The sequence below is a fragment of the Acinetobacter sp. YH01009 genome (assembly GCF_013420765.1).
GTDB lineage: Bacteria > Pseudomonadota > Gammaproteobacteria > Pseudomonadales > Moraxellaceae > Acinetobacter > Acinetobacter amyesii.
The window spans coordinates 1-57,671 of record NZ_VOYE01000019.1; the positions used below are offsets into that span (position 1 = coordinate 1).

A 57,671-nucleotide genomic window follows, 5' to 3' on the forward strand; every position below is an offset into this window, starting at 1 on the left:
CAATGGCTTTTATGGCTTCAGCTTTAAATTCTGCGGTGTAAGTCTTCTGTTTCTTGCTCATGGTAAACTCCTAATGAGTATGTATAGTTTACCAAGTTAAACCCTCCTGTTTTTTAAGCACACATCAGATTGCCATTGTGGATTCGCGTAGTTCCTCCCTTTTTCAAAGGGAGATTAGGAGGGATTATAAGAAAAAATAGAAATATAAAGGTAATTAATCTCATGGTTTTCTAGATAAGTTGATTGTTTTTTATAGAGTTTTTCCTTTAAAAGACTTTATGTTTTATATAAAATGAATCAATTTCTTTATAAAAATCTTAAAAATGAGTGAAATTGAACTTTTGGATGTATTAATTAAGGATTTTGCATGTGGGGATGTATTAGAAGCAGTTTTTGCAGCAATCATTATTGCTGGTCTTTTCTTCTGGGTTAGAGAACGGGTTTTAGGAATACCAGACTTTTCAGGAAAATGGTATTTGAGATCTAAAACTGAGAAAACAGCATATAGACCCTATGAAAATATGGAATTACAACATAATTTATTTTTGAGATTAGAGGGGAATAATATTCGAGGAGCCTCTGAAAAAATTTATGAAGATTCTACTTATGGAAAACGTTTTACGCATAGCCGACATGTCCTTAAATATACTGGTAAACATCGTGCTAGAGCACAAATAGAAGGGTCAATTCAAAAAAATATTTTTGGTCCAGATATATTAACTTTACATGCAACTGAATATGGAGAGCGGAGACAATCAACAATTTATTGCAGATTTGAATTAAGGAAAAATTTCATCTTTTTTAGTGATCGTAAAGCAACTAAGTTTGAAGGTGATTTTTATTCAATGGTTGCTGATCAAAAAGGAAAAGTTTGGTTATCTAAAGAACCATTTCCCCAATCTATTGCTGAAATCAAAGGTAAAGTATGAGGGCACTTTATTTCTTAGCAACCATTCCATTTTATTTTGTAGCTAAGTTATTTCAAATTCTAAACTTTGATGAAATAAATTCTGATTTCAAGAAATGTGAAGTTCATTTAGATAGTATTTATCAGTTCGTAGATGATGAAACACTCAATATTTTATTCCTTGCTGAAGACCATAGATTTTCAATGCATTTTGGAATAGATCATTATGCAATGCTTCGTGCTATTTACTGCACAAAGTTTAAAAATGAATTTCAAGGAGCAAGTACAGTGGCTCAACAATATGTCAGAGTAATTACTGAAAGGTATGAGCGAACATGGATTAGAAAATTTCGTGAACAATTATTGTCTATTTTAATTTGTAGAAAATATAGTCATAAACACATAGCAACTGCCTATCTTAAAATTGCATTTTTGGGTTCAGGATTGAATGGAATAGATAAATATTTAAGAAGAGAACATAAAAAATATTCACAGTTGAGCACTATCGAAAAGATAGAAATAGTTGCTAGACTAAAATATCCCGAACCATTAAAACATAAAGGTTTATGGTTATTTAAAATGAAAATAAGAGTTACTAATATTTCTTGTAAATTGGCTAAAAAATCCCTCCCAGCCTCCCTTTAAAAAGGGAGGAGCTGTCACGTAATTAAATTGATACGCGAAAGTCCCCCTTTGAAAAAGGGGGATTTAGGGGGATTAAAAAATAAAAGCCCTCACTGTGAGAGCTTTTATTAATGCAAATTATTGAACCGAATCATCCAAATTCGGTGCTAACCAACGCTTCGCTTCATCCAAAGTCCAGCCTTTACGCTTTGCATAATCCTCAAGCTGATCGCCTGCGATTTTACCCACGTTAAAGTATTGGCTTTCAGGGTTTGCATAGTAAAAACCGCTGACAGATGAAGGCGGCCACATTGCAAAGCTAGAAGTCAATTGCGTACCAATTTTATCGGTAGAACCTAACCAATCAAACAATGGCGCTTTTTCAGAATGCTCAGGGCAAGCAGGGTAGCCCGGCGCAGGACGGATGCCTATATACTTCTCTTTAATCAATTCTTCATTGCTTAAGGTTTCAGAAGCTTGGTTGCCCCAGAACTCTTTACGAATGCGCTCATGCAAATGCTCCGCAAACGCTTCCGCAAAACGGTCACCTAAAGATTGCGCAAGAATTGCAGAGTAGTCATCGCCTTTAGCTTTGTACTCATTGGCCATTTCTTCTGCACCAAAGATCGATACAGTGAAACCGCCCAAGTAGTCTTCTGCGACACCTTTAGACGCAATAAAGTCCGCTAATGACAAGTTTGGTTTACCTGTCACTTTATCAGACTGTTGACGAATGTGATGGAAGGTATGCGTAACCGATTGACCATCTTCGCTATACACTTCAACCGAATCCGCTGCTGAACGGTTTGCAGGGTAAATACCAAACACAGCACGAGCATCAAAACGTTTGTTGTCGATGATGTCTTTTAGCATGGTCTGTGCTTGTTCATACAAGTCAGTTGCTGCTTCACCTACAACTTCATCAGTTAAGATAGCAGGGAATTTACCTGCCAAACTCCAAGAAATGAAGAACGGTGTCCAGTCAAAGTATTCAACTAATGTTTCCAATGGATAATTGGTCAGCGTTTGCGTACCAATAAAGTTTGGCTTCACAGGTGCATTGGCTGCAAAGTCAATTTTTAAGCCATTTTCAACCGATTCAGCATACGTCAGTTTCGCTGCTTTCGGCTGTTTGTTAGCAATACGCTCACGGACTTTTTCATATTCAGCACGGGTTTCTGCTACAAACTTTGGCTTCATTTCCTTAGAAAGTAAAGTTGTTGCTACACCCACCGCACGAGATGCATCGGCAACATAAATGACTGCATCATTTGAATATTGCGGATCAATTTTCACTGCCGTATGTGCTTTAGAAGTGGTTGCACCGCCAATCATCAATGGAACATTAAAGCCTTTGCGCTGCATTTCTTTCGCAACAAAAACCATTTCATCCAGTGACGGCGTAATCAGGCCAGATAGACCAATAATGTCGACTTTCTCATCAATCGCAGTTTGTAAAATCTTCTCGCAAGGCACCATCACGCCAAGGTCGATGATGTCATAGCCGTTACAGCCTAACACCACACCTACGATATTTTTACCGATGTCATGCACATCGCCCTTAACAGTCGCCATCAGGACTTTACCCTTAGATTGGCCAGCTGTTTTTTCCGCTTCAATGAACGGATTCAGCCAAGCTACAGCCTGTTTCATGACACGTGCAGATTTCACCACTTGCGGCAGGAACATTTTGCCTGAACCGAACAAATCACCTACCACATTCATGCCGTCCATCAGCGGACCTTCAATCACATCGAGTGGACGTTTAGCTTTCAGACGTGCTTCTTCAGTATCTTCATCAATAAAGGTGGTGATACCTTTCACTAAAGCATGCTCAAGGCGCTTTTCTACGGGAAGCTCACGCCATTCCAAGTTTTCCACTTGTTTTTGCGCAGCACCTTGACCACGGTATTTTTCAGCAACTTCAAGCAGCTTTTCTGTAGCTTCTTGATGGCTTTCACCTTGGTTTTGGTTCAAGATCACATCTTCAACCGCAGCTTTCAGTTCAGCATCAATATCATCATAAATCGCCATTTGACCAGCGTTGACAATACCCATGGTCATGCCTTGCTTGATGGCATGGTACAAGAACACAGAGTGAATCGCTTCACGTACAGGTTCATTACCACGGAAGGAGAACGATACGTTAGACACACCGCCTGAAATCATCGCATGTGGTAAGTTTTGCTTGATCCAGCCTGTTGCTTCAATAAAGTCCACAGCATAGTTGTTGTGTTCTTCGATACCTGTTGCCACTGCAAACACGTTCGGGTCAAAAATGATGTCTTCAGCAGGGAAGCCCACTTCATTCACCAATACATCATAAGAGCGTTTACAGATTTCTTTTTTACGTGCAGCAGTATCTGCCTGACCTTGTTCATCAAAGGCCATCACAATCACGGCAGCGCCATACTGACGGCACAAACGCGCTTTATGCACAAACTCGTCATAGCCTTCTTTGAGGGAGATCGAGTTTACAACCGCTTTACCTTGTACACATTTTAAGCCTGCCTCAATGATTTCCCATTTTGATGAGTCAATCATGATAGGCACACGTGAAATTTCAGGCTCAGAGGCTACAAGATTCAGGAAGTGCACCATTGCGCCTTCTGAATCCAGCATGCCTTCATCCATGTTGATGTCGATAATCTGAGCACCGGCTTCAACTTGCTGCTGTGCAACTTCTAAAGCTTCGGCAAAGTTTTCTTCACGGATTAAACGTAGGAATTTTTTAGAACCTGTCACGTTGGTACGTTCACCGACGTTTACAAACAGCGAATCTTCTGTAATGTTGAACGGCTCTAAACCGCTGAGACGGCAAGCGGGTTTGGTTTCTGGCACTTGGCGCGGCGCAATGTCTTTTACGGCATTGGCAATAGCACGGATGTGATCCGGCGTTGTACCGCAGCAACCGCCCGTGATGTTAATCAGGCCACTTTCTGCAAATTCTTTAATAAAGGCAGCGGTTTGTTCAGGGGTTTCATCATAACCGCCGAAGGCATTTGGTAAGCCAGCGTTCGGATGCGCCGAAACAAAAGTATCGGCAACGTCAGCAATGGTTTTTACATGCGGACGCATGGCATCTGCACCTAGGGCACAGTTAAAGCCAATCGACAATAAATCACCATGACGCACAGAGTTCCAGAACGCTTCAGCAGTTTGGCCAGTTAAAGTTCGGCCAGAGGCATCGGTAATCGTGCCTGAAATCATCAATGGCAATTCGTAGCCAATTTGGTTGAAGACTTCTTTCACTGCAAAAATGGCAGCTTTACAGTTTAAGGTATCGAATACAGTTTCAATGAGCAGAATGTCCGCACCGCCTTCAATCAGGGCATGCGCAGCTTGAATATAGTTTTCTTTTAGCTCATCAAAAGTAATGTTACGAAATGCTGGGTCATTTACATTTGGCGAGATCGAGCAAGTACGTGAAGTCGGCCCAAGCACACCTGCCACAAAACGCGGTTTTTCAGGCGTTGAATATTTTTCACAAGCGGCTTTGGCAATACGCGCTGCTTCACGGTTGATCTCTGATACCAAATCTTCCATGTGGTAGTCAGACATTGAAACTTTAGTGCCGTTAAAGCTGTTGGTTTCAATGATGTCTGCGCCAGCATCGAGGTAGGCTTCATGAATGCCTTGAATGATTTGAGGCTGCGTCAACACCAATAGGTCATTATTGCCTTTGAGGTCAGATGCCCAATCTGCAAAACGCTCACCACGGTAGTCAGCTTCTTCGAGTTTATGACGCTGAATCATGGTGCCCATTGCACCGTCGATAATCAGAATCCGTTGAGCGAGCAGCTCTTTTAGGGTGGCAAGCGTGGACATAAATAACCCCAATCCGATGGAATATAAAATCGGCAAATATATTAACAGAATTCATTGCAGTTTTATTGATATTCAATCATCTTCACAGCGCGCAATTATTAGCTTGTTGAATTAATGAGCAATATTGCAACTTGTTAATTTCATATTCCAATTTCATATAAATGTATGGAAAGCTTCATGAATTTGTAATATTGCTCAGGCAAGATTAAAAAACATCCAGCAGGGCTATGCAAAATGACAAAAAAACATGACAGATGAAATATAAGTTGAAATATTGGGTTTCAAAGAAAATAAAGTTTAAATACGCAGATTAAATAACTGATTTACTTTATGAAAGTAGAGTAGGGAAGTCGGTTTTTAACACTAAAAAAAAACAAATAAAGCATGAAAAATTGCTTTATATGACACCGCTTTGTCATATAATTGTCATAATTAAATTGAACAATATGGGGATTTTAAAATCCTCTATTCCTGCCTGCATGAATTCTAAACAAACTCCCGTAGATTCAGCGCACACGTCGACTACTCAAAAGTCTACGAATGTTCATGTGCCTACACCGAAATTCTTTATGCCGGTATTTTTAACGCTGATTATTTCAACGTTGATATATATTGGTTTTCAGGTGACTGCCGATTTAGCGCATGTTCCGCCTTTAAGTCTTTATTCAATGATTTTATTGGGCACAGCCTTATTCATCGCACTTGGCTTTGAATTTGTAAATGGTTTCCATGACACTGCAAACGCAGTAGCAACAGTGATTTATACCAACGCTTTGTCAGCACCAGTTGCGGTAATGTGGGCAGGTTTCTGTAACTTTCTGGGTGTAATGGTTGCCAGTGGTGCAGTCGCTTACGGCATTATTGCCTTATTACCTGTTGAATTGATTATGAATGTCGGTTCAGGTGCTGGCTTTGCCATGGTTTTCGCAATGCTGATCGCAGCGATTTTGTGGAATTTAGGGACTTGGTTCTTAGGCATCCCGGCGTCTAGTTCGCATACTTTGATTGGTTCTATTCTTGGCGTTGGTATCATGAACTACCTGTTAAATGCAGGCGGTGGTGCGAGCGGTGTAGATATGGAGCAGGTGCTTAAAGTCGGTAAGGCGTTATTGTTCTCTCCACTGATTGGTTTTGCATTTGCGGCTCTCGTTTTCTTGTTGGTGAAGCGTATTTTCCGCAAACAGCTTGAACTGTTTCAACCACCAGAAGGCAATAAGCCGCCACCACCATTGATTCGTGCAATTTTGATCTTTACCTGTACAGGTGTAAGTTTTGCGCACGGTTCAAATGATGGTCAAAAAGGTATGGGGCTGATCATGCTGATTTTGATCGGATGTGTGCCATTGGCTTATTCATTGAATAAGAACTTAGATAATCAACATATTCAATCTTTCCATCAGTTATCTGCTCAAACTGCGACTGCGATCTACGCAGAGCATAAGGATATTCCTGATGCACAAGCGCGTGATGTACTCACCAAATACATTCAAACCAAAGAAGTCAGCCCAGAAGTTGTGCCAGCTTTAGCAAGTTTGACCGATCATTTAGGTGAGCGTGTTGCACAGTATGGCGACTTAAAAGATATTCCTGAACAAGAAGTATCTTCGATTCGTAATGACATGTACTTAAGTACCACTGCTTTTAAACGTCTAGATAAAGCTGAACAATTACCAGCAATGGCAGAAGCTGAACAAAAAACTGTGAAGGAATATCGTAGTCACTTAGACTCCTTCTTACAGTACATTCCAACATGGGTAAAAGTCGCTGTTGCATTGGCACTAGGTCTTGGAACCATGGTGGGTTGGAAACGTATTGTTGTGACTGTCGGTGAACGTATTGGTAAAAACCACATGACCTATGGTCAGGGTATGTCTGCCGAGCTTGTTGCAATGTCAACGATTGCTGCTGCGGATGGTTTTGGTATGCCAGTATCGACGACACACGTACTTAACTCTGCGGTTGCAGGTACCATGGTCGCGAATAAATCGGGTCTAAACTTTGCAACAGTGAAAACCATTCTATCGGCTTGGGTCTTCACTTTACCTGCAACGATCTGTCTATCAGGCTGCTTGTACTGGTTATTCTTGAAACTATTCTAAGCAACTCAAATTCCAGATATAAAAAAACGCTGCTTCGGCAGCGTTTTTTTATGGCTGTATCTCAGACATCACCGATTTTAATGGGATGACTGAGAGCTGAAATGGAATAGTCAAACTAACAAGTTGAAACTTTGCAAAGTTCAACACTTATTTGAACCAATGCAGTTACGCTTTTTTAAACAGTCCCAATACTTTTTTCACGGGCAATTTCTCTTCAGCAAAACCATACAGCGCTGCAAAAGGTAAGGCGGTACGTGCCAAATAAGCTACACGCCATAAGCCACCATGGTTGGCACCATGCATCATGAGTTCTAAAGGATGGTCTAGCGCTGTTTCAGGGTTTGCAACTGAGTGAGGATTTCTCAAGTCATGAATCCATAAAGCCGCCATGAGTGCATTGGTGGTTTCAGGTTGGAAGGATTCCACATCAAATAAACTCGCACCATTAAATGCGGCTTTTAATAATGGATTCTTCGTCACTGAGCGGGTCGTGGTGGATGGCGCAATATTGATACTAACCCGCTGACCATTTTGACGTGCGACAGTTGCGCGCCATTGTTGGATACGTTTTGCGAGTGCGTAGTTTGGACCTTGTTCCACCACCAAACAGTCAGCGATACCATAGGATTTTCCATTGTCTGCTGTGGTGGTTTGCTCATTATTTTGCTTAAAGAAATGCTGACCTGTGACTTTGGCAATGCTTTGCGTCAATAGCTTTTGTGCAGACGCACGGTTTTGGAATTTGGCTTGCGCTGCCGTAACGATCTCTTCTGGAACCGCATAGACATCGGTCGGAGTACACATAAACATCAAGCTGGTGTTGGCTTTTTGTTGACTGACATAGGCCATGATGCTGTCCATTGCCATTGCAACACGAACATGCTTTTCACCATCTAAATAGGCAATTGCAGCCAGATCAAGTTGATGTTCACTTTGTGCAAGCCACTGTGCAATTTCAGGAATGTGTGTCAGTAAATTGGCGCCCAATTTGTGTTTTAGTTCTTGAATGGGTGTGTCTTCATGCACAGTGTCGAGACTCGGTGCATATAAAGTGGCATTACCAGCTTGAACAATGCTTAAGATTCGATCCCAAACACGTTCATTATTGAGGTCGATTGCCACAATATTGGCTTTCCATTTTGCTAACCACGTCAGTGGGCCAGCTTCGGAAGCAGCACCAAAAAGCACCATAGTCCGATCTGACAAATCGAACCATTCTGGGTGGGCAATGGCTTCACGTAATGCGTCGGCATGACTGGCTTCAATGATGCCAGCATCTTGCCATTTTTGAATCTGAGCCAGTAACGCCTCACCTTGCAGTTTTTGGCCATGATAGGGCACATACCACTCAGGCGCTGCGTCACTTTCACCTTTTAATTTCACGGTATGCAGTGGATGTGCAGTTAAAGCCACTGCATCTTTGAGCGTATGCTTTTCTTGATCACGATAAAATTCAAAGACGTGATGCGCTTTATTTAAACCTTGCTCAGCAATGTTGATCGCTGCTTCAGATGATTGAATCCCTTGTTCAACCAAGGCTTTAAAATATTCAGGATATTTTTTACGCCAGTTTTTTTCTTGTTTTGCACGTACAGAAGACTGATGGTCAACTGCAGCTAAGGCTTCAGCGATAATTTCACGACCAGTTTTAGATGTACTCGGCTTTTGGTTTGAAGCCGAAATGGGAAATTGAAGACCTTCAGTTGAACTTGACATGCAAAATATCTCAGCTAATTTTGTCATTAATATACAGATGTATACATTATCTATGCCAAATTAAAAAATAGGGTGGCATAAAATGCCAGATTTATATGATTTGTCATGTGCTTTTGTGAACTTTCGTAGAATATACAGCTTCAAATTTTATTGTCGGAATTGAAAAAGCCTTCGGTTTGAAGGCTTAAAAGAAGAGGGCATTAAATCAATAACGGCAAATCAACAACGACCTTTTTTAGCCTGTCCGGGCGGGCAAAAGTCGCCGTGTCGATCTGGGTAATTGTAAGGATAGTGATTACGATCTGGGTCGACGACGATACTGCCTTCACGGGTGTGAACGGCACAAGCACTCAACACGCAGGTCAACAGCAAACTTGAGAATATCAGGGCTATTTTCATTGGAATTTTCCCTTTTTTATTCTGTGTTATTTCAGTTTAAATCAGGGCAAGGGTAGATAGCGTTTCAATCTGCTGTGAAATTGTATAGCTCGATATTCAAAGTGCGGTGTTGTAGATATGGGAAATTGGCTAAAGAAAAAAATTAAAGGACATTTCGATTTAACGCAGCACAATAAAAAAGCCTAAACTGAAACGGTTTAGGCTGTCATTTTACTGGTTAAATCAGACTGATTTTTTAGACTTAACGTTAGAAAGGAACGTTTAATAACTGACTTAAGAAATGTGGAATGAGCTTCGGTTCAAGAATAATCGTCATGATTACACCATACGCTGCGCCCCAAAGGTGTGCGCTGTGGTTAATGTTGCTGTTGCCACGTTTACCTGACCAAATACTATAAGCCACATACAGCACGGCAAAAATAATCGCAGGAACAGGAATAAAGAATACAAAAATCAGTTTCCACGGTTCAAACAAGATATACGCAAAAAGTACCGCAGATACCGCCCCAGAAGCCCCTAAACTTGCCCAATGGGTATCATGCTTATGTTTTAAATAACTCGGAATAATCGCAGCGATCAAACCGCCCAAGTAAAACAGCACAAAGCCCATGTCGAAAAAATATTGGCGATAAAAACTTTCAATCACGCTACCAAAGAAAAATAAGGTAATCATGTTGAACAATAGGTGCGCGCCATCTGCATGAATAAAGCCATGGCTAATAAATCGGTCATACTCGCCACGACTGAGGGCTGGCGGCCAAAATAACAAACGATTCATCACTTTCTGATTTGAAAATGCAATCAGTGAAATCACCACCGTAATTAGGATAATGGTCACGGTGTGGTTAAAGGGTAGACCCAACATATATGACTATTCTACTTGTTAAAATTTATGCTCAATAATGCCATTAAAACGGCTTAAAGCGTGCACTTTCAGAATAATTCCGACAATTTTAGTTGATTTTTTTCTAATGCCCCGCATCTTAAGTTAAAATAGCGACTTCAGCTTGAGGAAATATTGTAATGTCGACTGAGAACAACAGCACAGCAGTTGCTGAAGAAATTCCAAACCTATTGATCACTCCAAATGCCCAAGAGTATTTGAAAGATCTTTTGGATAAACAAAATACACCGGGCATTGGTGTACGTGTTTTTGTGGAAAATCCGGGTACGCCACGTGCTGAATGTTGTATGGCTTACAGTGCACCAGAAGAAGTTGTGCCTACAGACTATAAACAAGACTATCCAGATTTCCCTGCATTTATTGACACACCGTCTATTCCATATCTTTTGGATGCGGTAATTGACTATAACAAAGACCGTTTTGGTGGTCAGTTAACTTTCCGTGCACCAAACTCAAAAGTGCCACGTGTGGGTCCAGATGCCTCTGTAGAAGAGCGAATCACTTATGTTCTACAGTCAGAAATTAATCCTGGCCTTGCCGGTCATGGTGGTAACTGTGCATTGGTAGAAGTGGTTGAAGATGCAGAACATGGTTTAACTGCAGTGCTTAAATTCGGTGGTGGTTGCCAAGGTTGTTCTTCAATCGATTTAACCTTGAAACAAGGTGTTGAAACAACATTGAAGCAGCATGTACCTGAGTTAATGCGCGTTGTTGACCAAACGGATCACAGTAATACTGAAGGTGCTTATTTCAAATAAGTTCAGTATTGTTATAAAAAAGCCGCAATGATGCGGCTTTTTTATTGTCTAAATCAAATAAAACGAAGATTTTTAAATGGTTTCTGAGGTTTTTACAGTGAGATGATAAGCGATATCACAAATATAAATGAGAACGATTATTAAAATTAATTGCAATATCGTTTGTGTTGGTTACAATGTGCAACACATTATTCTAGATTTCTCCATAAATACGTTCATTTGGAAGCACTCAATGACCAAACAACTATTAAAATCAACGCTTACACTTTCAATACTCTGTGCATTGGTAAGTTTGTCGCATGCAGAAGATGTGCAAACTGAAGCAACAGACGAATCCGTAACGAAGATGGAAACCATTGTTGTTACTGCAGCAGAACAGGTTAAACAATCATTAGGTGCTTCAAAAATTACGGCAGAAGATTTAGAAAAAATGCCGGTTGTGAATGATATTTCAGAGTATGTGCGCCGTATGCCGGGTGTGAATTTGACTGGTAACAGTGCCACCGGGCAACGTGGTAATAACCGTCAGATTGATATCCGTGGTATGGGGCCTGAAAACACGTTGATCTTAATTGATGGCAAGCCTGTAAATTCGAGAAACTCAGTACGTTATGGCTGGCGCGGTGAGCGTGATACACGTGGTGATTCGAACTGGGTACCTGCGGATGCTATTGAATCGATTGAAGTGCTGCGTGGTCCAGCAGCAGCGCGTTATGGTTCAGGTGCGATGGGTGGTGTGGTCAATATTAAAACCAAGAAAGTGACCAACGACGTGCATGGCTCTGTGGAAGTTTTTACCAATCAACCTGAAGACGCTAAAGAGGGCGCAAGTCACCGTGAAAGCTTTAACTTAAGCGGGCCAATTCTCAAAGATGTCCTTTCATATCGGTTATACGGTAGTTATAACAAAACCGATTCAGATGCTGCGGATATTAATGCTCTAATGGATAATGGCGCGCGTATGGCGGGTCGAGAAGGCGTTGAAAATAAAGATATTGCAGGGCGTTTGGCTTGGCAGTTGAACGATCAACAAGTCTTGATGTTTGACGCAAGTGTTGGCCGCCAAGGCAACCGTTTTGCAGGTGACAGTCAAAACAGTGTATTTGATCCAGCCGATCCAAACAAAGCGCCTATTCTATCGGCTTTAATTGGTGAAGAAACCAATACCATTTATCGTGATAGTTTTGCATTAACCCATGAAGGTACGTGGGGTTGGGGCGATAGTAAACTCATTGCGCAATATGACAAAACCAAAAATAAACGCCTACCTGAAGGAACAGGCGGTAGTACTGAGGGACAGATTAATAATCTTGAAAATAAACAAACGTCATATCTAGAAACCATTCGCTTTAATGCAGAAGCCAATCTGCCGTTCCAATGGTATGTCCCACAAGTATTAACTTTAGGCGCTGAATGGGTTGAAGATGACTTTACCGATACGGTTAATACACAAGCTGGCACAGGCGGTTTTGGTGATGTGTTGACCTCAGGTGACCGTTCACACATGGATTCACGGATTGCGTCGGCCTATATTGAAAACAATATGAACTTGGGCGAAAGCACCGATGTCGTTTTGGCACTACGCTATGATAATCATAGCAAATCAGGCGATAGCTGGAGTCCAAGTCTCAATATTACGCAAAAGCTTGGCGACTATTGGACATTAAAAGGTGGTGTGGCTAAGGCGTATAAAGCACCCAATATGTACCAAAATGCGGAAGGTTATCTGTTAAGTACTCGCGGTAATGGCTGTCCGATTGGGCTGAGCCAATGTCTATTACAAGGTAATGGCGATCTCAAACCTGAAACTTCAGTGAATAAAGAGTTAGGTGTGCAGTTCGAAAAAGACATCATGAATGCAAGCTTTGCATGGTTCCGTAATGATTATAAAAATAAGATCGTTGCGGGGGATACACGTCTGGAAGAACTAGAAGTAAATGGTACAACGTATAATGTACTGCGTTGGATGAATACGCCGGAAGCTTTGGTGGAAGGTGTTGAAGGAAGTATTTCTTTAGATTGGGGTGATATCACGTGGACCAATAACGTTACCTATATGATCAACTCTGAAGATAAACGTACTGGCAATCCGCTTTCAGTGATTCCGAATTACACACTGAACTCTATTTTGAACTACAACATTACGGATCGATTAGACAGTAACTTTGTCTATACCCAATATGGTCGTCAAAAGCCACGTCAATATGCAGAAACCAGTCTTGAAAGCAAAGATGGCTTGGCGATGGATAGCGTGAAAAGTTATGGCATTGCAGGCATTAACTTTGGTTATAAATTTAATGCGGCTTTAAGTGCTCGTATCGGTGTGAATAACCTATTTGATGAGCAAAAACTGCGTGATAAAACGGTCAACCAAACATATAACGAGCCGGGTCGTGCTTACTATGCTAGTTTGAAATACCAATTCTAAGTAGTTCCAAAAGAAAAGCCGCTTAATGCGGCTTTTTTTATGTTGGGATATTTAAAATTTTCAGTGCTTCACTTGAGTAGTAAAACTGTTCTAGATACAGACGGGAACGCTCACGTATATATCCTGACTCAATCATTTGTTGAACGATAGGATTGAGTAAGTTTTGAAGTTCATGTTGAATCAATGCTTCATCAATATTTAAATCACGCAGCAATAAATCAAAAGGGCGTTCTGCATTACGCACGTACCAAGCGTATACGCCATCATGCACTTGCTGTTTCATATACTCAGACTGTCGCATAAAGTCCCAAATTTCATGACCCATCGCAACCGTTTGCGGCAAGTCCTGAACTTCAACATAGTTCTTTAATACCGAAACTGGCAGCGCTTTAATTTTATGCCACAAATTGGCTTGAAAATGGTACAGCTTTTGATCATCAAAGTGCTGATTTAACACGGTTTCACTCATTTGACTGAGTTTTAAAATATTCTTTTGCAAGTATTTGCTGACCGCATTATCTAAATTGGTATCTGTGACATTTTCCAGTACCGATTTCCCCATTTTCATAAATCGTGAAACGCCGGGTACCGATTTTGCAATCACTGAGTTGTCTAAATAATCTTGTATCGCATGTTGAATCAACTGACTGATCATGGCTGAAAATGCAGGATTGTTGACCATGGTATGAATTAAACGCTGACGATGTCCTTGTTTACTTGCCACATACTGCGCAATTTTATCGATGGTCAATACTGGGATGATTTCGGCAATCGTGGTGCTGTCATTTGCAGGATGAATCAGTGCAAATTTGATATGTTCAGCAATTTGCTCAATCAGACATTGACTTGCAGGGGTATTTAAAATTTGTTTCTGCAACAAGGCATTGATTTGATCAAAACTCCAAATCTGCTGCAAAGATTGTTTACGAAACCATTGATAAAAATGGGTGAATTCAGTGGCTACGGTATCATTGTGTGAAAAGCTCTGATCTAAAAAGTTCAGTTGAGCGTCAATCAACTGCTCAATCATCGGGTTTTTCTGCATACTTTCCCTGAAGTCCCAGTGATGGGTATCTAAAAATGGCGAATGCTCAGTTTAACTGAATCAGTTTATCTACCAAAGGGTTTTTAAACTTTTGACTTTTCGCAAGGAAAGGCAAGTAATGGTCTGCAACTTGTTGTTCGGCTTCTAAGATTGGCATATGACCGACGTTATTTAAAATCACTGGGGTTTCTGCACGTTTCAGTAAAGACTTGAGTTCTCCAGCCACTTCAACATTAAAGATTTTATCTTGTTTGCCCCAGAGGATGAGGGTTGGTGCTTCCACCGTTCGTGTTAATCGAGCAAAAGTTTCAGGGGTGTAGATTCGATTGAGCGTGACGACTTGATCGATCATTTTACTAGTGAAGGGCGCACGCGCAATTAAAATATTTTCCTGCGCTTCTTTAAGCTGTGTTGGAACATTGGGCGGATTTTGCATGAGTTTATGCATGACATCATCTAAATCCCCCGGTTTTGAAACGATTAAATTTTTAAGTTTATATGGGTCGCGGGTGTAACTGGTATTGGCCTGTTTATAAATGCCCGCGCTGTTGAGTAAAAATAAGCTTTGGGTGTCAAAAGGATATTGAGAGGCATATACCGTTGCAATGGACCCACCCAATGAGTGACCTGCGACATTAAGTTTATCTTCAATATCTATTTTAAGGACAAACTGGCGTAGTTGTTCCGTGACATTCGGCACTGAGACATCAAAATCGACCGGCACATGTGTATCGCCATTGGCCGGAAGGTCAGGGATGATCACGTGATAGTTCGGTGTTAAATAATGCGCAACACGATTCCAATTATCACGTGTGCCGCCTAAACCATGAATCAGCAAGATGGTAGGTTTAGAGCGTTGACCGCCTTCGCTATAACTCCAATTCACATTGCCGACTTGAACACTGTGTGTGACTAAACCAGCCGCTTTACGTTCTTGGCTCAAATAATTTTGTACGATAGAGGGTACAGCCAGGTTTTTGCTGATGGGAGACGGATTTGCAGCTAAAGTATGGTTGGCAGTAAACGTCATACAGCAAATTGTTGCTAGCTTGAAAAAGCCAAAAACGCGTGAATGATGTCCTTTCATTGACGTTTACCCCAGTTAAATCGAATCGATATATTTTTTAGATCATTTATATGACTATTATCAGAATGGGCTGAAATAGCAAAAGCGTATATTTATGAAATATATTGTAAATTAAAAATGACCTTTGTCATCCATTGCTTTTTTGATGTGGTTAAACTTGCGTTTTAATAATGTGAACCATTACAGAAAAAATAATTTTTTTTGATGAATGTGGAGTAGCATTTTCTATCAAGATGCATCGTCGTAGAAAAAATTCACAGCAATTGTTTTTGCAAGTGACAATCGATTCGACTGGGATTAAAATATTGCAACTTCGGATAAGGGTAATTAGAACATGCTAGCAGCAGCAGAAGCTTTAGATCGTTTAAAGAAAGGGAATCAACGTTTTGTAAACGGTGAAACGAATCACCCGAAGCTTTTGACGCATCAACAACGTGCTGAAATGGCCGAAAGCCAAGAACCTTTTGCGATTATTTTAGGGTGTTCAGACTCACGTGTTCCTGCTGAAATGGTATTTGACCAAGGCTTAGGCGATTTATTCGTGATTCGTGTTGCAGGTAATATTGTGGCACCGTCTCAAGTCGGTAGCGTGGAATTTGCAGCAGAAAGCTTTGGATGTCCTGTGGTCATTGTATTGGGTCATACACACTGTGGCGCGATTCATTCTACGATTGAAGCTTTAACTAATCCTGCGACACCACCATCAGCAAACTTGATGTCGATTGTGAACCGCGTTCGTCCATCTGTAGAAATACTCATGCAAACTGAATTGAAAGATGACCTTGAAAAACTTTCAATGCATGCAGTACGTTCAAATGTTTTTGCCTCAGTGAATCAACTGCGTCATGGTTCAGCAGTCCTTGAAAACTTAATTGCGCAAGGCAAATTAAAAGTGGTGGGCGCTGAGTATTCACTCGAAACGGGTGAAGTAAGCTTCTACGATTTCTAAGCAAACTACAGTAAATACAAGATTTAAAAAAAGGCGCTCAAATGAAGCGCCTTTTTTAACGAATCCATTTTCACCCACTAAATTTATAAGTTTGCTTTAATTAATGGATAAGCATTGTTCAGCAAAATTGGTTGCGCTTTGGCATTAGGGTGAATCTGATCTTGTTGCATTAAGTTTTTATGTCCCGCCACCCCTTGCATAAAGAAAGGTAATAATTTGATTTTGTACTGTTGGCTCAACACTTGATAGTTATTTTCAAAAGCTTGGCTATATGCCTTGCCATAATTCGGTGGAATTTTCATTCCAAATAAAATCACTTTCGATTTGGCCTGTTGGCTTTTTTGAATCAGCTGCGCTAAATTTTTTTGAATTTGTGCAGGGGGTTGTCCGCGTAAACCGTCATTACCACCTAACTCAATCACCACAAGGTCTGGACGATGGGTCTGCAACAGTTTAGGCAGTCGTGCCAAAGCACCACTGGTGGTTTCACCGCTGACACTTGCATTGACCACTTTATGTTGTTTCGGATACTGTTGGTCTAGACGTTTTTGTAATAAGTGAACCCAGCCTTGCTGCACTGAAACACCATAACCCGCACTTAAGCTATCGCCCAAAATCATAATGGTTTTGGCAGAGAGCAGCATCGGGCAGAACATCAGTGCAATAGCCAGCAAGTAACTCAATAGACGATTATTTTGAATGCGATTTTGCATATAGGGAAGATATGACCCAACTCACGACAGATGTTGACATCATGCCACAGGCGATTATTTCTGCACAGCAATTGACACAAAAGATACAACTTCCACAAAAACAGTTATCGATCTTTGAACAACTCGATCTTGAAATCTTTGCAGGGGAACAAGTTGCGATTACTGGTCGTTCTGGTTCAGGTAAATCCACCTTGTTGGGTATTTTGGCAACACTAGATCAGGCCAGTTCGGGACAATTACGGGTCTGTGGTCAAGATATTCATTTATTAAATGAAGAACAGCGTGCTCAAGTCCGTTTGGCTCATATTGGATTTGTCTTTCAGTCTTTCCAGTTGTTGCCACATTTAACGGCTCTGGAAAATGTCATGCTGCCGCTACGGCTACAAGCAAATTTTCAGGTCAAAGCCGCAGAAGAAAAAGCATTAAAACTGTTAGCAAAGGTCGGACTAGAACGACAAGCGCATCAAGCTCCCAAAGTTTTATCCGGTGGTGAGCAGCAACGGGTTGCGATTGCCCGTGCTTTGGTGAGTGAACCCGATCTGATCTTTGCAGATGAACCAACAGGTAATTTAGACAGTGCAACGGCACAGGAAATTGAACAACTGTTATTTCAGTTAAATCGTGAAATGGGAACCACTTTGGTATTGGTGACGCATGATGCCGATTTGGCCCGTCAATGTCAGCGCCATTTTGAATTGGTCAATGGTCAATTGATTGAGCATCGAACAGGAGATGCTACATGAATCTTTTGGCACTGTTTCGACCACTCTTACAACTGAGTTTTAAAACCACGGGTGTGTATTTATTATTGATCACACTGACCTTGGCGATCAGTGCCACCACGGCTTTAAAGTTTAGTAATGTACAAATTCAAAATGCTGTAGCGCTACAAGCTGCTGAAATGTTGGCAGCAGATTTGGTGCTGACAGCCAATGAACCAATTCCACAAGAGTGGCAACAACAAGCCAAAACACAGCAATTAAAACAATCCAATGTCACGCTATTTAGCAGCATGGCGCATACTGATCAGCAATTTGTCATGGTCAATGTCAAAGCCGTTGATGCTGCATTTCCATTAAGAGGTGAACTCGAAACAGAACCGAAACTAAACCGTTCCATACAAGCAGGTGAGGTCTGGTTAAGTCCTCGTGCCATGGATTTATTGGGTGTAAAGGTTGGAGATCAGATCAATATTGCCGATGCTGCTTTTCAAGTCAGTGCCAAAATCATTCATGATACCAATCAAGAGCTTGGCTTCAGTGGTTTTTCACCGACGGTTATGATTGCGCAGTCTGAGGTGGCGAGAACCAATGCCATCCAAGTCGGGAGTCGGATTGAATATCGCCTGTTAATGGCTGGAGATGCACAAAATACCCAGCGCTTTGAAAAACTGTATAAGCAAAAATTTGGTGATCAAAGCGAAAACCGTACTGCTAAATCAGATCATGCGCAGGTTCAGGATGCAGCTCAAAGCAGTTTAAAAATGAGAAATGCCAGTGAAGGCAATACCCGCTTGATGAAGCCGATTGCCAACCTAGAAACGTTTTTACAACTTGCGAATATTTTAACCATTCTACTTTGTGGTATCGCCATCGCATTAACCAGTCAGCGCTATGTCCAACAAAATCAGGATGCCATTGCACTGATGCGCTGTATTGGGTCGACCAAACAGCAAATATTAAGTGCTTATTTGGCTTTACTGTTGGTTGTACTCGGGCTTTCAATCCTGTTTGGAAGTTTGATTGGTCTGGGATTTGGGTTTGGCTTATTGCAACTGATGCTACAGCTGATTCCAAATTTACAATTAGAGTTTTCAGCCCTGTCTATGCTGCTTGGCCCGCTTCCAATTGCAATATTCACCAGTGCGATTGTGCTATTAGGATTTGTTCTTCCAAGTCTTTGGCAATTATTAGGGACACCGCCAGCACGGGTGATACGACAACAAGAGCGTTCTGTACGTTCCATACTTTGGATGCTCAGTTTCGGCACACTCAGTTTGGTGGTGTTTTGTGGGGTATTAACTGAAAATTTACAACTCACCCTGTGGCTGATTTGCGCCATCATCTTCCTGTGTGTTGGCCTATATATGATGGTCTGGCTCAGTTTAAAGGCTTTGAAAAGTTGGGGGACGAAAATCTCAGCGTATATACGCACACCGTATCAAACGGCATTTCAAATTACCGCATTAGCATTGGGTCTAAGTCTGATTACGGTTTTAGCGGTATTACGTACAGATTTGCTGGAACGTTGGCAACAACAATTACCACAAGGGACACCTAACCAATTTGTCTATGGATTACCGCCATTTGAGTTGCAGGATTTTAATCAACAACTCAAGCAGCATGGCTGGCAAGGGACGCCGATGTACCCGAATATTCGTGGACGATTAGTTGCCAAAAATGATCTCCCTTTTTCGGATGCCTTAATTAAAAGCAATAATTCATTACGCCGTGAATTGAATCTTACGCAGGCTGCAACTTTTCCGAAAGATAATCAAATCATCGCGGGCAGTCAGCAGTTTCAACAGGTTAATGAAGTATCGGTAGAGGTGAAAACCGCACAAGAGCTGGGTATTCAAATTGGAGATCGACTGAGTTTTAGCCTTCCTGAAGGGATTTTACAAGCCAAGGTGATCAACCTTCGTAGTGTGGAGTGGGAAAGCTTTAGTCCAAACTTTTTCTTTATTTTTTCTCCCCAAACCATGGATGAAAATGCCGGTAGTTACTTGGGGAGCTTCTATGTTCCACCGCAAGATAAAAATCAGTTAATTGGTCTAATTCAGCAGTTTTCGAATACCGTGTTTATTGATGTCAGTCTAATTTTGGATGAGATCAAACGCATCGTCAGTGTATTGGTTCAGATTATTACCATCTTGGCGCTGTTGGTCAGTATTTCAGGCATTTTAGTTTTGGTCGCATGTTTGAACTTATTTATGGATGAACGCAAAAAAGAAGTGGCATTACTGCGGTCCTTCGGCAGTTCCAAGCAAAAGTTAAAGTCGATGCTCAGTTTGGAAGTTGGTTTGATGGGGCTAATTTCGGGTGTTGTGGCATGTATTTTTGCTGAAGTGATCAGTGCGATTGTCAGTTATAAAATGGAACTGACCATCCAGCTACATGCAGAGATTTGGTTGATCCTCCCACTGGTCATGACCTTAGTCTGTACATTGATCGGACGTTATCGCTTAAGTTATCTTTGCGACATCCCACCCTTAGAAAGCTTACGTGAACTAAATAGTTAAGGGGGGAGATGGTTAACAGCCGAGCAAGTTAAGAGTGGAGCAGGAACCCAGTGCGCAGTCCAGGTTTAGACATGATTTGATGTGTTTTCAACATATCTGTGTTGATAGCCACAGGGTTCATTCCACTGTTTAACGTGCTGCGAGAGATTGCTTCATCAGCAGGATAAAGTGTTCCCAAAGCGGTAAAATCGGTTGGATTAATTGTTGGCAATGCAGATAAAACAGGTAGCATCCGACAGCTGCGGTGATTAGACCGATCATTTGAATGATTAGGGATTGATGTAATTTTTGTCCCACATACCAAATGAAAGCCAAGGCAGCGCCCATCAACATGCCGCCAATATGCGCGGCATTGTTAATCCCACTAATCATAAAGCCCATCGCGAGGTTAATCCCCATCACCATCAATAAGGTTTTTTTATCCAGATAAAATTGCTGTTGAGGTAACATGGGGAGCAGCGAAATAATCGTCAGCGCTGCACCCAGTCCCATCACTGCACCCGATGCGCCTGCACCAATACTCGGAAAAAGTTGCTGATTGGCTGCACCTTCGGCCAATAATGCATAGCTATCTTGAATGGTTAAATAACCACTCAATAAACTTCCCATGAGTCCGGCTAAAACATACAGGCCGAGGAAGTAGAAACGACCTAACATTTGCTCGGCAACACTGCCAAAAATATACAAAGCCCACATATTCAACATCAGGTGAATCAGGCCAAAATGAAAAAACATACTGCTGAATAAGCGGATGGGTTCCTCTAAAAAGGTTAAAGGTGCATAATCAGCACCCCAACGCAAAGCATCCAGTGTGTCGGGTTGGCTAACGTTCATTCCATGCAACACTTGCCAGCCAAAGAGTCCAACATTGATGGTAATTAAGAGTGCCGTGATCCACCACAGTTGGATTTGCAGCTTACGGGTTGATACAGCAGGAGGGCTGAGTTCAGACATGCTATTCTTGTACTGTGTCAAAATATTTAAAAATAAGCTTAACATGAAAAAACAGAATTTCTGGAGTAACACACTGACATGAAAGCCTTTATTGTTCGTACATTGTTAATTCTTGTCAGTCTTGTGCTTTTGGTACAGCTTTGGATCTTTGGTAGTCTGGTGTGGTGGCGTACACATCCTGTGGAATCGACGATGATGATGCGTTTAGATTATTGGTCTGAGCCATCAAAACCGATTAAACACGAATGGCGTGATTACGACCAAATCAGTGATTATGTCAAACATGCTGTTGTTGCCGCGGAAGATGGCAAGTTTTTACAACACAAAGGTTTTGATTGGGAAGGCATGCAAAATGCTTTAGAACGCAATAAAGATAAAGGCAAAGTGGTTGCAGGTGGATCTACCATTTCTCAGCAATTGGCAAAAAACTTATTTTTATATAATAAGCGTTCATTTATCCGAAAAGGGCAGGAAGCTGTTGCAACATGGATGATGGAACGCATGTGGACGAAGCAACGCATTTTAGAGGTATATCTCAACTCGGTTGAGTTTGGGGACAACATTTACGGCGTAGAAGCTGCAACACAGCACTATTTTGGTAAAAGTTCACGGAGTTTGAGTCGAGAACAAGCGGCATTTATTGCGGCTATTTTACCCAATCCAAAATATTATGATGAAAATCGAAATGATAGAAAGCTAAATTATCGTAAGCGCATGATCCAAAAATATATGCGTTATAGCCATATCCCAGATTAAGAACGATCTAAACATTCGTCAAATGGCATGGCAGCGATTTGAATTACAACAAAAAGCTCATCTTTATGGGCTTTTTTTATGAAATTGTCATAAATTTGAAGCATACTAAACTGAGTACAGCACACATTTTTTATATGGGTTTGAGATGAATACCGCAGCTGAAGTCGCGCAAGTACCTACTGAATATACTTATAATGATCGTTATATCAATCGAGAGTTATCGATTCTCGACTTTCATCTGCGTGTGCTCGAACAAGCGGTTGACCCCATTCATCCATTATTAGAGCGGATGAATTTCTTACTGATCTTTTCACGTAACTTAGACGAATTTTTTGAAATTCGTGTTGCGGGAATGATGGAACAGCTAGACTTAGGTAATGAAAGCCGCAGTCCAGATGGCTTAACACCAAAACAAGTATTAGATGAAATTTCTACGACAGCGCATGCGGCAATTGAGCGCCAGTATCGTATTTTAAATCAAGAAATTTTACCCAAACTGCGTGAAGAAGATATTTGCTTCTTGCGTCGTGGTGAGTTAACCCCTGCACAGTCGGCATGGGTAAAAAAATATTTCCAAGAACAAGTTGCACCAGTTTTAACCCCAATTAGTTTAGATCCTGCACATCCATTCCCTCGCTTGGTGAATAAGTCGCTGAACTTTATTGTGACTTTAGAAGGGAAGGATGCGTTTGGTCGTCAGATTGACTTAGCCGTTGTACCTGCACCGCGTTCGCTGCCACGTGTCGTTCGGATTCCTGATGAATTAACCGGTGGCAAAGAGCATCATGTGATGCTATCGGCAATTATTCATGAACATGTCTCTGATTTGTTCCCCGGCATGACGGCGACGGGTTGCTACCAATTCCGCGTGACGCGTAATGCCGATTTGGCTTTAAATGAAGATGTTGAAGATTTGGCTAAAGCCCTCAAAGGTGAGTTGAATTCACGTCGTTTTGGTCGCGCCGTTCGCTTGGAAGTGACAGAAAATTGTCCGCAGCATATTTATGAATATTTGCTTGATGAGTTCGATTTAGAAGAAGAGCAACTCTATAAAGTAGATGGACCAGTTAACCTTGCACGTTTACTGTCAAATTTTAAACGTCCACATCTACGTTATGACGCACATATTCCTGTTATACCGAAAGTACTCAAAAAATCTGAAAACATTTTTAGTGCGATGCAAAAACAAGATATTTTGCTGCACCATCCCTTTGAATCATTCGCACCGGTAATTAATTTACTGCGTGAAGCTGCACGTGATCCACAAGTTTTGGCCATTAAACAAACGCTTTATCGAAGTGGCGCAGATTCGGAGATTGTGCAAGTTTTAGCGGAAGCAGCACGTAATGGTAAAGAAGTCACCGCTGTAATTGAGCTTCGAGCACGATTTGATGAAGAATCAAACATTGCTGTGGCCAATGTATTACAAGAAGCAGGCGCAGTTGTCGTGTATGGCATCGTGGGCTATAAAACTCATGCCAAAATGATTTTGGTGGTACGCCGCGAAAATAATAAATTGGTGCGTTATGTGCATTTAGGTACGGGCAACTATCATGCGGGAAATGCGCGTATCTACACGGATTACGGTCTATTAACTACAGATAAAGAACTCTGTGAAGATGTACATCGTATTTTCCAAGAATTGACCGGTATGGGTAAAATGGCGAAGCTAAAAAAACTGCTGCATGCGCCATTTACCTTACATACTCAACTTATCAATTATATTGATAATGAAATTACTAATGCTAAAGCGGGTAAGTCTGCGCAAATTATAGTCAAGGTTAATGCATTAACAGAAGTTCAGTTGATCAATAAACTGTACGAAGCGTCACAAGCAGGTGTACAGATTGATTTAATTATTCGTTCTATTTGTTGTTTGCGTCCAGGTTTACCGGGGCTGTCTGAAAATATTCGCGTACGTTCTATTGTTGGCCGTTTCTTAGAACATACCCGAGTTTATTATTTCAGTAATAATGGCGATGCTCGGATTTACTGTTCAAGTGCAGACTGGATGGATCGTAATTTATTTAACCGTGTGGAAGCTTGTTTCCCAATTGAGGATCCCGCCTTGAAAAAGCGTATTTATCAATTAGGTTTAGTGAATTATCTAAAAGATAATCAGCAAGCTTGGTTGCTCCAAAGTGATGGTCGTTGGATTCGTACCCATGTTCAAGAGGGAGAGGAGGCACATAATTCACAGCATGTGCTTTTAGATGCATTTAAATAGATGTGGGTTATAAATAAAGGGAGCAGATGCTCCCTTTGGTATTTTTTAAGTATAGATTTATTTTTGAATACTTTATCTCAGCTAAATTTAGCTGTAGCTACAAATTTTTCTATAGATATTTTTGACAAAACCATCAATTTGATACGTTGAAAGTTTTAATTCATTGACCATCTGCTCTTGAGTCGCACTATGGCTGACCATATCCAAAATTTGATATTCAGCTGGATTTAGACTGAGTTGTTTCGGCGCTGCATTTTGCGGACTAAAAGTTTCACTCAATAAAAATTTAGCAAAAGTTGGGTGCAGGGCAGCACCACCTCTTAAAATGGTTTTCAGCTGGTTATAAGTGTCTTCAATTGGTTGTTGAATCAACATATAGGCAGTTGCACCTAACTGAATCGCATGTAAAGTTAAATCGGCAGACTGTTCATTGACTAAAATAATGAGATTGCTCGAAGGATAGATTTTCTTAATTTTATGTATGAATGAGATATCAGACTGTTGCGTGACCACTAAAAAGATTAAATTTGGCAATTGATTGAAAATTTGTTGTTCTGCATCTGCTAAATTTTCTGAAAATGTAATGAGGTCTTCAGGATAACCGAGGTCTCCTAAGATGTTAAACAGCACTGTTTTTGAAGTCATTGATTGATGATCAATGATCAAAACGGGTACTGGTAATAAAAATTCACTCATCATACATTTCGCTCATTTATTATTTTTAATCAAATTGCATTTCCATAATGTGCATGGAAGTGAATTAGAAAAATATACCTAGAAGTAGTGATTTATACATTAAAGTATAATTAAGTTATTGTGATATAATATAATTTAATTAATGTATGGTTTTTTGTGTTTTTCATTATGTTGAATGCAAAGATTTATAGTTTTTTCGTTTTTATTTTTAGAATATTGATTAAATAATCATCAGATTTCGATTCGAATTGAAAATAATAAATGAAATGTGAAAGCAGTATTTTGACAACTAATAAATTGAACTGTTTCTGATGTGAGTTAATATTCACCTATTGCTTAGTTATTTTAAACATGAATATTAGTGATTATTTAAAATAATGTGATTTATTTCTCATGTATGGTTATTTTATAGCACAAAACATAATTATGAAAAAAGCCCTTTGAAAATGAATCAGACGTACTTTATCTAAAATACCTGAAACTAGTGATTTTAACGAAAGTTATATTTTACTAAGATGTATTAATCTTCTTACTTATCTGGCTAGTGTGAAGATATTATCGAGGCGATGAATTGAGATATACATCAAGTCATATATTACCTTATCAGGCTACCTATTTGGGTTAGCCTTTTCTTTTTTCTAGATACTATATTTTTATTTTCAATTTTAAATTCATCTCAATATTATTATTTCTGGATTATTCATTTCTGCAAAATAAAAAAGAGAGCACAGGGCTCTCTTTAATATTCATGGATTGAATTAGTGCAGATTACTGGTGATTTTCTGCAAGATTTGAAGCAATACATCAAATTCACTTTGAAGCGGCGTACTTTTACGCGTCACCAATGCTAATGTGCGTGTAGGACTAGCTTCTATTTCTTTCACAGCCAAATCTTCATTGGCTTTGATCATATTGGTATGAACTGCAATTTCAGGCAATAAGGTAAAGCCTAAATCTGCGGAAACCATTTCAACCAAAGTTGGCAATGAGCTTGCTTTTAAACGATGGTCGTTTTTACGTTCACCAATCGGGCAAGCACTCAAAGCATGATCACGTAAGCAATGGCCTTCTTCAAGCAACATTAAACGAGATAAATCTAGGTCGTCTAAAGATTTCGCTTGAGCTGCATTTTGGTCAGCTTTGTTGTACACCAAGAACAATTTTTCTTTGTTTACTTCTGCAACTTTCAAGCTACGTGTATCGAAAGGAAGAGCAAGTAATACGATATCTAGATTACCGTGCTCGAGTTTCTCAACAATTTTTTCACTTTGTGCTTCATGTAAATGCAATTGAATTTTTGGTAGTTGCTTATGCACTTCTTCTAATAATGGTGCAAGTAAAAATGGCGCAATAGTAGGAATGACCCCTAGATGTAAATCACCCGTTAGAGGTTCGCTCATTTCACGACTTAAACGCATTAGGTCTTGCGCATCTGCCAATAGAACTCGAGCTCTTCCGACAACTTGTTCACCAAGAGGAGTTAAACGCACGTTTTGACGGTCGCGTTCTACCAATACGCCACCTAGTAAACGCTCAAGTTCCATGATCCCGCCAGACAAAGTAGACTGGGTGACAAAAGAACGACGCGCAGCTTCAGTAAAGTGTAGCGTTTCTGACAGTGTTACTAGATATGACAGCTGTCTTAAGGATGGTAATGCAGCCATAGTGTCCTAATTTATGATTTAAAGTGATCAGCAAACAAACCGCTAAGATATGGAATAAAATGCGGTGGGATATCATGCCCCATTCCATCAATTAATTCAAATTTAGCACCTGAAATAGCCTTTGCAACGGCCTTACCATGGCTTGGCGGCAGCAAACGGTCACGAGCTCCATGAACCACAATGGTTTTATGCTGAATTTGTTTATCTAACTGCAGCAGGGAACCTGTACATAATATTGCTAAAAACTGTTGAAGTACACCCGCTGGGTAATAACTCCGCTTATAGAGTTTACGTGCAGTTTGTATCACTTCAAGCTGATTAATATAGCCTGGAGAGCCTATAATATTAAAAACTTTCAGACTATGGTTAATAATGCCATCTTCATCGTTAGATTCAGGTTTTTCAATTAGACTAAATAATTGCTTTGGAAATGGCGGTGGAAGTAAGGGTTGGATGTTACTGGTAAAAAGTAAGCTTAAGTTGTGGACTTTGTCGGGATAGCGTGCCGCCACGATTTGAGCGATCATGCCGCCCATCGAAGCACCTAAAATATGGACTTTATCCAGTCCCATACGATCAATTAATAGTGCAACATCGTCTGCCATATCGTATAGATCATAGGGCGCACCCTGATTCTCTAGACCTAAGGCAAAACGTCCCATCAATTTAAAGGTGTTAAGACGTGGGCCTAGGTTACGAATTTTACTCGACAGACCAATATCACGATTATCAAAGCGAATAACTCGGTAACCTTGGTCTATTAGGGACTTACAGAAGAAATCGGGCCAATACAACATTTGTGCGCCGAGTCCCATAATCAGTAGGATTGCAGGATCTTCAGGATGACCACCCACCTCGACATGAAGTTCAATGCCATTGCCTAACTCTACGCGAGTTTCATGCATAAAAGAGGCATAAGGTGAAATATTAAACTGAAGGGCACTATTCATTGTTATTTTCCTTTAAAAAGGACGTCTATTATTATCAGGACGTCCTTGTATTTAAACCTTAAACTGAAGCAGGAATCAAGTCCGGAACCTGCTTAGTCAAAGTTAAGCGTTGCTTCCCAGCAGTTGCACCGAGCAGTACAAATCCACGTAATACGCCATCTTGATCGATGGCACGGGCAATCATGCCATCTTCAAGCTCTTCTGTTTCCCATTGGGTTTCTACATCAATTGGCGCAGGAAGGACAGTTAAAGGTGCAGCAGGTGTTTTCACGGCTACAGGCATGGCTGGATAATGCACAGCGGTATGCTCACCATTGAGGGTTTTTGCCAAAGCACGTGCTTGTTGCATGATTGGCATCACGTATGGCAGAAGGGTACCATTAACTTCAGCACAGTCACCGACAGCATAGATATCTGCCAAGTTGGTTTCTAAGCCTTTATTGGTTAATACACCACGACTGGTGTGAATGCCGGCTTGTTTTGCCAAGTTAATCTCAGGCTGTAGGCCAATCGCAGACAACACGACATCTGCCACTAAGCTTTGACCATTGGCAAGGCTCACTTGATAGTCACCATTTTCAATACGTGACACTTTGTCGACTGTTGTGCCTAAAACGAATTGAATGCCCGTTTCTTCTAAATTACTTTGGAATTTAGCGGCCACATGAGACGGCAGTAGACGACCTAAAGGTTGCGGAGCTAAATCGACCACAGATACTTTCGCTCCAGTATTTTGGAGGTCATTGGCAAACTCGCAGCCAATCAAACCTGCCCCTAAAATCACCACACGTTTATCTTCACGTGCTGCAAGCTGTTTGCGGAATGCTTTGTAGTGATCTAAATTGTTGACCACATGAATGTCTTCACTGCCATCACCCGAAATGGCTAAGCGAATTGGATTTGCACCGACGGCTAAAACGAGTTTTGAATACAGTTGTGTTTGAGTTCCATTTTGGCTTTCGATGGCGAGCTCATGTTTTGCTGCATCGATAGCTTTAACCCAACTCTTATTGATGATTTGCATATTGAGTTGAGCCGACATTTTTTCGGCATCCCCTAGAGGGATTTGCTCAGGAGTTTTATTACCAACGAGCGCATTGGATAATGTCGGTTTAGCGTAGTTAATGGCATCATCCGCACAGATCATAATAAGTTCTAGTTCAGTATTTAACTTTCGAAATTCACGTGCAACGGCATATCCCGCCATACCAGAACCAATAATGACAATAGGGTGCATACTCAACTCCAAACACATTTCATATTTTTTAAAGACAAAAAAAAGACCATAACGATGATGGCCTTAGATTCTATTTATTAGATTTCAACCATTTCAAAATCTACTTTTGAGACGCCACAGTCTGGGCAAGTCCAATCATCTGGGATATCTTCCCATTTCGTTCCTGCCACGATACCGTCTTGTGGCCAGCCTTCTGCTTCGTCATAAATCCATCCACAAACGATGCACTGATACTTTTTCATTCCATTCTCCAAAAACTGACACAAAATTAAGTCAGTAAATACTTCATAACTGTATAAGTTTATACCTTAAGGTTAATTAGCCTTATACAGTAGACTCTTATGTTAAATTTTTACGCAGTTCTAACGATAAAGTAAAGTGGCTAAGAGTTTAATGAGTGAAATTAAAAGCAGAATGGCAGTGAGGGACAATAAATATCATCAAAACCCCAGATCTGTGAAAAATTGTCTGACAATATTTATGCCTATTGAAAGCTATATTGGAATTCATTTCCGTGAATTGGGTTCTAAATACCGCTTTTTCTATATTCATAGACTAAAGTCTTGCAGAAAAAAACTCTAAAATCTTTTATTTTATGATTAGGAAAATATATATTTGATATTTTTTAAATAAATACAATATTAATAATCAGTAACTTATGTAAATTTGCTGTATCTTAAATATGCATTTTAGTCGGGGGTTAGCTGTTCTTTTCTCTCAAATCGCGTTAAAATTCACACATTCCTTCCTTAATTTATTTTCTCCTATTATGAGTAATTCTACTGCTGCGGCATTGTGGTCTAACATTCGTACTGTCCAAGATTTTCCAAAACCAGGAATTTGCTTCTTTGACCTTACGCCGTTATTTATGAATAACATCGAATCGTTAACTGATGCCCTAATTGCAAGTATTCCAGCTGAGCAATTGGCAGAAGTAGATAGCTTTATTGCAGTTGAAGCGCGTGGTTTTGTTTTGGCAAGCTTACTTGCTCAGCGTACAGGCAAAGGTTTGGTGTTGGTACGTAAAGCCGGAAAATTACCACCACCTGTTGTCGGTGTTGGTTATAGCCTTGAATACGGTTTAGATCGTCTTGAAATGTCAGCTGAAATCGAATCACAAAAAGTAATTATTGTGGATGACGTATTGGCGACGGGCGGTACGCTTCGTGCAGTGAAACAATTGGCTGAAAAATGTAAACACCAAGTTTTAGGCGCAAGCATTTTCTTAGATTTGCCTGACTTGCATAAAGATTTAGGACTAAATATTTGGTCTGTTTTAGATGATAAAACACGTCCTGAAGCAGATGCAGCTTAAGCGTCAGTTTTAAAATGTAAAAAGCCTTGTCTAAGACAAGGCTTTTTTATGTCTGATAAAAGCGACATTGCTGCTTAAGGTTAATATTAATATTATGATTTATTTTTTTAAGTAATTTAATTCGAGATGTTGGATTAAATCATTAATATTTTCAGGGCATTGTAGGCGATGATGTCCGCCATCCATGACTTGAAGCTGCATATAGTCTTCGAGTTGTTTTTCTGCCTCATACATATCCAAGATTTCATCACCACGTTCGATATAGGCAATTTGTGGAATATCGTGATCCAAATCCATTTCATTGATTGCAGGGTAGTCGTCACGAAAGTCTGGATGCAGACTCGGGTTAGCAATCACACAAGGAATGCGATGAAACAGCGACATTTTCAAAGCCCAGTATGCCCCGAGACTATGACCGACGATGATATCAGGCTTAATGGTTTCAATACTTTCATGATAAAAGTCCGCAACAGTTTGAAAATTTAAGTTGCGATAGTCCACTTCAATGCAGAATTTTTGTTTTGCATCGATGGCATGGAATTTAGTGGATTCACGGGAAGAATCCAATCCATGTAAAAACAGAATTTTCGATAAGCAGGAAGTCATTGTTTTTCTACACACTGTTTTCAGACATTTTGGATGTGTTGAATATTTTATTTTTCAACAATTTTATGACTTCATTGTAGAGAGAATCGTCAAAAAGAGAATTTAGCTTTTGGTCTAATTTGTAGGCATTTAAAAGACTTTAGTCTTAAAGAAAATAGATTAAAAGGTTGAATTAAGCTATTGAAATATATTTCAATATATTGATAGTTATAAATATTTTAAAGTACGTAGTTGTCATTGTAATATCGCTAAATATTGGCTTGCTAAGTTTAAATATTTAACTTTTATCTCGTGCATATCTGAAAGGTATGGATTAAGCAAACCTGAAGGTATAGCTGTCAAAACAACTTACTTTGATAAATTTCAACTTATTGAAAAAATGCGCACATTGCTTACTGCTCAATTCAAAGGAAATCTGCTATGCTATGCAACTTCCGTTTTTTAACTATTTGAGACAGAGATGACGCAACATAACGCTCAATCGACTTCTGAACAAGCCATTTCCGAAAACGATTTAATTGCACAGCGTCATGCCAAGTTAGAGCACATCAAAGAGCACGCCAAGGAAACAGGTGTTAGCCCGTGGCCTAACACATTTAAGCGTGAACACTATGCACAAGATTTACAAGACCAATTCGCTGAAAAATCAAAAGAAGAAATTGAAGCAGGCGAAAAGGTTTATGTAAAAGTTGCTGGTCGTGTGATGTTGAACCGCGGTTCATTCATCGTAATCCAAGATATGACTGGTCGTATCCAGCTTTATGTACCACGTAAAGAGTTGGATGCTGACGTTCTTGCGACCATTAAAGCACTCGATTTGGGCGATATTATTGCTATCGAAGGTTATATTGGTCGTTCTGGTAAAGGTGACCTGTATGTTCATATTGAACATTTTGAGCTTTTAACCAAATCACTTCGTCCTCTTCCAGACAAATTCCATGGTTTGACTGATACTGAAGTTAAATACCGTAAGCGTTATTTAGACCTCATCATGAACGAAGAAACACGTAAAACTTTTGAAATTCGTGCAAAAGTGGTGTCAGGTATTCGTTCATATTTGAGCAATGAGCGTTTCATGGAAGTTGAAACACCAATGATGCATGTGATTCCGGGTGGTGCATCTGCGCGTCCATTCGAAACTCATCACAATGCATTGGATATGCCTTTATTCTTACGTATTGCGCCTGAACTTTACTTAAAACGTTTGGTTGTCGGTGGTTTTGAGCGTGTGTTCGAAATTAACCGTAACTTCCGTAACGAAGGTGTATCAACACGTCATAACCCAGAATTTACTATGATCGAATTCTATCAAGCGTATGCAGACTACAAAGACCTGATGGCTTTGACTGAAAATATGCTTGAAAAATTGGCGATCGACATCTTGGGTTCGACGGATGTGCCTTATGGTGAAGAAGTGTATAGCTTCAAAGGTCCATTCAAGAAGATTTCGATGTTTGATGCGATTCTTGAACACAACCCAACGTTCACTGCTGAAAATGTGGCTGACCGTGAGTTCCTTGCTAACTTCGTTAAAAATGAACTGAAAGAGCAAGTAAAACCTGGTTTTGGTTTAGGTAAACTTCAAACCATCGTATTTGAAGAAACTGTTGAAACTGAACTTCGTCAACCGACATTCATCACAGAATACCCTGCGGAAACTTCACCATTAGCACGTCGTAATGATGATAATCCACATATTACCGATCGTTTTGAATTCTTCATCGGTGGTCGTGAGTTGGCAAATGGTTTCTCAGAGTTAAATGACCCAATTGATCAAGCTGAACGTTTCCAAGCTCAAGTTGCCGAAAAAGATGCAGGCGATGATGAAGCAATGCATTACGATGCAGACTTCATTGAAGCGCTTGAATACGGCTTACCGCCTACAGCGGGTGAGGGTATTGGTATTGACCGTTTGGTGATGTTATTTGCCAATGCTGCAAGTATTCGTGAAGTGATCTTGTTCCCACATATGCGTCATAAAAACTAATCATAAAAACTAATTAAGTTTTGAAATGAAAAACCCGCTTAATGCGGGTTTTTTATTTTGTGCTTTTATTGAGCATTTTAATCGAAATGATAAAAAATTAGGGTAGATACAGTTTCGCCCTTGAATAAATGAGTTGAAAAATCTAAGGTGGGCTGTGAATTAAACTTGAGAAAAAGAGCATGTATTTAAGAAAGTCACTCTATGCTGCTGTACTGTTTGGATTATCAGTTCCTGTTTTTGCTCAGGGGATTGTATTAAATAATGAAGAATTACGCGCAGATTTAAATTGGTTAAATCAGCAAGGCGTCATTCAAATTAGCACCTCAACATGGCCGATGAGTGGTGATGAAATACAGCGCGCTTTATCTGCTGCAAAAGCGACGACATCTGTACAGCAAAAAGTATTACAAAACATTCAAAATAAATTGACTGCTGAAAATACACTATTAAAAGCCGAATTATTTGCTGAGTCAGATAAAAATAATTTACCGCAAAATTTTGGTGATCATCAAAAAGCGCAGTATCAAGGTGCACTTGAACTGAACGTTGGTGGTGAAAATTGGGATGGTCGTTTACGTGTAAATGCTGAAGATAAACAACAAATTAATAATGATCAAGATGTAAATGTAGAAGGCACATACATTGCCGGGAAGCTTTGGAACCAATGGTTAATTGCAGGTCAGATTCCGACTTATTGGGGGCCTGGTCATGACGGTAGTTTAATCCGTGGTGATGCGAGTCGCCCTGTGTATGGTTTTACTGCACAGCGTGCAGAACAGAATGCTTTTGAAACACCGTGGTTATCTTGGATCGGCCCTTGGCAGTATCAAGCTTTTGCTGGTCGATTAGATGACTATGCTGCGGTTCCAGATACGAATTTAATTGGTTTTAGACTTACAGCACAGCCATTACCATATCTTGAGTTAGGGGCTTCACGTACTTTCCAAATTGATGGGGAAGGGCAACCAGGAAGTGCTAAGGCGTATTGGAATGCATTCATTGGCAAAGATAATGAATGTACAGATACGGGTTGCGCGGGTGAAGGAAATCCCTCAAATCAATTGGCTGGTTTTGATGCGCGTTTGAATTTACAACCATTATTGCAAGTTCCAGCCAGTCTGTATGGCCAATATATTGGTGAAGATGAAGCAGGTGGTTTGCCTGCAAAAAGCATGTATCTTGCTGGGGTTGATTATTCTTCAAGTGTGAAAAATATGCCTTATCAACTCTATACTGAATGGGTCGATACTCGAACCAATGGTGATGCTAAAGGCATTTCTTATAACCACCACATATATACAGATGGCTACTATCAACATGGCTATCCACTAGGTCATGCCTTAGGTGGTGATGCTCAAATGGTTTCAGTGGGTGGAAATATACGTATTGATCAACTAAACCGTCTAAATGGTCGTGTACTGTTTGCAAAAGTTTCTGAAACAGAGCGTGCTGCTTTGAATAACGCAGCATTTCCTGAAAAAGATGAATTGAAAGCTCTAGACTTAACTTGGACACATTATTTACGTCCAGATATGCCTTTAAAAATTAACGGTTGGGTAAGTGACTCAGATTTAAATGGTAATGATGGTGGAGTGTCAATTGGAATTGAACTACCATTAGATAACCGTTTATTTCATTACTAACTGATGTTACGCGCGTAAAAGTAATTACGCATTTTTAAAATGATTTTTTTAAGTCTATTCGACGGAGTCTTGCATCTAGGGTTTGAATAAAGGGATTAGCCTTCGGCTGGAGGTACTTTTGTTTCGGCAAAAGTACCCAAAACCATTGTCATCCGCAAAACTCGTTTACTAGCGTCAAATTACTCAAAGTATCGCAAAAACTTTTTTGATTAGAAGTAGTCCTGCCTCGAACAGTTGCGGATGACGTTACTGCGTATCGTTCTTTTATTTGAAGAAAATTGCGCTTCTGATGTTACTGCGTAACATCAGTTACTAATTTATATTCATTTTTAAAATGATGTATTCATTGAAAAGTCCGCTTATAGTGGACTTTTGGATATTGGTAGTTGCCAATTTTCAGACAAAAAAATACGCAATGATTGGGGTGTTCATTGCGTATAACAACGAATCTGTTTCCACAGGTTCGGTAAAGGAGAAATGTTATGAATTTAGGTATTCCTAAAACATAAATAGATAATAGAGTGAACGGTCAGTCATTTCATTGGTGTTCACGTTAAGTGATGTTACCTAACGTTAAAACTAAGGAGATTTTGTGAATACTTTCACAAAAAGTGCCTATAAAAAAGCCTTTCACATTGGAAAGGCTTAATTTTATGGAATTTTTTAAATTTAGAAGTGGAATACACCCAGTCCAGATTTAATCTCATCCAACGTTTGTTGGGTAATATCACGGCATTTATCGGTACCGGTTTTTAAAATATCCATGATGTAGTCAGGATCTTTTTGCAATTCTAAACGGCGTTCACGGATCGGGCCGATGAGCTCTTTTAGCACACCTTCAAGACGCTTTTTCACCGTACCATCGCCTAGGCCACCACGACGATAGTGTTCTTTCAGTTCCGCAACAGCATCTTTATCTGGGTCGAATGCATCAAGGTAAGTAAATACCACGTTACCTTCCACTTGACCTGGATCTTCAATACGTAAATGATTTGGATCGGTATACATTGCGTTTACGGCTTTTTTGATATCTTTATCAGTCGCGTCAAGCACAATGGTATTGCCCAAAGATTTAGACATTTTTGCTTTACCATCAAAACCTGGTAAGCGGCCTACATTAGAGAGTAAAGCTTTACATTCAGGAAGTACGTCACGACCAATTTGACGGTTTAAACGACGAACAATTTCGTTGGTTTGTTCAATCATTGGAATTTGGTCTTCGCCCACTGGAACGACAGATGCTTTAAACGCTGTAATATCGGCAGCTTGAGCCACTGGATAGCATAAGAAACCTGCAGGAATATCACGCTCAAATCCACGCATTTGAATCTCAGATTTGATGGTGGGATTACGCTCTAAGCGAGAAACCGTCACAAAGTTCAAATACAACATGGTCAATTCATTCAATGCTGGTAAGCATGATTGAACGCAAATCGTGGTTTTGGTTGGGTCAATTCCTACAGCAAGATAATCGGTTGCGACTTCAATAATATTGCGACGAACTTTTTCGAAGTTATCGGCATTATCAGTTAAGGCTTGAGCATCAGCTAAAAGGAGATGTTGATGATGCGAATCTTGTAAACCTACACGTGAACGTAAAGAACCTACAAAATGACCTAAATGTAATTGTCCAGTCGGACGGTCGCCAGTCAAAATCACTGGACGATTATCTTGAGTACTCATTATCTGTTCCAAAGTGGTAGTCAAAGCTACGGCTGATTTTCAAAGAATGTCCCCATTGTACGGCATTCTATTTTTGATTGTTACTGACACAGCACAATTGACTGAAAAATGGGTGAATATTTTGTTAATTATTAAAAAACTAAATACAATTTTAGCGTTAAATAGAATTAGAATATTAAAAAATGCCTAAAGGATAAAAATAATGGCGAGTAGCTTATTAATCTTACTTGATGATATTGCAACTGTGTTGGATGACGTTGCTGTGATGAGTAAGATGGCAGCCAAAAAAACAGCGGGTGTCCTTGGAGATGATTTAGCACTGAATGCACAACAAGTCAGTGGTGTCCGTTCCGATCGTGAACTTCCTGTCGTTTGGTCTGTCGCCAAAGGATCTTTTGTTAATAAATTAATTTTGGTTCCGGCTGCTTTATTGATCAGTGTGGTTGCACCTTGGCTGATTACACCGCTTTTGATGATTGGTGGTTTGTTTTTGTGCTATGAGGGTGTGGAAAAAGTCCTGCATAGTTTGCATCATAAAAAAGCCAAAACAGAAGAAGTTGCTCGTGAAGAGATGACCCATATTGAAACGGATTTGGTGACTTTTGAAAAAGAAAAAGTCAAAGGTGCCATCCGGACCGATTTTATTTTATCTGCTGAAATTGTGGTGATTTCATTGGGTACGGTTGCAACTGCGGCATTTGGGACTAAGGTCATGGTGCTTTCGGTGATTGCAATTATAATGACCGTTGGTGTTTATGGTTTTGTCGCGATGATTGTCAAAATTGATGACTTAGGACTTTATCTCACGCAACAAGCATCACAATTTAAAAAGACCGTTGGACAAGGTTTGTTAGCATTTGCACCTAAGTTGATGAAGACATTAACCATTGTAGGTACGATTGCCATGTTTTTAGTGGGTGGTGGCATCATTACCCATGGTGTGCCTCTGCTACACCATTTTATTGAAGGCTCTGTGGATTATGCAGAACATATTCCTACAGTTGGCAGTATTGTGGGTGCATTAACACCGACTTTAATCAATTTAGTGACAGGTTTTATTGCAGGTTTAATCGTGCTGTGCGTCGTGTCTTTAGTTCAAAAAGTATGGCCAAAGTCGCAAAAGGATTAATCTGTAAACGCACGGATATCAACTATTTTATATAAGGAAGATCACTATGCGCTGGAAAGGTCGAAGAGTTAGTTCAAACGTAGAAGACCGTCGCGGTGGTGGCGGTGCAAAAGCGGGTGGTATCAGTATTCTCGGTTTGGTTGTAGCATTTGTTGCGTGGAAGTTTTTTGGTGTAGATCCGCAGCAAGCTTATCAGGCGACTAAACAAGTGACTTCACAGGGTCAAACGGCTGAAGTCAAAGGTTTGGATAATCCAACACCTGAACAACAAGAAGCGATGGATTTTGTTGGAACGGTTTTGGCCGATACGGAAGATACATGGACTAAAGTCTTCCAAGAACAGTTAAATGCCCAGTATAAAGCGCCTAAATTGGTCATGTTTAATGGTGTGGTCAACTCGGGTTGTGGTACAGCACAAGCTGCAATGGGGCCGTTTTATTGCCCAGCAGATCAGAAGGTCTATATTGATACTGCATTCTTTAAAGATATGCGTACGCAAATGGGCATCACGGGTGAACAAAATCAAACTGAATTGAGTCGTCAAGATCAGGCGGGTGATTTTGCGCAAGCCTATGTGGTTGCCCATGAAGTTGGACATCATATCCAAACGATTTTAGGTATTTCTGAGCAAGTTCAGCAGGCGCGTGCGCAAGCGTCTAAAGCTGAAGGTAATCGTTATTCGGTCATGCAAGAACTACAAGCAGACTGCTTTGCGGGTATTTGGGCGCATCATAATCAACAGCGTACCCAATTTTTAGAGCAGGGTGATGTAGAAGAAGCGATGGACGCTGCACATAAGATTGGTGATGACTATTTACAGAAAAGTGCAACTGGGCAAGTGGTCTCAGATAGCTTCACGCACGGCACCAGTGAACAACGTATGAAATGGTTCCAGACAGGGTTGAAATCAGGCAATATCAATAGCTGTGATACCTTTAACCAAGCCATTTAAAACAAAAAAAGGAGGATGCAAACATCCTCTTTTTTTCATTGAAAAATAGATTGAAACTTATTTATTAAGAAATGATTTAAAGTTTCGAACAATACGATAGCTGACATACAATGCGGCAAATGCGAATAAAGCCACGCCAAAAACAGTATATTTAAGGCCTGAAATATCGTTTTGATAGAACTGTTTTAATTGGGCATCGCTATAGCGTAATTGTTGTTTTTGTCCAGTGCGGCTATTGGTGAAACTTACATTTTGGATATATTGAAATTGTCCGATTTTCAGTAAATCGAGGTGTTGAATTTGTCGGGTGTGTTGCTGATTAAATTCATCGAGACAAATATCTTGTGCATAGTTTTCACAATTCAGTTTGGCAAGATAACCATTATTCGCCAGCATGATAAAAATCGCACGATCGGGTGATTCATTATTGGAGACCAAAACCAATTGTTCTTTGGGTGTTGAATCCAGTGAAACCTTTTTTGCCTGACTAAAATAGTGCTCAGCACGTAAAATTTCCTGTGTCTTGCTAAAACAAGTCAGGATCAGCGCTGCAGTAATGATAAAGATCACAGCAGCAAAAAAGAGTCGAAAAATAGTTTTAATGGTCTGATGCATAGGAGAAATAAATTAGAGGATAAAAATGCATAAAATCGATGCAGGCTTGCTATGTTAAATGATCTTGATAAAAGATGTGAAAAAAACTGAATTTATACACGGTATTTAGATAAAATTCGTTAAAATATTTTATTTTTAAATACCAAATAATTTAGTATTTATTTTTAAAATACCTATATCTCACTCTGTAGGCGACACAGCACCAAAATTGGGAACGAAATGGGAAATTATTTTTTTCTACAGGTTTTTACCGTTATTTTTGCACTTTCGATTGCAACCACCATTTTTAATAAACGTATCTTGGCTTTTCCACAAGCCATAGGTGTTCCCATTGTTTCTGCAATTTTTGTCTTTATTTTGCAATGGGGTGCGAGTTTACTCAATGGCAATCAATTTGTGACGATTAATTTGCACAATATTGAAGAGGCAGTTCGTCATATCGACTTTTATGACTTTTTAATTAATGGCGTGATTTGTTTTATTTTGACCTCTTCAGCCTTGAAATTTAAAGTTTCAGATTTACGTTTACATTGGAAGCCGATCAGTATTTTGGCCAGTATTGCCTTGGTGCTTTGTGCGGTGTTTTTTGGTGTTGCTTTATATGGTTATCAGTTCTTAATTGGTCATCATGTTGATTTATTGGTGTTGTTATTATTAGGCGCTGCTTTAGGTGCGACTGACCCAATTGGGGTTAAAGGTGTATTAAGTTCTGTACGTGCCCCACATCATTTGATGGTGAAATTAGAAGGCGAATCGCTCTTTAATGATGCCATGTGTATTGCTGTGTTTATGACTTTACTCAATGTTTTGCAAGGTGAACATTTTACCGTCATTGGTACGCTTGAAACACTGTTATATGAAATTGTTGTTGCAGTCATTATTGGTTGGGCATTTGGTTTAGGGATTTTACGTTTACTCCGCGGTAAACATGAAATGGAGTCCTTGATTTTAACCACAGCATTATTGGCAAGTGGTTCATATCTAGTCGCTTTATTCGCACATGCATCTGCACCAATTGCATGTGTTATTGGTGGTCTGATCGTTGGGAATAAATGGAAAGAAATCCTCCAAGACCGAGAAATCAGGGAAGTGAACCATTTCTGGCATACCGTGGAAGGAATCATCAATTCCTTCTTATTTACCCTGATCGGTCTCGAGTTATTTATCTTAGATTTAAGTATCAGCTTAATTTTAGGCGGTATGGTGGCGTTTATCATTTTGCATGCATCGCGCTTTGCAGCAAACTATTTATCTTTTGCATTCTTCCCAAGTTTCCGCAAAAAAAGTTACAACGGTAGCCTTGCCATCTTATCGTGGGGTGGGGTTCGTGGCGGTATTTCATTGGCCTTAATCCTTGCTGTTGCCAATATTCCTGAACTCAGTGAATACAGCAGTATTTTGATTGGATATACATTTATTGCAGTCTTAATGTCGGGCCTCGTGTGTGGCCTAGGTTTACCCGCTGTGATGAATGCTTTTTATTACAACCCGAATGAAGAAACCAAAGGTTTCAAAGGTTGGTATCAAAGAATGTGCCATAAAATGAATAAAAAGGGTTTCCAATATATCGTGGGCGAAGATATACATGGTAATGAAACCATCACGGTATATAACCCAGAAGCATTAATAGATACCAAAGCGGATGATGGTGTTGCTGCTGTACATAATCCAGAGAAAGTGCAAGAAGTTCGTCGATTAGAAAATCCCGAAAACTTCTAAATTGCTTTGTTCGATTTAAAAAAAGGAAATGCTTGAGCATTTCCTTTTTTTATTTCTAGCTGTGTTCCATCATGAAACAGCAAAATGTGGGAAATTATGACTGGTCATTCAGCAGGAGATAAAAACATATTGATATTGCGATTAGCTATCAAAAAAGTTCTGATGGACTACATCTACTTGTTGACTCTATAGGTTTGAAGTTATTAGCTGAAGGTGAATCGAAACCTAATAAACATCAGTCTGAAGGTCGACGACAATGGCGTAAACTTCGTATTGGTATAGATGCTGAAAACATTGCAAACATGGACAATTCAGCTCATGACAACAATGTCAGCAGTTCATAAGTACTAGAAAACTTACTTGCATAAATTTCACCTAGTGAGCCAATGAATTCTAGCTATACCGATGGCGCATATGACACAAAATGCTGTAGGCATATCATTTCAGATTTATAAGCACTCTAGTCATTCCTCAAAGAAAAAATGCGAAACCATGAAAAGACAAAAAACTGTGGCTTTGGGAAGAAATGAATTCTTAAAGACAGTCCGACGTGTAAGGTGTGCCGTCATGAAGCTTTTAGTCACATCATGATAAAGTTTATTTGAAGTTCTGCTTTAAATGACGCTGTCTTTTTGCATAAGAAATACGATATCTCGCCATGTTTTTAATTGCATAAATGCGCTCTCTACCAAGGGGCGATATTTATACAAATGGTTGTCATAGCCCAAATGTGTCGATAAAGTTGAATTACTCACTTTGAAAAATACCGATGTGACTTTACAAGATCTAATCGATCACAACCAATTACTGTACTAATCTGTCAAAATTAAGTATTAATCAAAGAGAACCTTCGGGTTCTCTTTTTTATGCGGCTCAAAGGAGATCAGATGAAGCAGAGTGATGAATTGGCAACGCAAATTTTGTCGGTCATTCAATTGATACCGCAGGCGAAGATTGCCACTTACGGACAAATTGCCAAATTAGCGGGTTTACCGAAACATGCACGACTGGTTGGCTATGTACTAAAGCATCTAGATACAACATCAACGATCCCATGGCATCGGGTGGTGAATGCTCAGGGAAAAATCAGCACGCAGCGTTGCAATGAAAAAGGTGAAAATATCCAGCAATTGAAATTGGCAGCTGAAAATGTCTTTGTGGTGAATGGACGCATCTCATTGAAACAATATCAATGGTTACCCTAAAAAATCCTTGCCTTAAACATAGAATTATAATTTTATAATTGATGAAGTAGTCAATAAAAAGCCCTCTAGGATCAGAAGGCTTTTTATTTCACGCTATAAATCTAATGGCTTATTTGCGTACAACCAAAACAGGAATGTCTGAAGCACCTAGTACGCTTTGAGCTACGCTGCCCAAGAAGAATTTTTTGATCCCTGTACGGCCATGTGAACCAATAATAATCAAGTCCGCATGTGTTTCTTCTGCAGCTTTAACCAGTTCAGTATGCACCACTTGACCTTCAAGTAAGCGAGTTTCAACAGTGACACCTTCAGTTGAAAATTTCGCTTTTGCTTCTTCAAGTGTATTTAAAATCGATGCACGAGCACGTTCAATTAAATCATTGGTTTGCGCTGCTGAAATATACTCTGCAGCAATATATGGATCGAGCGTCAGTACTTGAACCACAGTAATTTTACTGCCAAAAGTTTTTGCAAACTCGACAGCTTTAGCCACCGCAGCATAAGAAGTTTCTGAACCGTCCACTGGAACTAAAATATTATTTAAAGCCATCTTATTTCTCCTTATCTGATCAATTGAATTTGGATGGAAAAACCTGAAAAAAAGCGCTATTACATTGATCATAGTTTCATCATACGCTTTTTTATTTTGGAATAAAACCAAGTAAATTCATAAGGATATTGTGAATTTTGTAATAAAAATATTGCAAAAATATGGACTTGTCTTCACCATGCTTAGCGATAGCAAAAATGCTCAATAATGTAAGCAGCTATGTCTAGATTGTAAGACAATTTGGTGCTGAAAAATTGAGCCTAGATAATTCATCCAACAGCAGACATATTTTCAATCACACCGTTTCTCTTGCTCTGTCAGGGTAATATGCAACGCTTGTTGCTCAAGCAAGCTTAATTTATGCAAAGTATCTTCAGGAAAGATCTGTTTCTGTAGGCGTTGAATCTGTTGAGCTGATAAATACTGATTGGCACAATACATTGCAGCTTCATTGGCGCGAGCAACACTGACTAATTTCTCCTGATCATTGAAGTCGAGACGAATGATAGGCTGCTGTGCTCGGCTAAGTTGAGCCATGCTGCGCTTTTGTTGCATGCTCAGTAAAGGCTGTTTATTAATCCAAGTCGCCACATCACGTCGCACACCATTATAGTCAACAAAAATAGGTGAGACGATTTGGCAGCCCGTTAAGGTCATGACGGCAAGGCTGAGGGTCAGACAGGCTTTTTTTATCGAATTGAATTGCATGATAAAACTCTAATTTTTAATCAAAAAATATAGTAAATAGGGCTAAAAATAGCATAATTTGCTTAAATAGTAACATCTTGAACTTTGCTTGTTTAAACTCTGAACAATTGCAAACAAAAATGCTTGACGATAATGTGTGAAATCTAGATAATGCCACCACAGTTTACGGCTATGTAGCTCAGTTGGTTAGAGCACCGCACTCATAATGCGGGGGTCACAAGTTCAAGTCTCGTCATAGCCACCATTTTTATAGACCAAGCTCTCAGCTTGGTCTCTTTTTTTGTGCCTAGAAAAAGTCAAATAGATTGAAATAATTACAGCACTAATAAAATGATCTGTTCACGATGTTAATGTAGAAATAAAAGAGAACTCAAATCTTTGATGTTATGAATTGATGTCCTAACTTTTGAAATACACATCTCAATTACTTTTTATATTTACTGCTGTGTTTTTTGCGCCTATAAAAAAGCCCAGTTATAGAACTGGGCTTTTTTGATTTGAATTGAGTAATTAGATACCCGGTTTCCAACCATTCACGATTGGGTAGCGTCGTTCACGGCTAAATGCACGTGAGCTAATACGTGGACCGATCGCGCCTTGGCGACGTTTGTATTCGTTTAGATCAACCAAACGGATGACTTTTTTCACGACTTCAGCATCAAAACCTTTGGCAATGATGTCATCTTGGCTCATGTCTTCTTCGATATACGCATATAAGATGGCATCCAATACTTCGTATTCAGGTAATGAGTCTTGGTCTTTCTGATCTGGACGAAGTTCCGCAGAAGGTGGACGAGTAATTACACGTTCAGGGATCACTGGTGTTTCTGAAATGCTGTTACGGTATTTTGCTAGTTCAAATACAATCGTTTTATAAACGTCTTTAAGAACTGCAAAGCCACCGACCATGTCACCGTACAATGTACAGTAACCAACAGACAATTCAGACTTGTTCCCTGTAGAAAGTACAAGATTACCGAACTTGTTCGATAAGGCCATTAGCAACGTACCACGAGAACGCGCTTGTAGGTTTTCTTCAGTCGCATCAGTCGGTGCATCGCCAAAGAAAGGGAATAAGGTTTGCATAAAGCCATTCACAATTGGATTGATTTCGGCAATACCAAAAGTTACGCCCATATTCTTGGCTTGTTCAGCAGCATCTTCAACGCTGATTTGCGCGGTATAGGTATATGGCATCATGACCGCTTGAACTTTATCGGCGCCAATCGCATCGGCAGCAATCGCTAAAGTTAATGCTGAGTCAATACCACCAGATAGACCTAAAATCACGCCAGGGAAGCCTGAACGTTGTACGTAGTCACGGGTTGCGATTACAAGGCTTTGGTAGATTTCAGCCATGGTATTTAATACAGGCGTGATTGCACCTGTTTTAAAGGCTTTTTGTTCAGCATCGTATTCTGCGATATATAGATCTTCAACAAAACTTGGTGCTTGCAACGCAACTTCACCTGAATTGTTCATCACAAAGCTTGTGCCATCAAAGACAAGGTCGTCTTGACCGCCCACTTGGTTGCAGTAAACCAGATTGATGTTCAATTGTTTGGTCAATGCAGTCATGGTTTCAATGCGATGCTGTGGTTTACCAACTTCATAAGGTGAAGCATTCAACACCAAAGCGGTTTCAACATTTAACTGAGCAAGCTGTTGAACAGTTGGTAATGCCCAAACATCTTCGCAAATCAACACACCAAACTTATGACCTAAATATTCAAAGACAAGGTGTTGATGACCCTCACTGAAATAACGTCTTTCATCAAAAACGCTATAGTTTGGAAGATTTTGTTTATTGTAAATCCCGAGAACTTGACCATTTTTCATGACAGCAGCAGAGTTATAGCGCTGACCATCTTCAGTTTGATTCACAAAACCAAAGACTAAAACGATGTCCTTAATGCTCGCTAATTGTTCAAAAGCTTGCTGTGTACGTTTATTTAAACTTGGACGTAATAATAAATCTTCAGCAGGATAACCAACTGTAGAAAGTTCCGGAAAAACAATAATATCTGCATTCTGTTCTTTTGCAGCATTGGCTTGTTGAAGCATTTTTGCTGCGTTTGATTCTAGGTTACCAATATGCGGAGAGAACTGAGCAAGTGCAATTTTAAAACTATTCATTCCAACTAAATCCTATTCCTATAGGTGAATACACTTAACACACTGATTTGTATTATTGTGATTATTCAGCGAGTGTATTTAGATACGAAAAATACTGCCGAAAGGCGAAAACAAAACACCATCATCGTATGATAATTCACTTGTTTTGATGCAAAGCAAAAAAATAAGGTGAGCCTATTTTATCTGAATTTAAGCGAGATACTAGAGGTATTCATAGCTTTTAAAAGCCTAGCTGAGCTTATGTGCCATAAAGTAAATATTAATGCTGTTTTTTTGTACTCAAAATAGCGTCAATGGTCGAGCACTAGTGTGAAATAGAATGATCAGGCGATATTCAATTTTATCTAAAAATATTCGCTACAGAGCATGGAAGCTTTATAGCTCAATTTGATGAACAAGTTCTGGATATAAAATAATATTTTTAATTCGCTTTAAATAGATGTCACGTGCAATGTCACCTTGTTGCTCAATGTTGTAGTCAAAAAATGCCTTGTGTGCTTTGAGGGTATAGCGGTATGGATTATATTTTTTAAAACTGAAGAAATACGCCATCTGCAAAATAGCACCCCGACCCAAAACATTGATCTGTTGCTGGTATTGATAAACATGGGCCATTTCATGAATAAACAGGGCACGATATCCTAAAGACGCTTTGGCATAGTCCGCTTTAAACAGTAAATTTCGTGCATGGATATACCCCTGAGGCGCCATGACCACATGCGCTGATTGCCAAGGCAAAAAAGGGTGATTCATCACTTTCACTTGCTCATATTGAATCAAATCACCAAACACACTGCGACACATGGATATTTCACCTGCCGTGAGGGATCGATATTTAAAACCTTCAAGTTTTAATAGTCGAATGAGTGTGTGAAAAAAGGGCAACATGATGAAAGGTGTCTAAATCTCTAAAGGGATGTGCAGTTTAACTATAACCTGAAAAAAAGATATCGCACTGTTGCGCTGTATTTAAAAAGCGATATTTTTGCATCTGCTACAGCGAAAAATCGGTTAGGGCGTTACAATTTAGTTTTCGGTCAAACAGATAGTCAGATGCAAGCACGGATCAATACTTTAATTTCTGAAATCAGCAAAAATATGTATGAACGTGAGCAGATTATTGCTTTGAGTTTGTTGGCTGGTGTTGCGGGTATGAATACCTTTTTATATGGTTTGCCCGGCACTGCAAAAAGTTTGATTTCACGTCGAATCGCCTCTGCTTTTGAGGTCCATGACTATTTTGAATATTTGATGAATCGTTTCAGTACGCCTGAAGAAATTTTTGGACCGGTATCGATCAAAGCCTTAAAAGAAGATCAATACATTCGTAAAACAGAACATTATTTACCACGGGCAGATTTTGCATTTTTAGATGAAATTTGGAAAGCCAGCCCTGCGATTTTAAATACTTTACTGACCTTGGTGAATGAGCGGAGTTTTAAAAATGGTGACATTGTCCAAAAAGTTCCATTGAATGTTTTGGTCAGCGCATCGAATGAAATTCCCGAACCGAATCAAGGTTTGGATGCCTTATATGATCGTTTTATTTTGCGTTTAGAAGTGCCGCCGATTGCTGTTGCAGAAAACTTTCATGCACTGTTACAGGCCAAGCCGAGTCAACTCAGTGTTGAAGTCGATGCGACCTTAAAAATAAAAAAAGCGGAGTTGCAAGATTGGCGGGAACAGATTTATCAGGTGGATTTACCCGAATCGATTTTAAATCTATTTGATCAACTTAAAACACGACTCAATCATAACTTTGAAGATCACGTGGTCTATGTCTCTGACCGTCGTTGGCAGCGTGTGGCTTATTTAGTCAAAGCCTGTGCTTTTTTAAATGATCGTCCATCAGTGATTTTGAGTGATCTATTAATTTTAAAACATTGCTTATGGAATCAGCCTGAAGACATTGCTTTTGTTTCGCAGCAGATAGATGAAGTATTGGCTGAAAATGGCTTAAATTACGGTTTGCAATTCGAACAACATGTGGCAGAGAAGGATGCACTTGAACAGCGGGTGCTCAATCATTTTTATTATACCGATGATGTGTATGAGAGTTATTTAATTCATGGCACTGATTACTTGCGTGCAGTGACCAATCTAGATCGACACTATAAAGATAAACTGTTGTATCTCGAACTGGATAAAATGGATACGAAAAAGGACTTCTTTGCCTTAGATGATACCGGTGAAGAAGTGCGTGGCATCGTATGTAATTTTAATGGTTCAAGAGTGTGTACGTTAAAAGGTGGCTATTACGGCTTAGAAGAAGTGGTGACGCCGTATATAAAACATACCAAAGGTAGTCCACGCAGCTCTCTTTCAGCACAAAGCCAATATGAGCTGTTACACGAAGTTCAACAGCTCAAAGCACAGTTTCAAACAGAATTGGAACTGTTAACGGAACGATTTAACAGTCAAAAACATCAGTTTAAATCGGTCTTTGTCACTGAACAGGATATTGAACATTTGATTCAATCTATTGAGCAGCAATTGGCACGATATCAGTTGCAGTTGCAAGATTGTGAGCGTCTGGAACAGTTATGTCGCAATTAAAACCGACAAGACACCAAACCCAATCGGCACTCGATGAATTAAGTTCGCAGCTTTATGATGAATTAAAACAATCCAGCTTAAAACATTGGTTGGATGATCATAAAGTGGCAAAAAAGCTCGATCAAAAAATTCAGGAATGGGCCTTTCAGGCAAAATCGAGTTTAGATCAGCAGCATCCCTATGCAGTGGTGCAGCAGCAATTGGAACATTGGCTTGCGTTAAAGCATTGGGAGCAGGGTGATTTTGTTCAATTCCACACTGAATATGCCGCCTTTATGCAAACCTTGGGGATTCCAGAATTCACTGAAATGTGGCAACAGAGCCAACAGTCGTTGCTGACCGAGCAGCAGCGTCAATTACACATTGAGCTATTCAAAGGTAAATGGCAGCGCAAATTGACCGAAGCCATTGCACATTGGGAGTTTGAACAGCTCCGTTTACAACGCGATGCCTTTTTAGATGAAATCAAAGATTTTCTCGCGACATTGTCGAAAATGGTCAAGCACCATGACAGTGTCGGGTTTGAAACAGGGATTTTTCTGGACTATTCCAAAGGGCAATTAACTGAGCATGATGTACAGAACTTTGAGCAATGGGCGAATTATCTCGAGCAAGATCGGGCGCTTAAACGTTTATGTCAAATGATCGGAAGCGCACAGCCGAATATACCACGTAAGCGGATTTCTGCTCAGTTAGAACAAGAGCCACAGCAGCTTATTCACACCCCGATGGCGCAAGAGGAAATTACTGGAATTAAATTGGCACAAGAACTCAGTATGGCTTTACCTAGCGAGTTGGCGCTGTTAGCCGATCCAGACTTGCAAGTTTTATTTGATTTGAAATATTTAGAATCTAATCTGATGAGTTTTAATCGAGAAGGTCAGCAACAGGGACGGGTGATCGAAGACCAACGCCATACGCAGCGTCGAGTCGGACAAAAAGGCCCGATGATTGTATGCTTAGATACCAGTGGCTCAATGAATGGACAACCTGAACTGATTTCCAAAGCGATTTGTCTATATTTATCGATTCGAGCGCTAAAAGAAAAGCGAGCGATGTATTTGGTAAATTTCTCGACCAATTTAACCGCGCTGAATTTACAACATAATAGTGCTTTGGATGATGTCATTCACTTTTTAGGGCAGTCATTTCATGGGGGAACAGATATTATCCCTGCGATGAATCATGCCGTGGACATGCTGAAACAACCGAATTTTGTACATGCCGATGTGGTGGTGATTTCCGACTTTATAATGGGTCAACTGACTGAAGAACTCATGCAAGAGATCACATATTTGAAGCAGCAGGGCAATGGATTCTATGCTGTGGCTATCGGTAATTTTAAACTGGATCATTTAGACGAAAGCCTGTTTGATCATCAATGGGTCTATCAATCTGCGACTGGTGAAATGCAAAAAATCCAATAATCGTCCCTCACAAAAAATACGCCATGACCTTTAATGACAAGCTTTTGAGCCATGCAGCATTGATGTTTTAAAGATTGTCTGACAAAGAAAATATTTGAGCATTTTTGCAAATCGAGAGGTCGGTTTTGCTAATGGTCTAGTGATCTATCTCACTTAATTTGATCCTCAATCTATGTGTTTTTCCTTCAATCGACATGAAGTCAATGAAGGGGAAACACCCAAATTGAGAGCAAAATCATGAGCGCTTTTCAACCGATAAAAAAAACTTTAGCACGCGTATTTGCAGGCCCTGTCTTTAACCCAACAAAACAGTCTGCCGTTGTTCCTATTCGTCATATGAAATTTGATTTCGAACCAGAAAAAATTGATCCAAAATTTTATATGAATGCAGAATTGGCCAGTGCCTATTTTGCGTCATTGTCTATTTTCTTAACCCGTGGCGAAGATTTGGTGATTGATACTGCTCGATATCATCGCGACTTTATTCAAGATCCTGTATTAAGACAACGTGTCACGTCGTTGATTGGGCAAGAGGCCATTCATTCACGTATGCATGAAGAAATGAATGAAGCATATCGCGCAAGAAATCTGCCTGTGCAATTTTTTAGAAAGTTAGAACACTACGTCTTTGCCTATGGTTTTGAACGTATGCCACAGCCAATGCTTTAATGGCAGCAATTGAGCATTTCACCGCAGTGCTTGCGGAATACATGATGAATCATGAAGAAATCTTTTTTAATTCAATAGATGAAAAGCAGCGCGCTATTTGGATGTGGCATATGTTGGAAGAGTCTGAACACAAAGACATTGCCTATGATGTTTATCAAGAATTATCAGGTAATTATGCTTTACGTATTGCTGGCTTTTTCCCTGCATTAATTACCATTTTGGGTTTGATTTCAATTGGTGCATCGATTGTCCCTTTCTACAGAAAGCCATCGAACTTGATTAGCCTAAGTTACTGGAAGGATGTTCCGCGCAGTTTTCAACTGATTTTCGGTTTAAAAGATGGTGTTTATGGCAGCAGCCTCGGGCATATTTTTGACTATCTACGACCAAGTTTTCACCCGAATGACCATGACACTTCTGCATTTCTTGAATATTACAAAAAGCGCCTGCTGAACCCTGTTGATGGTGTGTTGACACCATATTTTGTCAAAGAATTTACACCAGCATTAAAACGATAAAAGGACAAAACCATGGGTCTATTTGGAAAAAAGAACAAGCCAAGTGAAAACGCCTATGCGGTGGTCACCGGTGCAGGCAGTGGTATTGGACGAAGCTTTGCTTTGGAGTTGGCACGTCGTGGTGGGACAGTGGTCTGTGCCGATATTCATTTAGAGGCAGCGCAAGAAACGGTGGATCAAATTCAATCCATGACCTCATCAAACGCATATGCAGTGCAGTGTGATGTAGGTAAAGCTGAAGAAGTTAAAGCACTGTCACAGCAAGCTGAGCAGTTGATGGGACATGCTGTGACCTTGGTGATCAACAATGCAGGCGTCGGGCTGGGTGGTAAATTTGATGAACTGAGTTTAGACGACTGGCAGTGGTGTATGCATGTCAATTTGTGGGGTGTGGTACATGGCTGCCATTATTTTGTACCCAAGCTAAAACAAAATAAGCAAGGCGGCGCGATTATTAATGTTGCTTCTGCGGCGGCATATACTGCTGCACCAGAAATGACAGCATATAACGTGACGAAGTCGAGTGTGCTGGCATTGTCTGAAACTTTATCGGCAGAGCTGCGATCGGCAAATATCCGTGTGAATGTACTGTGCCCAACCTTGGTGCCGACCAATATTATGAAAAATGGACGCTTGCCCAATCGATATTCAGGCTTGGCCGATCAATTGCTGATGAATCATGCATTTACGACGAGCCATGATGTAGCCAATTTGACATTGAATAATTTAGATGCAGGGAAGTTGTATACCATTCCGCAACCTGATGCCAAATTGTTTTGGTGGTTAAAGCGTTTATCCCCGCAAACCTATACCCGTTTATTGGGGGTGGGTTATCCCTTATTTAACAACTATATTAAAAAGTCGGGAGCAAAAGCATGAATATGCCGACACAATTACATGACGAAGATATAAAAGCATTAGATCAAGAGAAAACTCAAACTAAAAAGGCAACAACGCAAACTAATGCACGTCGTACTGTAACGTCTTCTGCCAAAGCAAAAAAAGCAGTACAAGATCAATCAGAGTCAGAGCCTAGCCTAGAAAAACCAAGCGTAGAAAATCAAGTGCGTGTCTACGATACCATTGTGATTGGTGCGGGGATATCAGGTTTAGCTGCTGCTCATCAAATGAATGAACGGGGTTATACCGATTATGTGGTTTTAGAAAAAGCCAATCGCGTGGGAGGAACATGGCGCGACAACACCTATCCAGGTTGTGGATGTGATGTCCCTTCGGCTTTATATTCTTTTTCATTTGCACCGAGTCATAAATGGAGTCATTTATTTGCCAAGCAACCTGAGATTCTGAACTATTTAGAAGGTGTTGCGGAGCAGCATGCGCTGTATCGCAACATTCAGTTCAATTGTGAATTAATTGCAGCGGAATGGAATGAGCAATTAAAGCAATGGCAATTGGAGACCAGTAAAGGTAAGTATGCGGCAAGAACAGTGATCTTTTCCACTGGGCCGATTACTGAACCGCAAATTCCAAAAATTAAAGGTATTGAAAGCTTTGAAGGTGAAATGTTCCATTCTGCGCGATGGAACCATGCCTATGACTTAAAAGATAAACGTATTGCGGTGATTGGTACGGGGGCATCTGCGATTCAGTTTATTCCTCAGATTCAACCTATTGCCAAAAATGTGGTGGTGTTTCAACGGACCGCACCATGGGTATTGCCAAAAGCAGATTTGCCACTGAATGACCGTGCGAAAGGCATCATTACCCGCTTTCCAACTGTACAAGAAACTTGGCGCAAAAGTGTGGCCGGTATATTAAATGGTATTAATTTAGGGCTGCGTAATCCTTCACTACTAGAGCCTGTGAATTATTTGGGTCGTCAGTTGTTGAAAACACAAATTCAAGATGCTGAATTACGTGAAAAAGTTACACCAAACTTTTCTATTGGTTGTAAGCGTCTTTTATTTGCCAATAACTATTATCCTGCTTTGCAGCAAGCCAATGTCGAACTTGTACCACATGGTTTAGTTGAAATAGAAGGTAATACTGTTATTGCTGCGAATGGTGAACGTCATGAAGTCGATGTCATTATTTGGGGCACAGGTTTTGAAGTTTCTCATCCGCCGATTGGGCAGCGTGTAAAAAATGCCAAAGGGGAGTTATTGTCAGAACTTTGGAAAAACAGTTCTCCTGAAGCGTTTTTGGGTACCAGTATCGCGCAAGTACCTAATGCCTTCTTGGTGCTTGGGCCAAATATTTTGGTTTATGACTCATTTATTGGGATTGCAGAAGCACAGGTTGGGTATATCGTTGATGCTTTGGTAAAAATGAAACAAGAGAAGATACAACGGCTTGAAATTAAGCCAAATGTATTGGCCTATCACAATGCAAAAGTACAGACGCATTTACAGACTACGGTCTTTAATAGTGGCGGTTGTAAGAGTTATTACTTAGATGCCAATGGGCGCAATTTTGCAGCTTGGCCGTGGTCACTGAAACAGTTAAAGCAGCGTCTTAAACAGGTGGACTTGGCAAACTATGAGACTGTTGCCTAGAGAATATTGCTTAATAAAAGTTACTTAACTTAATAAGCTAAAATAAAGCATCATCAATATTTAAACCTTTTGTTTACAGCCTAATTTCTACGTGGAATTAGGCTTTTTTATGACGATATCTGATGAAGCAGTGTGAGATTTTCTAGAAAATGGCGATTTAAAATACATTCAGCAATAAACAGCATACTTTATAACTTGTGAGGCATCGTTTTATCTAATGATTGAGCAGGAAAATTCAGTCAGATGGGTCTGTTTTAAAGTGCAAAATATATCTAGCTGCATAAAAAAACCGCCCCAAAGGGACGGTTTTTAGATTCGCACAATTCTTTCGAATTAACGACCTTGGATATCGCGTTGAGTTTCGCCAGTGTAAAGCTGACGAGGACGACCGATTTTGTAAGGTGCGCTGTGCATTTCTAACCAGTGGCTGATCCAACCAACAGTACGTGCAAGAGCGAAGATTACAGTAAACATTTCTGTTGGGATACCAATCGCTTTAAGGATGATACCTGAGTAGAAGTCTACGTTAGGGTATAGGTTACGTTTGATGAAGTATTCGTCAGAAAGCGCAATACGTTCAAGTTCCATAGCCAAAGCAAGTTGTGGATCGTTGATACCAAGTGCAGTTAACACTTCGTCACAAGTCTCTTTCATTACTTTCGCACGTGGATCGAAGTTTTTGTAAACTCGGTGACCGAAGCCCATAAGTTTAACTTCTTTAGTTTTCACTTTTTCCATGAACGGAGCAACGTTTTCTACAGTGCCGATTTCATCAAGCATCTTAAGAACAGCTTCGTTCGCGCCGCCATGAGCAGGTCCCCATAGAGCCGCGATACCCGCAGCGATACATGCGTATGGGTTAGCGCCAGTAGAACCAGCAAGACGTACTGTAGAAGTAGACGCGTTTTGTTCGTGGTCAGCATGAAGCGTGAAGATACGGTCCATTGCTTTAGCAAGAATAGGGTCAACTTTGTAATCACGGTCTGCAGGAGTAGCAAACATCATGTACAAGAAGTTTTCTGCGTAGCTTAAGTCGTTACGTGGGTAAACGAATGGTTGGCCTACAGTATATTTGTAAGTCCAAGCAGCTAAAGTAGGAACTTTAGCGATTAAGCGAATAGCAGTGATTTCGCGGTGGTCAATGTTTTCAACATCGAAACCGTTGTGATAGAACGCAGAAAGCGCACCAACAACACCACACATGATCGCCATAGGGTGAGCGTCACGACGGAAACCATTGAAGAAACGGCCAACTTGATCGTGAACCATAGTGTGGTTACGAACTTTAGCATCGAATTCTTGTTTTTGTTCAGCAGTAGGAAGCTCGCCGTTCAAAAGAAGGTAGCAAGTTTCTAAGTAGTCTGCTTTAGTAGCAAGCTGGTCGATTGGGTAGCCACGGTGTAGAAGAACACCTTTACCGCCGTCAATGAAAGTGATTTTAGATTCACAAGCAGCCGTTGAGACAAAACCAGGATCAAAAGTAAAGTGACCTGCGGCCAACACATCTTTAACGTCAATTACATCTGGGCCTAGAGTGCCACTGTAAATTGGTAAGTCAATTTCTTTGCCATCAAGCTGTAAAACGGCTTTTTTGCCAGTTGCTTCAGACATTCAATAGATCTCCTGTCCTGGTGAATGTTTTATCTGACTCAGTACTAATCTTTTAATGCGAGAATCAGACGGATCAAAAATTTGCTCTAAGATTAGAGGGAACTGAAATTTTGTCAATTATACTTATGGATATAAATTGAGGATCATTGATTGAAATGAAGCACAATTCATCCGCTTAAAAAATGAGTAAAATCACAGTGCCGACGCAGTATAATAAGTCAAATTGCAGGGGAGGTGCAGATTAAAAAAAGCCTATTGCCTTAATTGTAAGCAATTTTTAATTCTTAAAAACTCTGAAACAAATATGAATTACAAGACCGCTATTTCATTAAATTATTATAATTTTCGTAACTTACACACATCTGTGGCTCTAAATTGCTGTTTTCTTATTCATAATTAAAACGACTTAATCGCCCTTAAAAAAAAGTTCGTTTGGTTAAAAAATAGTTAATTAAACGCCTTAAACAGCCTAATAAATGATCATTTTTGTCATTGGAATGGGAAATAATGGTGTTTTATTGAACGGATTTGCTGTTGCTGAGATTTTTATGCACAGACTAAGTACTTATTTCGTTTCATGATCTTTGAGTTTTATCATTTGAGAAAATGATGCACATTTATTTTTATGATTAAGGCTTGGCGAATGTGCTGGAAGATTTTAAAATGTAGTGGGAAAAGAAAGATTTAGATTTGTTCATCTTTAGTCTAAAAGTTTAAATCACCATATACACACAAAAACAATAAATGAAATTTACATTTAACTGATTAAAACCAACAAGATAGTCTGATTTTCTTAGATAAATAAGGTATTTGTTTTTAGAAAAGTTATTGTTAATGATTCTTATTTAAGGATATTTTGCAAAATTCCTAATTGTCTTCGTTTGTGTTTTGAAAGTTCACGTTTTATAATTCCCTGTCGTTTATAAGATCAGACAGCTGCAGAGTTTATTATATTGTAATGTCTGACTATGCTAGCTTTCCTACGAATTAATTCCAACAAACTCCGGATGGAGTTTTTACTTACAGGATGCCCGCTGTGAAAAGCAACAGACCTGTCAATTTGTCCATGGGTCAAGTTTTAGAAGTAAACTTAAAATCCCCTGTGGCTATTGCATCAATTTTACACCGTCTATCAGGTGTTATCGTATTTTTACTCGTACCGGTCCTTCTTTGGATTTTAGACAAATCTCTATCTTCACCTGAAGGTTTTGCGCAAGTTCAGGCTGTGTTTGACAGCTTTATTGTGCGTTTTGTCGTATGGGTATTTGTAGCCGGCTTAATTTATCACCTTATCGGTGGTATCAAGCATCTATTTGCAGATCTTGGCGTTGCTGAAGAACTTCAAAGTGGTCGTATCGCAGCTACTATTTCATTGATCTTGTCTGCAATCGGTATTGTTGCAGCATTTGTATGGATTGTTCTCTAATGAAAAGTGCTACAGGTTTAACAGGATCAGGTTCACGCGATTGGTTTATCCAACGTGTAAGTGCCGTTGTATTGGCTGTTTATACTATTGTTGTACTGGGCTGGATCCTTTGCAATAGCGGATTCACTTTTGAGCAATGGTATGGCTTTATGATGACAACACCAATGAAGATTTTATCTTTATTGTCTGTCTTATCTCTTGTTGCGCATGCTTGGATTGGTATGTGGCAAGTATTCACTGACTATGTGACTACTCGTCAAATGGGTCCTTCAGCAAACGGTCTGCGTTTAGTGCTGACTTCTGCAGTGATTGTTGCAGTATTTGCATACGCGATCTGGGCGATCCAGATTTTTTGGGCAAATTGATAGGAAGATATCATGGGCGCTATAACCCCTAAAGAAGATTACACAAATATTCCACACCAAACTTTCGATGCAGTCATCGTTGGTGGTGGTGGTTCAGGTATGCGTGCTTCTTACCAACTTGCTCAAGCTGGTTTGAAAGTTGCTGTACTGACTAAAGTATTCCCAACTCGTTCACACACTGTTGCAGCGCAGGGTGGTATTGGTGCATCTCTTGGTAACATGCAAGAAGATAACTGGCACTACCACTTCTACGACACAGTTAAAGGTTCTGACTGGTTAGGTGACCAAGACGCAATTGAGTTCATGACTCGTGAAGCGCCGCAAGTTGTATATGAACTTGAACACCTAGGTATGCCATTTGATCGTAACGCTGACGGTACAATTTACCAACGTCCGTTTGGTGGTCATGCTGCGAACTATGGTGAAAAACCAGTTCCACGTGCATGTGCTGCTGCCGACCGTACAGGTCACGCACTTCTTCACACGCTTTATCAAAGCAACGTGAAAATGGGTACTCAATTCTTCGTAGAATGGATCGCACTTGATTTGATCCGTAACGAAGAGGGTGATGTGCTTGGTGTGACAGCAATTGACCAAGAAACGGGTAAAATTGCAGTATTCCAAGGTAAAGCAACATTGTTCGCTACTGGTGGTGCTGGTCGTGTTTACCGTGCATCTACTAACGCTTATATCAACACTGGTGACGGTCTTGGTATGGCAGCTCGTGCAGGTATTCCATTACAAGATATGGAATTCTGGCAATTCCACCCAACAGGTGTTGCGGGCGCAGGCGTATTGTTGACAGAAGGTTGTCGTGGTGAAGGTGCGATCCTTCGTAACGATGCTGGTGAGCCGTTCATGGAGCGTTATGCTCCGACACTTAAAGACTTGGCACCTCGTGACTTCGTTTCACGCTCTATGGACCAAGAAATTAAAGAAGGCCGTGGCTGTGGTCCTAAGAAAGACTACATCTTGCTTGATATGACGCATCTTGGTGCTGAAACAATCATGAAACGTCTTCCATCTGTATTCGAGATTGGTAAGAAATTCGCGAACGTTGACATCACTAAAGAGCCAATTCCTGTAGTACCTACAATCCATTACCAAATGGGTGGTATTCCTACAAACATTCATGGTCAAGTGGTTGTTCCTG

Annotated in this window: 45 protein-coding genes, 1 tRNA gene and 2 pseudogenes (1 of these 48 running past the window's edge); 27 read left to right on the top strand and 21 right to left on the bottom strand. The window is 40.0% G+C overall.

What is annotated here, in order from left to right; translation table 11 throughout:
* Window positions 1-323 precede the first annotated feature (323 nt).
* On the top strand, window positions 324-929 hold the full coding sequence (locus FTT76_RS15215) for a hypothetical protein (RefSeq protein WP_180026485.1): 606 nt from the start codon (window positions 324-326) through the stop codon (window positions 927-929).
* Window positions 926-1,552: a transglycosylase domain-containing protein gene (locus FTT76_RS15220; protein ID WP_180026484.1), complete on the top strand. Its 627-nt coding sequence runs from the start codon at window positions 926-928 to the stop codon at window positions 1,550-1,552. Before FTT76_RS15215 ends, FTT76_RS15220 begins: the two co-directional genes overlap by 4 nt.
* 117 nt (window positions 1,553-1,669) lie before the next feature.
* Here the strand turns inward: FTT76_RS15220 and metH are convergent, their stop codons facing one another.
* The gene (metH, locus tag FTT76_RS15225; protein ID WP_180190606.1) at window positions 1,670-5,359 is read right to left on the bottom strand and encodes a methionine synthase; all 3,690 of its coding nucleotides are present in this window, start codon (window positions 5,357-5,359) and stop codon (window positions 1,670-1,672) included.
* A gap of 479 nt (window positions 5,360-5,838) precedes the next feature.
* Here metH and FTT76_RS15230 point away from each other — a divergent pair, with 479 nt between their 5' ends.
* Window positions 5,839-7,458 carry an inorganic phosphate transporter gene (locus tag FTT76_RS15230; protein ID WP_180190607.1) on the top strand — a complete coding sequence of 540 codons (1,620 nt, stop codon included), beginning with the start codon at window positions 5,839-5,841 and terminating at the stop codon, window positions 7,456-7,458.
* 165 nt (window positions 7,459-7,623) lie between these two features.
* Here FTT76_RS15230 and FTT76_RS15235 read toward each other — a convergent pair whose 3' ends face one another.
* From FTT76_RS15235 to FTT76_RS15240, 3 genes are all read right to left on the bottom strand, one after another.
* Complete coding sequence (locus tag FTT76_RS15235; RefSeq protein ID WP_180190608.1) at window positions 7,624-9,174, bottom strand: hypothetical protein; 1,551 nt, start codon at window positions 9,172-9,174, stop codon at window positions 7,624-7,626.
* Window positions 9,175-9,393: 219 nt separating this feature from the next.
* Window positions 9,394-9,573, bottom strand: coding sequence for a hypothetical protein (locus FTT76_RS17705; RefSeq protein ID WP_257235111.1), 180 nt, complete (start codon window positions 9,571-9,573; stop codon window positions 9,394-9,396).
* Window positions 9,574-9,820: 247 nt separating this feature from the next.
* Window positions 9,821-10,438 (bottom strand): rhomboid family intramembrane serine protease, encoded by a 618-nt coding sequence (locus FTT76_RS15240; protein WP_111884441.1) that lies wholly within the window; start codon window positions 10,436-10,438, stop codon window positions 9,821-9,823.
* A 158-nt stretch (window positions 10,439-10,596) separates the two neighbouring features.
* Between FTT76_RS15240 and nfuA the strand changes: the two genes are divergently transcribed.
* Both nfuA and FTT76_RS15250 read left to right on the top strand, forming a co-directional pair.
* Window positions 10,597-11,235, top strand: a complete 639-nt coding sequence (gene nfuA, locus FTT76_RS15245) for a Fe-S biogenesis protein NfuA (protein ID WP_078189947.1) — start codon at window positions 10,597-10,599, stop codon at window positions 11,233-11,235.
* A gap of 232 nt (window positions 11,236-11,467) precedes the next feature.
* Window positions 11,468-13,663: a TonB-dependent siderophore receptor gene (locus FTT76_RS15250; protein ID WP_180190609.1), complete on the top strand. Its 2,196-nt coding sequence runs from the start codon at window positions 11,468-11,470 to the stop codon at window positions 13,661-13,663.
* Window positions 13,664-13,700: 37 nt separating this feature from the next.
* On the opposite strand, the gene FTT76_RS15255 is transcribed toward FTT76_RS15250, so the two are convergent.
* Both FTT76_RS15255 and FTT76_RS15260 read right to left on the bottom strand, forming a co-directional pair.
* Window positions 13,701-14,708 carry a hypothetical protein gene (locus FTT76_RS15255; protein WP_180190610.1) on the bottom strand — a complete coding sequence of 336 codons (1,008 nt, stop codon included), beginning with the start codon at window positions 14,706-14,708 and terminating at the stop codon, window positions 13,701-13,703.
* A 46-nt stretch (window positions 14,709-14,754) separates the two neighbouring features.
* Window positions 14,755-15,795, bottom strand: coding sequence for an alpha/beta fold hydrolase (locus FTT76_RS15260; RefSeq protein WP_078189942.1), 1,041 nt, complete (start codon window positions 15,793-15,795; stop codon window positions 14,755-14,757).
* A 334-nt stretch (window positions 15,796-16,129) separates the two neighbouring features.
* Here FTT76_RS15260 and FTT76_RS15265 point away from each other — a divergent pair, with 334 nt between their 5' ends.
* Window positions 16,130-16,744: a carbonic anhydrase gene (locus FTT76_RS15265; protein WP_078189941.1), complete on the top strand. Its 615-nt coding sequence runs from the start codon at window positions 16,130-16,132 to the stop codon at window positions 16,742-16,744.
* 83 nt (window positions 16,745-16,827) lie between these two features.
* Here FTT76_RS15265 and FTT76_RS15270 read toward each other — a convergent pair whose 3' ends face one another.
* A complete protein-coding gene (locus FTT76_RS15270; RefSeq protein ID WP_180026478.1) occupies window positions 16,828-17,457 on the bottom strand; it encodes an arylesterase in 630 nt (209 codons plus the stop codon).
* Between the two features lie 11 nt (window positions 17,458-17,468).
* Between FTT76_RS15270 and FTT76_RS15275 the strand changes: the two genes are divergently transcribed.
* Together FTT76_RS15275 and FTT76_RS15280 are read left to right on the top strand one after the other, a co-directional pair.
* On the top strand, window positions 17,469-18,200 hold the full coding sequence (locus FTT76_RS15275; RefSeq protein ID WP_180055372.1) for an ABC transporter ATP-binding protein: 732 nt from the start codon (window positions 17,469-17,471) through the stop codon (window positions 18,198-18,200).
* A complete protein-coding gene (locus FTT76_RS15280; RefSeq protein ID WP_180073221.1) occupies window positions 18,197-20,698 on the top strand; it encodes an ABC transporter permease in 2,502 nt (833 codons plus the stop codon). The genes FTT76_RS15275 and FTT76_RS15280 overlap by 4 nt, the downstream gene beginning before the upstream one ends.
* A gap of 129 nt (window positions 20,699-20,827) precedes the next feature.
* On the opposite strand, the gene FTT76_RS15285 is transcribed toward FTT76_RS15280, so the two are convergent.
* Window positions 20,828-21,652, bottom strand: coding sequence for a rhomboid family intramembrane serine protease (locus FTT76_RS15285; protein ID WP_180026476.1), 825 nt, complete (start codon window positions 21,650-21,652; stop codon window positions 20,828-20,830).
* Between the two features lie 78 nt (window positions 21,653-21,730).
* Here FTT76_RS15285 and mtgA point away from each other — a divergent pair, with 78 nt between their 5' ends.
* Window positions 21,731-22,408 (top strand): monofunctional biosynthetic peptidoglycan transglycosylase, encoded by a 678-nt coding sequence (gene mtgA, locus FTT76_RS15290; RefSeq protein ID WP_180063446.1) that lies wholly within the window; start codon window positions 21,731-21,733, stop codon window positions 22,406-22,408.
* Between the two features lie 145 nt (window positions 22,409-22,553).
* Window positions 22,554-24,635: a polyphosphate kinase 1 gene (gene ppk1, locus FTT76_RS15295; RefSeq protein WP_180190611.1), complete on the top strand. Its 2,082-nt coding sequence runs from the start codon at window positions 22,554-22,556 to the stop codon at window positions 24,633-24,635.
* Window positions 24,636-24,722: 87 nt separating this feature from the next.
* On the opposite strand, the gene FTT76_RS15300 is transcribed toward ppk1, so the two are convergent.
* From FTT76_RS15300 to rubA, 5 genes are all read right to left on the bottom strand, one after another.
* Entirely contained in the window at window positions 24,723-25,334 is a 612-nt protein-coding gene (locus FTT76_RS15300) for a response regulator transcription factor (RefSeq protein ID WP_078189934.1), read from the bottom strand.
* A 755-nt stretch (window positions 25,335-26,089) separates the two neighbouring features.
* Window positions 26,090-26,995, bottom strand: coding sequence for a LysR family transcriptional regulator OxyR (gene oxyR, locus FTT76_RS15305; RefSeq protein ID WP_078189933.1), 906 nt, complete (start codon window positions 26,993-26,995; stop codon window positions 26,090-26,092).
* 11 nt (window positions 26,996-27,006) lie between these two features.
* Window positions 27,007-27,945, bottom strand: a complete 939-nt coding sequence (locus FTT76_RS15310) for an alpha/beta fold hydrolase (protein ID WP_218955907.1) — start codon at window positions 27,943-27,945, stop codon at window positions 27,007-27,009.
* A 58-nt stretch (window positions 27,946-28,003) separates the two neighbouring features.
* Entirely contained in the window at window positions 28,004-29,182 is a 1,179-nt protein-coding gene (locus tag FTT76_RS15315; RefSeq protein WP_180190612.1) for an NAD(P)/FAD-dependent oxidoreductase, read from the bottom strand.
* Window positions 29,183-29,259: 77 nt separating this feature from the next.
* On the bottom strand, window positions 29,260-29,424 hold the full coding sequence (gene rubA, locus FTT76_RS15320; RefSeq protein ID WP_005179369.1) for a rubredoxin RubA: 165 nt from the start codon (window positions 29,422-29,424) through the stop codon (window positions 29,260-29,262).
* Window positions 29,425-29,951: 527 nt separating this feature from the next.
* On the opposite strand from rubA, the gene FTT76_RS15325 reads away from it, so the two are divergent.
* Window positions 29,952-30,497 (top strand): adenine phosphoribosyltransferase, encoded by a 546-nt coding sequence (locus FTT76_RS15325; protein ID WP_078189930.1) that lies wholly within the window; start codon window positions 29,952-29,954, stop codon window positions 30,495-30,497.
* Window positions 30,498-30,596: 99 nt separating this feature from the next.
* On the opposite strand, the gene FTT76_RS15330 is transcribed toward FTT76_RS15325, so the two are convergent.
* Window positions 30,597-31,103, bottom strand: coding sequence for a YqiA/YcfP family alpha/beta fold hydrolase (locus FTT76_RS15330; RefSeq protein WP_180049141.1), 507 nt, complete (start codon window positions 31,101-31,103; stop codon window positions 30,597-30,599).
* Window positions 31,104-31,563: 460 nt separating this feature from the next.
* Between FTT76_RS15330 and lysS the strand changes: the two genes are divergently transcribed.
* Window positions 31,564-33,090, top strand: a complete 1,527-nt coding sequence (gene lysS / locus FTT76_RS15335) for a lysine--tRNA ligase (RefSeq protein ID WP_180003896.1) — start codon at window positions 31,564-31,566, stop codon at window positions 33,088-33,090.
* Window positions 33,091-33,269: 179 nt separating this feature from the next.
* Complete coding sequence (locus FTT76_RS15340; protein ID WP_180063451.1) at window positions 33,270-34,733, top strand: capsule assembly Wzi family protein; 1,464 nt, start codon at window positions 33,270-33,272, stop codon at window positions 34,731-34,733.
* A gap of 669 nt (window positions 34,734-35,402) precedes the next feature.
* On the opposite strand, the gene trpS is transcribed toward FTT76_RS15340, so the two are convergent.
* Window positions 35,403-36,416, bottom strand: coding sequence for a tryptophan--tRNA ligase (trpS, locus tag FTT76_RS15345; protein WP_180007457.1), 1,014 nt, complete (start codon window positions 36,414-36,416; stop codon window positions 35,403-35,405).
* A 202-nt stretch (window positions 36,417-36,618) separates the two neighbouring features.
* Between trpS and FTT76_RS15350 the strand changes: the two genes are divergently transcribed.
* Window positions 36,619-37,545 carry a DUF808 domain-containing protein gene (locus tag FTT76_RS15350; RefSeq protein WP_180007458.1) on the top strand — a complete coding sequence of 309 codons (927 nt, stop codon included), beginning with the start codon at window positions 36,619-36,621 and terminating at the stop codon, window positions 37,543-37,545.
* A 46-nt stretch (window positions 37,546-37,591) separates the two neighbouring features.
* On the top strand, window positions 37,592-38,497 hold the full coding sequence (locus FTT76_RS15355) for a neutral zinc metallopeptidase (protein ID WP_180049137.1): 906 nt from the start codon (window positions 37,592-37,594) through the stop codon (window positions 38,495-38,497).
* A 57-nt stretch (window positions 38,498-38,554) separates the two neighbouring features.
* Here the strand turns inward: FTT76_RS15355 and FTT76_RS15360 are convergent, their stop codons facing one another.
* Entirely contained in the window at window positions 38,555-39,112 is a 558-nt protein-coding gene (locus tag FTT76_RS15360) for a hypothetical protein (protein ID WP_180026473.1), read from the bottom strand.
* Window positions 39,113-39,331: 219 nt separating this feature from the next.
* On the opposite strand from FTT76_RS15360, the gene FTT76_RS15365 reads away from it, so the two are divergent.
* From FTT76_RS15365 to FTT76_RS15375, 3 genes and pseudogenes are all read left to right on the top strand, one after another.
* A complete protein-coding gene (locus FTT76_RS15365; RefSeq protein WP_180007461.1) occupies window positions 39,332-40,831 on the top strand; it encodes a sodium:proton antiporter in 1,500 nt (499 codons plus the stop codon).
* 122 nt (window positions 40,832-40,953) lie between these two features.
* Window positions 40,954-41,386: pseudogene (locus FTT76_RS17710) on the top strand (transposase); the annotation flags it as partial.
* Between the two features lie 332 nt (window positions 41,387-41,718).
* Entirely contained in the window at window positions 41,719-42,036 is a 318-nt protein-coding gene (locus tag FTT76_RS15375; protein WP_180011029.1) for an MGMT family protein, read from the top strand.
* Between the two features lie 109 nt (window positions 42,037-42,145).
* Here the strand turns inward: FTT76_RS15375 and FTT76_RS15380 are convergent, their stop codons facing one another.
* Both FTT76_RS15380 and FTT76_RS15385 read right to left on the bottom strand, forming a co-directional pair.
* Window positions 42,146-42,586, bottom strand: coding sequence for a universal stress protein (locus FTT76_RS15380; protein ID WP_078189919.1), 441 nt, complete (start codon window positions 42,584-42,586; stop codon window positions 42,146-42,148).
* Between the two features lie 291 nt (window positions 42,587-42,877).
* A complete protein-coding gene (locus FTT76_RS15385) occupies window positions 42,878-43,294 on the bottom strand; it encodes a hypothetical protein (RefSeq protein ID WP_180026471.1) in 417 nt (138 codons plus the stop codon).
* Between the two features lie 167 nt (window positions 43,295-43,461).
* Between FTT76_RS15385 and FTT76_RS15390 the strand changes: the two genes are divergently transcribed.
* Window positions 43,462-43,538 (top strand) — tRNA-Met (locus FTT76_RS15390).
* Between the two features lie 266 nt (window positions 43,539-43,804).
* On the opposite strand, the gene FTT76_RS15395 is transcribed toward FTT76_RS15390, so the two are convergent.
* Window positions 43,805-45,430, bottom strand: a complete 1,626-nt coding sequence (locus FTT76_RS15395) for an NAD+ synthase (protein ID WP_180026470.1) — start codon at window positions 45,428-45,430, stop codon at window positions 43,805-43,807.
* 375 nt (window positions 45,431-45,805) lie between these two features.
* Window positions 45,806-46,318, bottom strand: coding sequence for a hypothetical protein (locus tag FTT76_RS15400; RefSeq protein ID WP_180049135.1), 513 nt, complete (start codon window positions 46,316-46,318; stop codon window positions 45,806-45,808).
* Between the two features lie 30 nt (window positions 46,319-46,348).
* Here FTT76_RS15400 and FTT76_RS15405 point away from each other — a divergent pair, with 30 nt between their 5' ends.
* The 5 genes and pseudogenes from FTT76_RS15405 to FTT76_RS15425 all read left to right on the top strand — a co-directional run bounded on the left by FTT76_RS15405 (window position 46,349) and on the right by FTT76_RS15425 (window position 53,116).
* Complete coding sequence (locus FTT76_RS15405; protein WP_257235112.1) at window positions 46,349-47,986, top strand: AAA family ATPase; 1,638 nt, start codon at window positions 46,349-46,351, stop codon at window positions 47,984-47,986.
* Window positions 47,974-49,413 (top strand): VWA domain-containing protein, encoded by a 1,440-nt coding sequence (locus FTT76_RS15410; RefSeq protein WP_180190613.1) that lies wholly within the window; start codon window positions 47,974-47,976, stop codon window positions 49,411-49,413. The genes FTT76_RS15405 and FTT76_RS15410 overlap by 13 nt, the downstream gene beginning before the upstream one ends.
* Before the next feature lie 237 nt (window positions 49,414-49,650).
* A pseudogene (locus tag FTT76_RS15415) lies at window positions 49,651-50,600 on the top strand (metal-dependent hydrolase).
* Between the two features lie 12 nt (window positions 50,601-50,612).
* The gene (locus FTT76_RS15420) at window positions 50,613-51,479 is read left to right on the top strand and encodes an SDR family NAD(P)-dependent oxidoreductase (RefSeq protein ID WP_180049131.1); all 867 of its coding nucleotides are present in this window, start codon (window positions 50,613-50,615) and stop codon (window positions 51,477-51,479) included.
* Window positions 51,476-53,116 (top strand): NAD(P)/FAD-dependent oxidoreductase, encoded by a 1,641-nt coding sequence (locus tag FTT76_RS15425; protein ID WP_180190614.1) that lies wholly within the window; start codon window positions 51,476-51,478, stop codon window positions 53,114-53,116. Before FTT76_RS15420 ends, FTT76_RS15425 begins: the two co-directional genes overlap by 4 nt.
* Window positions 53,117-53,449: 333 nt before the next feature.
* On the opposite strand, the gene gltA is transcribed toward FTT76_RS15425, so the two are convergent.
* The gene (gene gltA / locus FTT76_RS15430; protein WP_078189909.1) at window positions 53,450-54,727 is read right to left on the bottom strand and encodes a citrate synthase; all 1,278 of its coding nucleotides are present in this window, start codon (window positions 54,725-54,727) and stop codon (window positions 53,450-53,452) included.
* Window positions 54,728-55,754: 1,027 nt separating this feature from the next.
* On the opposite strand from gltA, the gene sdhC reads away from it, so the two are divergent.
* The 3 genes in view from sdhC to FTT76_RS15445 are tightly spaced (at most 12 nt apart) and all read left to right on the top strand, a layout consistent with a single transcriptional unit that may run on beyond the window.
* Entirely contained in the window at window positions 55,755-56,153 is a 399-nt protein-coding gene (sdhC, locus tag FTT76_RS15435; protein WP_078189908.1) for a succinate dehydrogenase, cytochrome b556 subunit, read from the top strand.
* Complete coding sequence (sdhD, locus tag FTT76_RS15440; RefSeq protein ID WP_078189907.1) at window positions 56,153-56,518, top strand: succinate dehydrogenase, hydrophobic membrane anchor protein; 366 nt, start codon at window positions 56,153-56,155, stop codon at window positions 56,516-56,518. The genes sdhC and sdhD overlap by 1 nt, the downstream gene beginning before the upstream one ends.
* A 12-nt stretch (window positions 56,519-56,530) precedes the next feature.
* A protein-coding gene (locus FTT76_RS15445) for an FAD-binding protein (protein WP_180049126.1) crosses the window boundary here: on the top strand, window positions 56,531-57,671 show its 5' portion. It continues 758 nt past the right edge of the window; only the first 1,141 of its 1,899 coding nucleotides appear in the window; its start codon is at window positions 56,531-56,533; its stop codon lies off the right edge, out of view.

Coding starts and splice junctions, on each gene's coding strand:
- gltA (WP_078189909.1), bottom strand. CDS start 54,727: ATGTCTGAAGCAACTGGCAAAAAAGCCGTTTTACAGCTTGATGGCAAA.
- FTT76_RS15380 (WP_078189919.1), bottom strand. CDS start 42,586: ATGGCTTTAAATAATATTTTAGTTCCAGTGGACGGTTCAGAAACTTCT.
- FTT76_RS15310 (WP_218955907.1), bottom strand. CDS start 27,945: ATGAATAGTGCCCTTCAGTTTAATATTTCACCTTATGCCTCTTTTATG.
- FTT76_RS15265 (WP_078189941.1), top strand. CDS start 16,130: ATGCTAGCAGCAGCAGAAGCTTTAGATCGTTTAAAGAAAGGGAATCAA.
- FTT76_RS15420 (WP_180049131.1), top strand. CDS start 50,613: ATGGGTCTATTTGGAAAAAAGAACAAGCCAAGTGAAAACGCCTATGCG.
- FTT76_RS15230 (WP_180190607.1), top strand. CDS start 5,839: ATGAATTCTAAACAAACTCCCGTAGATTCAGCGCACACGTCGACTACT.
- FTT76_RS15300 (WP_078189934.1), bottom strand. CDS start 25,334: ATGATGAGTGAATTTTTATTACCAGTACCCGTTTTGATCATTGATCAT.
- trpS (WP_180007457.1), bottom strand. CDS start 36,416: ATGAGTACTCAAGATAATCGTCCAGTGATTTTGACTGGCGACCGTCCG.
- FTT76_RS15365 (WP_180007461.1), top strand. CDS start 39,332: ATGGGAAATTATTTTTTTCTACAGGTTTTTACCGTTATTTTTGCACTT.
- FTT76_RS15395 (WP_180026470.1), bottom strand. CDS start 45,430: ATGAATAGTTTTAAAATTGCACTTGCTCAGTTCTCTCCGCATATTGGT.
- FTT76_RS15260 (WP_078189942.1), bottom strand. CDS start 15,795: ATGAAAGGACATCATTCACGCGTTTTTGGCTTTTTCAAGCTAGCAACA.
- FTT76_RS15375 (WP_180011029.1), top strand. CDS start 41,719: ATGAAGCAGAGTGATGAATTGGCAACGCAAATTTTGTCGGTCATTCAA.
- ppk1 (WP_180190611.1), top strand. CDS start 22,554: ATGAATACCGCAGCTGAAGTCGCGCAAGTACCTACTGAATATACTTAT.
- lysS (WP_180003896.1), top strand. CDS start 31,564: ATGACGCAACATAACGCTCAATCGACTTCTGAACAAGCCATTTCCGAA.
- FTT76_RS15350 (WP_180007458.1), top strand. CDS start 36,619: ATGGCGAGTAGCTTATTAATCTTACTTGATGATATTGCAACTGTGTTG.
- FTT76_RS15250 (WP_180190609.1), top strand. CDS start 11,468: ATGACCAAACAACTATTAAAATCAACGCTTACACTTTCAATACTCTGT.
- FTT76_RS15240 (WP_111884441.1), bottom strand. CDS start 10,438: ATGTTGGGTCTACCCTTTAACCACACCGTGACCATTATCCTAATTACG.
- FTT76_RS15400 (WP_180049135.1), bottom strand. CDS start 46,318: ATGTTGCCCTTTTTTCACACACTCATTCGACTATTAAAACTTGAAGGT.
- FTT76_RS15385 (WP_180026471.1), bottom strand. CDS start 43,294: ATGCAATTCAATTCGATAAAAAAAGCCTGTCTGACCCTCAGCCTTGCC.
- FTT76_RS15355 (WP_180049137.1), top strand. CDS start 37,592: ATGCGCTGGAAAGGTCGAAGAGTTAGTTCAAACGTAGAAGACCGTCGC.
- metH (WP_180190606.1), bottom strand. CDS start 5,359: ATGTCCACGCTTGCCACCCTAAAAGAGCTGCTCGCTCAACGGATTCTG.
- mtgA (WP_180063446.1), top strand. CDS start 21,731: ATGAAAGCCTTTATTGTTCGTACATTGTTAATTCTTGTCAGTCTTGTG.
- FTT76_RS15280 (WP_180073221.1), top strand. CDS start 18,197: ATGAATCTTTTGGCACTGTTTCGACCACTCTTACAACTGAGTTTTAAA.
- FTT76_RS15325 (WP_078189930.1), top strand. CDS start 29,952: ATGAGTAATTCTACTGCTGCGGCATTGTGGTCTAACATTCGTACTGTC.
- FTT76_RS15235 (WP_180190608.1), bottom strand. CDS start 9,174: ATGTCAAGTTCAACTGAAGGTCTTCAATTTCCCATTTCGGCTTCAAAC.
- FTT76_RS17705 (WP_257235111.1), bottom strand. CDS start 9,573: ATGAAAATAGCCCTGATATTCTCAAGTTTGCTGTTGACCTGCGTGTTG.
- FTT76_RS15275 (WP_180055372.1), top strand. CDS start 17,469: ATGACCCAACTCACGACAGATGTTGACATCATGCCACAGGCGATTATT.
- rubA (WP_005179369.1), bottom strand. CDS start 29,424: ATGAAAAAGTATCAGTGCATCGTTTGTGGATGGATTTATGACGAAGCA.
- nfuA (WP_078189947.1), top strand. CDS start 10,597: ATGTCGACTGAGAACAACAGCACAGCAGTTGCTGAAGAAATTCCAAAC.
- FTT76_RS15220 (WP_180026484.1), top strand. CDS start 926: ATGAGGGCACTTTATTTCTTAGCAACCATTCCATTTTATTTTGTAGCT.
- FTT76_RS15425 (WP_180190614.1), top strand. CDS start 51,476: ATGAATATGCCGACACAATTACATGACGAAGATATAAAAGCATTAGAT.
- sdhD (WP_078189907.1), top strand. CDS start 56,153: ATGAAAAGTGCTACAGGTTTAACAGGATCAGGTTCACGCGATTGGTTT.
- FTT76_RS15410 (WP_180190613.1), top strand. CDS start 47,974: ATGTCGCAATTAAAACCGACAAGACACCAAACCCAATCGGCACTCGAT.
- FTT76_RS15315 (WP_180190612.1), bottom strand. CDS start 29,182: ATGCACCCTATTGTCATTATTGGTTCTGGTATGGCGGGATATGCCGTT.
- FTT76_RS15330 (WP_180049141.1), bottom strand. CDS start 31,103: ATGACTTCCTGCTTATCGAAAATTCTGTTTTTACATGGATTGGATTCT.
- sdhC (WP_078189908.1), top strand. CDS start 55,755: ATGCCCGCTGTGAAAAGCAACAGACCTGTCAATTTGTCCATGGGTCAA.
- FTT76_RS15270 (WP_180026478.1), bottom strand. CDS start 17,457: ATGCAAAATCGCATTCAAAATAATCGTCTATTGAGTTACTTGCTGGCT.
- FTT76_RS15340 (WP_180063451.1), top strand. CDS start 33,270: ATGTATTTAAGAAAGTCACTCTATGCTGCTGTACTGTTTGGATTATCA.
- oxyR (WP_078189933.1), bottom strand. CDS start 26,995: ATGGCTGCATTACCATCCTTAAGACAGCTGTCATATCTAGTAACACTG.
- FTT76_RS15215 (WP_180026485.1), top strand. CDS start 324: ATGAGTGAAATTGAACTTTTGGATGTATTAATTAAGGATTTTGCATGT.
- FTT76_RS15255 (WP_180190610.1), bottom strand. CDS start 14,708: ATGCAGAAAAACCCGATGATTGAGCAGTTGATTGACGCTCAACTGAAC.
- FTT76_RS15285 (WP_180026476.1), bottom strand. CDS start 21,652: ATGTCTGAACTCAGCCCTCCTGCTGTATCAACCCGTAAGCTGCAAATC.
- FTT76_RS15360 (WP_180026473.1), bottom strand. CDS start 39,112: ATGCATCAGACCATTAAAACTATTTTTCGACTCTTTTTTGCTGCTGTG.